This is a genomic window from Streptosporangium sp. NPDC051022 (assembly GCF_040683035.1).
Taxonomy (GTDB): domain Bacteria; phylum Actinomycetota; class Actinomycetes; order Streptosporangiales; family Streptosporangiaceae; genus Streptosporangium.
Window position 1 is genome coordinate 1 of the sequence record NZ_JBFBCF010000032.1, and the last position, 55,192, is coordinate 55,192.

Below are 55,192 nucleotides of genomic sequence, written 5' to 3' on the forward strand. Positions count from 1 at the left end.
CACCACCACCAGCACCCCCCCCCCGCCCTTTTTGTTGGGGGGGGGGGGCGGGGGGGGGGGGGCCCCCCCCCCCCCCCACGGCCCGCCGCCCGAACGCCGCCCGAGCGTGCGGCGTGGGCGCCGGTCTCGGCCGGCGGCGGGACCACGGGCCGCCCACCGCACCACCCGCCCGCCGCACTCACCCCTCAGCCGCCGCACCGGGGCCGCACCGCCGCCCTTCACAAGGGTGATGAGGACCGCCGAATACCTGCACGGCCAGCTCGCTCACACATTGCGACCCCCCAGGGGTGATGAGGACTCGACGACTCCCCCGGTACGGGCGCGAAAGTGGTGTTGCGACCCCTCACAGGGACGATGAGGACCTCGCTGATCGCGCGCATGCCGCGACCGGAGTACACATTGCGACCCCTCGCAGGGGCCGATGAGGATGAGGAACTCGCCGAGTTCATCCGCCAGCAGCGCGCGTTGCGACCCTTCACAGGGGCGATGAGGACCATTGAACTTAAATCAAGCTTCTTTGTGATCCTTGATATTACCGGAATGCGCACCGATGGGTAGCGGCCGACTGCTCGCAGGCGGCAGGTCGAAGGGGGAGCGGTGATAGAAGTAAGCTCAGACTTCGGAACATCCAGCTGTAGGTGCGCCATAATGATCAGGCCGCGGCAATCGCGTCAGGTAAAGCTCGCCATCTTCCTCTCGCACCGTCGGTAGCGATGCAGCCGGTAAATCAACCGGGATCGCCATCCGGACCGGCCGTAGGCCACGGCGGCGACCGAGACCTTCTTTCTCTCCTGCCATCGCGCTGACCCGGCGCGGCCACCAGCGGCGACACGCACTTAGCCGCTGACAGCGCGTGCGGGCCACTGGAGCTTTCAGGGTCCGACCGCACTCGTCTTCGAGGCAGGCCTAGGCATTCAGGTCCGCCGCAGTCTTTCCACCATGGGCCACACCTTGCGTCTTCCCCACCGTGATCGCTTCCTTGTCCCGTTCGATCGTCTGGCGCACCGACCGCTGGCACGACCAGCCGTACCACGTAAGCAGTTTCCACACTCTCGGCAGAAAGTAGGTCCGACATTCAAGCCATGTCAGGTCTCCATGCCCTCAAATCTTGAAAACCACGTCGCAGGCATCTTCGACGTGTTGATTATGGGTTGCGATGATCACTGCGCAGCCAGCGCTAGCCATATCGCGCAGCACTTCGATCACAAGGTCAGCATTCTCACGATCGAGTGCACCGGTAGGCTCGTCTGCTAGCACCACAGAAGGTTGCTTTACCAGCAGACGGGCAAGGGCGACGCGCTGTTGCTCACCACCGCTAAGGAGATAGATTTTGTCCTTGGCGCGGCCACCCAAACCCACCCGCTCTAGGATAGCGTCGTAAGATTTACGCTCACTCCGCTTTCGCCGCCCTACCAGCGCAACATCAAGATTATCCCGCAAAGTGGCATTCTCTATCAGGGCATAATTCTGAAAGAGGTACCCCAACTGATCCCTGCGAAATCTGCGTGTACCGCGAGAGCCGAGCTTGGTGATGTCCTTGTCGCCAATGCAAATCTCTCCGCTGTCGACCGATTCGAGCAATCCGATACAGTTCAACAACGTAGTCTTTCCTGCACCGCTACGGCCCGTCAGTGCAAGAAGCTGCCCCCTCTCCACATCGAGAGAAATATTTTCCCAGAGTGATCGTGCCCCAAACGATTTCGAGATCCTTTTGACCGACACCAGCGGGCGTGACTCCCGCCCCGCTTCCTCACCCACGTTCTGCACAGTGCGGTTAGGTATCAATGGATATCTCCCTGATCAGGCGCTTGTTCAAAATCGCTAGAACCGCGAGCATGAGGAAAACTCCGACAGAAACTGTTACTCCCACCACAGTGGGTTCCCAGCCGGTAACGGAGGTTAGAGCCTCCGCGACCGAGGGCGGCATGTTTTGTGGCGTCCCATTTTCTCGAAAACTCATGCGGAACGCTGTATCCTGAGCGACCCAAGCGACTGCGCCAATCGCTAGGACAACTTCAAAGATAAACAGCTTCTTATACGTTGAAAAGAATGACCAGCCATGGATGAATCGAACAAATATCATCTGCGCGTTCCTGCGACAGTAGGCCAGGCAGATACCCAGAGCGGTGACCAGGATGACAACTATAGTTATAAGCAGATTTCCGAACTGGAAGTTCAGTTCCCGAACGCTGTTCTGATATTCATATGCAGCACGCTGAGAAATAGGCTGGACGCCATTAATGTACGCCGCCATCCGCTTATCTACCCTAGCTCTGTAAACATCGTTCGGATCAAGGAATACCACAGACGCCATAGTAGCGTACGCCGCATACTCCTTGTCGGGAAGCAGATTCGATCCTGATGGGATCGCGATGACAATTGGATCGCTCACGATCGGGTTTCGAATAGATGCGGAACCCGATCCATAGGTGAACAGCGATTGTCCCGCTCTCATTTTTAGACCGACAACATCGTGTTTTTTTGCCCCACTGAGATCCGCCATAAAGGAGACCCACTCAGAAAGGCCGTCAACAATTCTTGCCCTGTTCCGATCATGTGCCGGCGGAATCAGCACTCGAATCTTTTTCTCGTCACCCAAAGCACTAACTCGTTCACCCGACTCGAGTAGCACATTTTGCTTTGCGAGATAGGTGTTATTGATTAGGAGAACATCGGCGACGGGGGCGTTCTGCAAAAACTCCCGAAGCTTCCTGCGTACTGCAAGGACCACTCTTCCTTTGTTATCCTCCTGGCGTATCCAACGACCAACTGTTGTTAGCTGTTGATCACTCTCTTTGTCCAGTGCGCCGTTCAGTAGAATTCGAACCGCACCACCCGCCGATGTCCACTGCGACTGACTCTTCTCCTGACTGTCAAGCCGCTGCCAGGAAGCGAGAACATCGACGGCTACAGTGAAGGTAATAACAATAGCCAATATCCGAACCGTATAGGAACTCAAAATGGCCCAGATGGCCGCAATTTCCCCTTTTATGGCACCTGTTATGGAAATACGAAAAGTCAGCGCTACCGCGATAACATGAATTATAAAGGACAGTGTCAGCAGCAGGGCCACGAAGATTACCGCTAGACCGGCGTAGACCCCAACCTGATTCAGCTTGTTGTATGCGTACAGAAAGACAGTGGTTATCAGTGCCGCGAGTGGCGTTGCCCTAACGTAAAAGATAGCAATTTGAGTGAGGTCTGCAAGGATTATCTGGCCAAATGACCTACCGTGCAAGCGCTGAATCCCGTAAAACTTTGAATTGAAAATAGCGCTCAGGCCGGTAATGGATATTATTGCGGCACATATGATAAGGAACAGCCATTGCAGGGCTTGATTGAAGAAGAGGCGAAGTACAGTCGTGACGTTGAGGAGTGGAACCAGGGTGGTGCGCAAGCCGAGCTCGGCAAACTGAACTTGGAGAGCTCCAATTATATCGGAGCTTCCGAAGACATAGTAGTAACCCCGGGGATCTATATTGCTTGATTCAACGATATCCCGCACTTCTGTGACGGTGTCCTGGTTAAAAGAGGGATAACCGCTAGATTTCCAACGGGTCGATACTGCCTCGGGGTCTCCGGAGGCAAGGTATAGGTAACGCTTGCGAGCATCATGAAGATCGGGTACAAACCGAGCAATATTAACCCGGTTTCTGCTGGCGAACGCTGCGATTTCCCTTACCGCTTGGTCGCTGTTCGATTGACCCTGCTTATCGGTGACGCGGAGTGCGTAATCCGAGCCCATAATTATGTCGCCATCGACCCTATGCAGTACTGAAAACGCTATAACACAGGAAGACAGCAGGATAACGACTAGAGCGGCCTTCAGTCCTCTGTGGATCAATGCAACTTCCAATGGGTACTATGCTTGGTCGAAAATTAAGGAAGCTGGCTCGTGACCGGTGTGTCCAGAGGGATGCGCCGATCAGGAGCCAGCTTGTTTTTCACTGCGAACTCAGCTAGCTGCAGTGAGATTCGGCCTCGTGCCGCCAGTAGGTCTCGTTGTTGAAGCTTGCGATGGGCGCACTTGCCTCAGACCACGAGCCCTTCTTCGTCGCCGGTGACCTGTCAGTGTATACGCCAACCGCCGTGGAGCCGTGGCAGTAGGAGCCGTGGTAGTAGTTGGAGTACACCTCGGACGCAGGGTAGTTAAAGCCGTGGTCCCAACTGCCTCCTCCCACGTTCTCGACAACGGCATAAGCCGGACCGCCAATCAGGACTATACCTGCGGCAGCGATCACAGTTCCTTTGAGGATTCTCTTTACAGCATGGTTGGTACCCATAAGCTCCTCCAGAAGGGGGTTGTCGGAAGGCTTCTGACTTGTCGTGATATGCACAGTAAGAGTACCTGCATGATCGTCTCCCGACAAGGGGTAAAAATCGTCTCATGCGACCATTTGTCCGTCTGCTCTACTGGTGCAGGGACGGGCGAGAGTGTGATCAGTCGTGGAATGGACCTTTGGCCGCTTCTGCCGTGACGTGCAATATGCGTGCAATGATCATGGCGGCAGGGAAGTCGTGAACGTGCTGCGCACCAGGTCAGCGGCCGTATCACCGTAGGAACGGTCACGAGCTGTAAAACCGTCGGCTCAGCCTACGCAGGTTCAAGTTCTGCACTTGCCAGCAGCCAGCAGCCAAACGGCAGCTTAGAAGTGCTACGGGGCCTCTTTTGCTGTTCCGTGCCATGCAGCCGAACGCAACCAGAAGCAGCCGCATGTCACCGTTCGTGAGATATGCGCGGGATGGATCATGGAGCGTTTCCCCAGGTCGCGCAGGCGTGCTCAACCCAGGTCACGCGCGGGCGACCATGCTAGATAGCCTCCATCCATGGAGTGCGCGGTCGGTGTCCCAAGCCGGTGGGTGGTCAGGTTCCACTCGGGCGAGACCATCGAGCTGGGCGCCGATGGCTACACGGAAGCCGATGGGTATCTGATCTTCGGCGTCCTGGTCAATGCCACAACCGAGGAGAAAGACGATCTCGAACGTCTGTGGCAAGTTCGCTACGGCCCCCAGCGGACGGAAGCGATCATCGCCAAGATTCCCGCAGCAGCCGTTGCCGACGTTTGGGCCGCGGAATCTTGACCTTGGCAGGGAACCCGGGTGCAGCTCGGGTTGTACGGGTCAGAAGGTGCGGTTATGGAAGCGTCAGCCCGCGTCTGAGCTTTCACCAGGCACAATCGGGTTGTGACCTCCCAGGGCTCTTCCCTTCTGAAGGCGGCCCGTCTCTGTCCCGCTGACGTTCGGACCGGATCCGGCGTTGGCGTGGCCGATGTGCTGGAGTACCTGAAGCACGACGAGTGGGAGATGGCGCTTCTCCTTCTCGAAGAGCTCGGTGACGCGCATCCCCAATCGCCGGAGTTCTGGGGTCTGTTAGCCGACGCCGCTCGCCTGGTGTGGCTCAAGTCGGATGCTGCCTGGTATGAATGGCGGCGCAGCGAGGCCCGTACAGGTGCCTTCCTGGTTGAACTTCACCTGTTGCCCGCCGGGGAGGGAAGCCGTACAACGCCCATACCTCCCGGTGGATTGCTCCGGCCCATGTGGGACCTCGGCCACCGCACCTCTGGGGGAGAGCCTCTGCTCAGCATCGCCGGCCTATGGATTGAGGGCCACGACTCCTTGAAGCCGGGAGGGTGCGCACCAGTACGACTGCTTCCCCTCACCCCTGAACACTGGCGAAACCTCAAGGCGGGCGATGTGATCACCATGCATGAGATGCGGCCACCCACCGGAACGGCGCGCATCGTGGGAGTCATACCGCCCGTGGGATATATGCGGGATGATCTTATGCGGTAGAGGAGGGGGAGAGTGCTTTCGCCCTGTTGAGAGGGCGTGTCGCCGCCGGGAACACGGCCCTCTTGAAAACCGCTAGGGCTGGTGACAGTCCTCGTGGGTTCGAATCCCACGCTCTCCGCCGACCACACGAAACGGCGCCTGACCAGGGCTTACGGCCCGGTGAGGCGCCGCTGATCGTTTCAGGGCTGCGCAGCCGTACGCCACCGAGAGCGGCCCTCGGCTGGTGCTCGCGGAATATACGCGGAATGATGTTGGTCATGTTTCCCCAGGTCACACCTGCAAAACTCCGACGGGATGTGCCGGTTCCGCTCACCGGATCCCGACCGGTGTCGCGACGATGACGCTTGTCGATCGTGGCGATCGGCCCCTTGCTCGACGGTTATCGTGCGTCTGTGACGATCACTGATGCCGAGATGGCCGCTATGCTCGCGCCGGCCGGGCTCCGCTTTATAGAGCGGCGAAATCAGGACGAAGTCCAGTTGCCTTCACTGCCACCGGGACACTCAGCCGCAAGTACAGGCCCTGAGCACGGCCGGTTCGATTCTCACCCGGACGAGATAGCCGATGTCGACGACCCGGACATGCCAGACAAGGTCAATGCGAGCTGGTTCCGGATGGCGACGGAGTACGGGCTCTTCAACGAAGACCGTGAGTTCCTGCTGGCGGCCAACTACACGGAGTACGACGAAACGTACGACGGGGAAGATCACATCGCCTGGGTCCAGGTACGGCTCCTCGATGGCTGGGACTTCGTCGCGAGCGAAGTAGACCGGCTGCGGAGCTCGATGGCGGGGCTGCTCACGACGCGCTTCGTACCGGAGTTCACGGTGGCGTCCCTGGACGGGCGGACGATGATGAACACCACCGTCTGGGGCGACGGCACCGTCAGCACCATCGCCATATGCCCCTCCCACAAGGAGGAGCCGAGACATAGCCCTGAACAGTGAGGAGGCCTGGCTCCATGTTCTGGCGCCGGGTCTTGTGCTCTGGTGGGGTGTTCACGAGTAGGTCTGACCTGGGATGGAGGGGGCGCTTAAGGGCGGCCGATCGCCAGGTCCGCGAGCCGTGGGTCGACTTCGGGAAACGAGCCGTCGCCGAACAGGATCCGTGCCACCAAGGCGCGGCCGGCACGACCGCGTAGCACGGTCACCGCCGCCTCTGCCGCAGCAGGGGATCGGATGCCGGCGAACACGCGGCGCAGCAACAGTCGGCCTCGGAACCGGGTCCGCAACGCGTCCCCGTCGTACCGGCTCAGCACACGTTGGTCGCCAGTACGCAGGTACCCGGCGGTGACCGCCGCGGCCAGTTCGGACATGCGGAGGCAAGGGTCCAGCCCGCCGGCCGTCAGCGGCGACACCGCGCCCGCCGCGTCTCCGACGAGCAGCCCGGCGGGGCACGCCAACCGTCGCAGCACACCGCCGACCGGGATCGGACCACCTCGGCGCTCAACCGGCCCGGCCGGCGGTGCAGTGCCGGGCGCATCTGCGGCGAAGGCGTCCAGCAAGTGGCGGATGCCGGTGCGCATCGCGTTCGGATATCCCGCGACGCCAACATGCGCATGCCGGCCGTCGTCGATGACCCATCCCAGGTACCCCGGGGCGATCCGGGGGTCTAGCACGCAGTGGAACGCCGGGGTGGTCGTGCCTGACGCGATCGGGTGGACGATCTCGGCACCGACGAGGAAGCGCCGGTTGACATCAAGACCGAGATCACGGGCCACCCGGGAGCGGGCGCCGTCCGCGCCGACGATGAACCGGGCCGTCACCGGTTCCGCACCCGCGAACCGCACAAAACCCATCGACGCGTTGACATACCGTATGCCCAAAAGCACTCGTGCCCCAGCCGACTCCGCCGCGCGGTGCGCGTGCTCGTAGACGGCCGCCATGTCGGCCACGCGGTACTCGTCCCGGTCGCTGGTGAGCCGGATCGGTGCCCGCCGCGACGGCGGATACAGCAGCACGTCCCGGATACCTGGCCCGAGCAGGTGATCCGGCACGTCGAAGTCGTCGAGGGTGCGGCGCACGAAGATCCCTGTCGTGCGGATGCCCGTCGACAGCGACCTGCGACGGTCGACCACCATCACGTTCAGTTCCCGTCGCGCGAGCAGGCGGGCTGTGCGCAGGCCGGCCAGGCCCGCACCCACGACTAGTACATCCACTGTCTGCATACCTTGCGACGGTAGGGGCGATGCCTCATCCATACGCTGGTTTGCACGCTACCTGCCCCATATCTCCACACCGTCGCCATACTCGAGACCGTGGATTGCCCCTCTGCCGAGAGGTGGTCGTAGAACCGGCGTCATGCTCCTCGGAGCCCGCACCGAGGAACTTCGGGTGCTCACCTAGGGTCACACGTCGACGTGGACAGTACACCGCCGTTCATCATGTCGTTCACGCCCAGGAAGATGGTGTGCCGGGACGGGGCGGCGTCCTATGCCGAAGGCATCCTGTAGGACGCCTCGCACGCGCTCACAGCGAGCCAACACCACCAACGCCTTCCACCGCAGCCACCACACGAGCCACAATCAGCCCACCCAGCGGCCACAGGACCTCGGAAACGATGAAATCCCGCCCGATCAAGCGATCAGACGGGATCTCGTCAACCGTTCTTGAGCTAACTCAAGAACGACCCCTGGTGGAGATGAGGGGATTCGAACCCCTGACCTCTTCGGTGTGAACGAAGGGTTCCGTGGTGAACGGGACTCCTGGGAGCACGCCGTCAACGTTCTGGCCGGAGGTTGCGTGATCCGATTCCCCGGAGGAGCGATCTGGCCCCGTAGGGCATCCTTCTTCTGTGACGCAGAGCGCTCCAGCCGACCACGTGCGTGTGCTGTTCGAGCTCCAGCAGGACGACGACGGCTGGCCACCGGTCGGCTCCGAGGGCATGTGGGCGATTCCCCTGGGACCGGATCGTGCTCGGCTGGACAACATCCCCTTCTTCGTCCGCGGGGTCGCCTCTGGCGATGTGGTGCACCTCGAAACGGACGCCGAAGGTGTCGTGTGGGCGAAGGAGGTCGTGGAGTTCTCCGGTAACTGCACGATCCGGGTCATCCCATACCGCGACGGTGACCTCGAAGGCGATCTGGGGGCCGTTCTCGATCTCTTCGCGCCCCTGGGCGTCGAGGGGGAAGGGCTTGAGCAGTTCGGCTTGGTGGCGCTGAATGTCCCGCCGACAGCGGACCTCGCCGGAGTGAGGCGGCTCCTCCGGGAGGGGCAGGACAGTCGGTGGGACTACGAAGAGGGCTGCATCACCGACGACTGGTGCGCGCTCGATCCCGCGTGACCGGACCCCACACGCTCCCAGTCCGAAGCAGCACGGTGACTCTGGGCGGCCCCGGCCGACCGTCTTCGGGGCTTCTTCTGTCTCTCGCAGGTCAGCACTCTGGACGTTGGCAAGGCCGTACAGAACGGACAGGGGCGATCATGCTGCGAGCGCGTCGTCTATCCGCTGGTTGGCGATCTCCGCGCCCCCGTTGATGCACTTGGCGTAGACCTTGAGCAGCACGTCCACCCCGTGCCCGGTCCGCTCGGCCACCTCGGGGGCCGCCACCCCGGCGTTGAGCCAGAGGGACACGGCCGCGTGGCGCAGGTCGTACGGCCGGGCCGCCAGCGGGGAGACCTGCTGTTCGGGAGTCAGCGCCGGGAGCCGGGCCGCCTTGCACGCCTCGCAGTACGTCCCGATGGAGATCACTCCGCCGCGCGAGGTCCGGAACAGCCGGCCGTCCTCGTGAGCCCCGAACTCGTCGAAGTGCTCTCGCAGGACGGCCACCGGCTCCGAAGGGCATCGGCAATGGCTGTGAGCGTGTCGGACAGGCGATCGGGACTTCAGCGTCCGGATGACCGGCCCACTCGCACGCGCTGCAGATCCTCTCCGATCACGACGGTGCCGTCGTAGTCCCGCCTGATCGTCGACCGCCAGTGCCCGACCGGGATCTTCGGCGGCGTAGGCGAGGTGATCGAGAGCGGCACGATGTGCGACAGGGCGAGGGTGCGCGCTCCGGCCCTCGCGGCAATACCGCCTACCTCGGTGATGTTGGTGTGACAGCCACGCAAACCGGTCACCATGAATTCCGCCATGCCGTGGTCCAGCATGCTCTGGCCGTCCATGATCTCGTGCACCAGCACGTCGGTGTTCCGGGCCAGCTCCACGAGGTTGTCGCTCGGCGTGGTGTCGCCCGAGAATGTGACGCTGCCGTGGTCGGTGTCGAACCGGAAGCCGAACGCCGGGAAGGGCCAGTAGTGGTTGACCAGGGTGGCACTCACTCGCACGCGATCGTCCTCGTACACGGTGAAAGGACGCATCCGGGGCGGCGCCGGAAGATCGGCCGACGCGTTCACCCGAAGGTCGTGTGGCACGACGATGTCCCGGATATCCGGTCCGAGCCGGGCCCGGATTCCCTGGCTGTTCGTCGTGGTGGCGAATCCGGCCAGCACTCCGTTATGGACATCGGTCATGCCCGGGTGCGGATTGTTCGGTTGGATCAGCTCCACCCCCGGCATCGGCACCCCGGGCGGCAGGCCCAGCGACGGCGGACCGTAGACGTGCAGTTGCCCGGGATAGCCGTAGTCGTGTCCGGGCAGTGACCGTCCGAACAGGATCAGCGGGAGGTAGTCGGAGAAGTGGTCGGCGTGGAAGTGGGTCACGAACAACGCCCGCAGCATCGCATGGGTCACCCCGGCCGCGTACATTTGCCGGACCACGCCGCTACCGCAATCGACCACGTACGCCGCACCGTCGACCACCACGACCTGGGAGGTCATCTGCCGGTCCGTCATGGGTACCGGGCCACCGCCGGTGCCCAGCAGCACCACGCTCGTACCGGCCCAATCCTGCTTGCCCGGCCCTGACTTGGCCGATTCCGCATTCGCCGCGGCGGGGGTGAACACGGCACCGGCCAAACCGGCCACACTCGCCCCGCCGAGCGCACCGATGCCCTTGAGCACGCTGCGCCGTGAACTGCCCGATTCGGACGTCGCGCAGCAGGAGGATATGGGGAATTTCGTCATGAGACCACTTCCTTCGACAGCGGCACCGATGCCGCCTCTGATCCGCGGAAAGGGCACGAGCGATCGTGCTAGCGCGCCAGTTGCCGCCGGCTGCGCGCCGTGTCGTTGCTGGTTTGCCCGTTGGCGCGCACCATGGCGGTGCGCAACCCGGCGGCCGGCTCGAGTTCCCCGCGCCATGGACCCGGTGTGGACGGCCGAGGACAGTCCGTACGCGGTGTCGCCGGCCAACTCGTCGGCCAACTCGATGGCCTCCTCGTCGGTACCGGGGTCTTCACAACGCTGGGATCCAGAACCTGCACGTCATACTCCGTTTTCGAACACGGGGCCGTCCTCGGACGTCGACTGTGGCCGCCGACGTTACGTGCCGCGGACCACGGAGCACCTCGTCTGCCGTGTACTAATCTCAGGCCGGATGATGCGACACCGTGTCTGACAAGGAGGAGGGGCTTGGCGCTGGACGACGCGGTCCAACGCCTCGCGGGGCCGGCGCCTTTTGCGCCGTGCGAAATCCCATACCGTGCGAAATCCCATACCGTGCTTTTTCCGCAGGGCCCGAGAGGACATGTCGTCGCGCGCGTCACGGCGGATCGCCGCGTATGGTCTCGACCTTCGACAAGCGAGGCGCCGAGATTTCTCACGCTCCGTGGCACCTCGACAGCAGTCTTTTGAAAACCGCTGGGGCTGGTGACAGTCCTCGTGAATTCGAATCCCACGCTCTCCGCCGACCACCCGAAACGGCGCCTGACCAGGGGTTTCCCCTCGGTAGGCGTCGTTGAGCGTTTTCGCTCCGCGCAGCCGTACGTCACTCTGAGCGGCTCTCGGCCGGTGGGCGCGGGATATACGCGGGATGGATCCTGAGACGTTTTCCCGGGTCATGTTTGTAAAACCCAGGGGAGTGACGCCTTGGAACGCCGTCAGATCAGGAGCAGGGTCTTGCCCAGGGCGCTGCGTGACTCGATCGCGGCGTGTGCGTCCGCAGCGCGCTCCAGGGGGAAAACCTGCCCGATGATCGGCCTGATCCGGCCCGCCACCGCCGCCGCCATCACTCGCTCGGCCCAGTTCCGCATCTGTGGCCCGAAGCCGAAGAGCTGCTCGATTCCGATCACCGTGACTCCGCGCCGTCGAGCCTGAGCGGGGTCGATCGCTGTGACCTCGCCGCTGGAAGCACCGTGGACGGAGAAGCGGCCGCCGTCCGCCGTCACCTCGAACGCGGTCCGGCCGATCTCTCCACCGACCCCGTCGAACACCACGTCGGGACCCGCGCCATCGGTCGCCTCGCGTACCTGCTTCGCCCAGTCTGGATCGGAGTAGTCGACCACGGCATCCGCGCCCAGATCGCGAACCAGATCCAGTTTCCGTGCGCCGCGCGCGGCTCCGACGACTTTGGCCCCGGCCGCCCGAGCCAACTGCACCAGCAGAGTGCCGACACCTCCACCCGCCGCCTCGACCAGCACCCACTCCCCGGGAAGGATCCGGGCTCCCTCGACCAGCCCCAGCGCGGTGCTGCCGTCGGTGTGCAGTGCGGTGGCCTCAGGCAGCCCCAGCCCTTCCGGCACCGGGATCAGATTCTCCACGGTGGCCACCGCACGCTCGGCGAAGCCGCCGGTCTCCCCGATGTCGGCGATGACGCGTCGTCCGGACCAGCTCGGATCCACACCCTCCCCGACCGAACTCACCCGGCCGGCCACCGTACCGCCCGGCACGTACGGCAATGCGGGCCTGCTGTGCCACTTGTCGACACCACGCCGGATCTGCGTCTCGACGAACGTCATGCCTGCAACAGATACGTCGACCACCACCCGCTCCGGTCCGGGAACCGGGTCCGGTGCCTCGCTCGGAACCAGCACCTCAGGACCCCCGAAACGCGTCACCTGCACCACTCGCACGTCAATCGCTCCCCTGCGCTCAGCCTGTCCAGCCCCAGCCCCAGCCCCGGCACCGGCACCGGCACCGGCACAGAGAAGTCTTCAACCTCAATCAAAGTCGAGGTCAAGTGATCACGCGCCGCGGCGCACGGCTCTGACCCCTTCACGGCCGAGCCGGGTCTGCTCACGGCACCCCCCTTGTGTTCGACGAGCAGGCGACCGCTTTGAGCGTCACCGACTTCGTCCGAATGCCGGCACTCAGGTCAAAGGAGGAAGGATCTCCGGGGAGGCGATCGCCTTCATCGCCGGGAGCGCCCTCGACGAGGGTTCCCTGACTTTGCGCCGGCTCCGCCTGGCCTCTCGCCGGCCGGTATCCATGACCATGGAGGGGGCATCCCTCCCGCGGCCCGAATCTGTCGGCCTCGTACGCCATGATCGGCGGTCATATATCTCGTACGTCCCCTCAAGGAGAACCATGGTCGTCAACGATGAATCCGGGTGGTCCGGTATCGGGTGGAACGACTGGACGAACCTCGGCCTGATCCGCGCCCGGCTCGACGCGGGCGCCGACCCGAATTCAGGGGTGTTCTTCCACGGACGACCGCTTCACGCGGCGGCCGAGCGCGGGTCGCCCGAGGTGGTCGCGGAACTGGCCCGGCGCGTCGACGACGTCGACGCGGAGCACGAAGGTCGTACCGCGCTCTGGGACGCCGTCTTCGCCAACCGCCCCGGCAACGCCCGCGCCCTGGTCGCCGCCGGTGCGGACCCGTGGCGACCGATGATGAACGGCTGGTCCCCCGGACGGCTCAGCCTGGCCACTCCCACCCCTGACCTGTTCACTCTCCCCGATGGCGAGGCAGGCCTGTCCACCGCGGAGACCGCCGCCGTGGCGGAGGCCGGACGTCTGATCGCCGCACTGGGGTCCTTCGAGGACGACGGCTACAGCATCGCCTGCGTGGCCGGCATCACCGCCGCCGAGGCGGTACGGCGCCTGGAGGCCGTACCGGCCGATGACGCCGAGGTTGAAAAGATCATGGAGGACCCCTGGGAGGATTTCGACGCCAGCCTGGCGGTCGTCGGCATCACGGACGTGCCCGGCGGATGTGCCGTCGTTCAGCCGTGCGGATACGCCGCGTCCAACCCCGGTGTCATGGAGCGCCTGTCGGTGGGCACCGTCTGCTACGGGTTGTTCGCCAATCCCAAGAGCGGTAACCAGGGAGCCGTCGCCCGCGACGGTGTCATCGAGGAATGGGACACCCACCCCGGCGGCGGCAGCGTCTATTACGAAGAGCCCGCGGAGGAGATCCTCGCCGCCTACCTCTACCACGGCGAGGCCGAGGCCTACTGCTATGCCGGAGTGGGCCTGCGGCCGGCCGACAGCCGATCGATCAATGGCCGGGCCGACATGTGGCTGAGACTGCCCGAACACCTGCGTTAGGGAGAACCGGCCTTCCACATGCGGAGGCCGTACGGCTCTCCTCCGGAGAGAGACCGGCCGCATGGCCCCGAACAACGAGAGGCCCGAATCCGCCGACACTGGAACCGGGTCTCCCGTCTTGGTGGAGGGGAGGGGGCGGGAGTCAGCGCCGGCAGCCGGGCCGCCTTCCACGCGATGTTGACGAGTCCGAGCACCGCTGATCTGGTTGCGGTGGGAGTACGGCGTTGCCACTCCGAGTGAGGAGGGCGCCACGGCGTCGCAGACGGCGCCTCGAACCGCTGGACCCGCTCCTCTCCGGCGATCTCCGCTCAGTCACTCGCGATCCCCGGCAGCACCAGATCCGGCGTGTTCGGGTAGTCGGCCAGCCGGTGGGCCTTCCCGGTGCCGGTGTCGACCCCGTAGGCACGCATGTGCTTCCCCTCTGTCAACATGACCGTGAGCTCCGATCCACTCCGCCAGAGGCCGGTGACGAAGACGGGTTGGCCCTCCGGGAGGTTGCGGATGGGCACCTTGCGCAGCTTGCGCCCGGTGTCGGCGTCGAGCAGGGTGAGCGTGCGCATCTCTTGGACCTCCTTCCTGGAGTCGCGTCTCTCGAAGGCGGCGACCGTGCGGCCGTCCGGGGCGAGTTCGCTGAAACCCATCAACGCGCCGTCGAAGCGCACCGGCCTGCCTCCGCCGGCGACGGGCATCAGCCACAGGTCGGTCTTGAGGTACCGGACGAGCTCGGCGACGCCGTTCCGCACACTGATCGCTTCGTATTCGCCGGGTATCCGCACCGTCTTGCCGGTGCGCACGTCGATCAGCAGTCCGGGCTCCTTGCTCCCCTCGCGCGGGTCGAACACCACGTAGCGGCCGTCGTCGGAGAGCACGAGCATGGAGCCCACGCCGATGCGTGCCTCCTTCAGCGTGACAGGAGACGTCACCTGCGAACCGCTCACAAGATCGCGCACCACGTGCGCCTGGGCCTGCCGGCTGTAGTAGGCGAGCATGCGCCCGTCCCGGCTGATCGCGATGGGCACACGACGGTCCTGGGCGGTCATGGCGAGCGCCTGCGGCAGCCGGTAGGTCCTGCCGGCGCGGGTGACCACTCGCCACTCCACGGCACCGCAGTCGACGTCCCGCTGCTCCTTGTCGACCTCGCAGGGCGTCTCATACGCGTAGCCGAGCGGACCCACATCGCCCTCGGGCAGGTCGGGTACCGCCTCCGCCTGTCGCGGCGCGGCCGCTTCGTGGGACCGGGACGGCACCAAGGCGGCCGTCACCGCACTCGTCACCGCACCCGTCGCCGCCACCGTGGCGACCGTGGCGGCGGCGGCCAGTATGGCGGTCGCGCGCCGTTTGCGCCGGTGGCCCGCCAGGGCCAGGTCGACCAGGTCGGCCAGGTCCACTGCGGGTGCCTCCTCGGCGATGCCTCCCAGAGCTCTGCGCAGCCTCGTCATGGTGTCACCTCCTGGAAGTCGGAAAGGGAACGCGGGTCGGCCAACTCGGGTGCGAGCGTGCGTAAGCGGGCCAGCGCGCGGTGGGTCTGGCTCTTGACGTTGCCGACCGAGCAGCCGAGCGCCTCGGCCGTCTGCGTCTTGGTGAGGTCCTCCCAGAAACGCAGCACGATCACGGCACGTTGCTTGCGCGTCAGCTTGGCCAGCGCCTGGCGCAGCATGATCCGGTCGACCGCCTCCTCGTCGTAGGAGGCACCGTGCTCGGGCGGACAGGCGCTCGGCCACTCCCACTGCAGCCGGCGCCTCCACGAGATGTACTGGTTCACCAGCGCCTTGCGCGTGTACGCCTCGGGGTTGCCGTCCGCGGACAGCTTGGGCCACTGCCCCACGACGTTGATCAGTACGCTCTGCAGCAGGTCCTCGGCGAGGTGGGCGTCTCCCGTGAGCAGGTACGCGGTCCGCATCAGCGCCTGCTGGCGGGCGAGCACGAACTCGCGGAAGCCGTCGTGACGATCCAATGTGATCTCCTCTCGCCCGTTCCCAACGCGACCCGCCGGGCGAAAGGTTGCAGGGCGGCGGCGCCGATCCGTACCGTCCCGCTCCTGCCGACGACCGCGAGAAGGGCGATCGCGAGAAGGGGCGACCGCGGGGAGAACGGCCGGCGCCGTGAGGCCTGCCGAATATCAAGCTGTACGCGGTCATCCGCCTGATTCTCGTGCCGGAACAGCCGGTCTTCGGCCCGCCACATGTCCATCGGCTGACATGATCCACGCCAAAGCGGAGTGAATTAGGGTGACCGGCGTGAGCCTACGTGAGGTGGCCGCCGGCCGATTATCACGTCTGGGCGCGCGTGCCCGCTCAGCCGCATTTGTCGGGAGGGCAGGCGGGCGCCCCGCACCACTCGTCGAAGTGGCCGGCCTGCTGCTCGTGATCCTGCTCTTTTCACGGCTTCATGCCGCCGCCGGGAAAGACGTCGCAGCCGCCACCGCCAACGCTCTGACCCTGCAATCCATGGAGCGGGCTCTCCACCTGGACATCGAGCTGAAGGCGAACCGGTGGCTGACCGAACATCCGGCCCTCATCCAACCTGCGGTGTACTACTACCGCCTGTACTACCTCGCGATCATCGGTGTGCTGGTGTGGGTCTTCGTCCGGCAGGCCGACGTCTACGTCAAGGTCCGCCGGACCCTCGTCGCGATGACCGCCCTCGTGCTGCCCGTTTTCTGGGCGCTGCCCATGTCGCCCCCGCGGTTCGCCCTGCCGGGTGTCGTCGACGTCATCGCCGAGCACGACATTCTGGGCGGCCATGCCTCACGAGCGGTCGACAACGGCCAGAACCTGTATTCGGCGATGCCCAGCATGCACGTGGGGTGGTCGTTGTGGTGCGCGTACGCCGTGTGGTGCGCGCTGCGGCCCTCCCATCCGCGCCTGGCGCTGCTGTCGTGGATCTTTCCGCTGGGTATGGCGACGGTCGTGCTCATCACGGGGAACCACTACGTGCTCGACATCGCCGGAAGCGTCGTGTTGCTGGTCGTCTCCATCGCCGTCGTATCGGTGTGGGGCCACCTGGCCGAGCGTCGGGGGGCCCGGGGTTGAGCGCCGCCGTCCCGGTGGGCGCCGTTGATCGTTTCTGGGGTGCGTAGCCGTACGTTGTGGTGAGCGGTCCTGCGTTGCCGGGCGTGGGGTGTCTGTGAGATGAAGCCGGGGGCGAGGAACATCCCCGCCGGGTCGGGGGTGAGTCCGGTTTCGTCGGGGCATGGGGAGCTGAGGTTATGATGTGTGCGTGCATCTTTCGTCATGTCTGAGCTGGTGGCGCTCCTTGTAGGAGCGGCCGCCTCTCACGCATGAACCGGGCCGTTCGGACGAACGGCCCTTTTTGTTTCCCTGGAGCAGGGGGCGTGTCGTCCTGACGGCGATCCCGACCCACCAGGAGACCTCATGAAAACCACCCTTCAGATCGCGGATCCCGAGACCCTCACGTCCGGTTCCGCCACCGACACGCTGGGGACGTCCGCCGCGCAGGCCCGCAGTGCGGTGCTGGAAGAGCTGATCCTCAAGGATCCCGGGCAGTTCCGGGTGCTGACCGGTGACCGCCCCACCGGACGACTACATCTGGGCCACTACTTCGGCACGCTCCACAACCGGGTACGTCTGCAGAACCTCGGCGTGGAGATGTTCGTGATCATCCCGGATTACCAGGTACTGACCGATCGCGATGTCGCGGACGACCTGGCCGGGCACGTCGAGGAGCTGGTGCTGGACTATCTCGCCATCGGCGTGGACCCGGTACGCAGCACGATCTTCACGCACAGCGCCGTTCCCGCCCTCAACCAGCTGATGCTGCCCTTCCTCAGCCTCGTCTCCGTCGCCGAGCTCAACCGCAACCCCACGGTCAAAGACGAAATCGCCCACTCGCGCCAGTCCGCCGTCAGCGGCCTGATGCTCACCTACCCCGTCCACCAGGCCGCCGACATCCTCTTCTGCAAGGCCAACCTGGTCCCGGTCGGCCAGGACCAGCTCCCTCACCTCGAACTCACCCGGACCATCGCCCGTCGCTTCAACGACCGCTACGGCAACGGCACCGCCGTGTTCCCCCGGCCCGACGCCCTGTTGTCGAGCGCGCCGCTGCTGCTCGGCACGGACGGCGCCAAGATGAGCAAGAGCCGGGGCAATTCCATCACCCTGGCCGCCGACGCCGACGAGACGGCTCGGCTGATCAAGAGGGCCAAGACCGACTCCGAGCGCCACATCACCTACGCCCCGTCCACTCGCCCCGAGGTGTCCTCGCTTCTCCTTCTGGCGGCCCTCTGCCAGAACCGAACCCCCGAGCAGGTCGCCTCCGACATCGGCTCCGCGGGAGCCGCCGCGCTGAAGAAGACCGTGACCGAGGCGGTCAACGAGTACCTGGCTCCGATCCGGGCCCGCCGGACCGAGTACGCGCGGGACCGAGCCCACCTCCGCCGGATTCTGCGTGAGGGCAACGAGCGGGCCAGAGCCGTGGCCGATGCCACCCTCGCCGAGGTGCGTACCGCCATGAACAGCGATTACTGAAACCGCAGGCGGTGAGACACCGCCACGTTCTCACGCCGGATCGGTGTCTCACCGCTCGAGCGCGCCGAGCCGTTCGGCGCGGACGCCGAAGTCGGCCAACCGCCGGGCGTCGTCCCACCGGCTGTGGTCGGTGGGGAGCAGGACCCCGGTCGCGTGTTCACGGGACGGATCGTGCTCCGCTCCGGGAACGACGGAAATTCCCCTGAGGGAATGGACGGCTCCGGAACACTGGACGGGTGGACTTCCCCCATACCCTGCGTTCGCCCCGTCAGCGCCGCCGTCTCAGCCGGCTCGACCTCGCACTGCCCGCGGGCCTCAGAAGAGGCTCCCACCGGACAATTCCCCGGAGGGAATGGCCGACGGCGCCGATGCGGTGACCGCACACGTTCACCGGCTCCGATGCCAGAGTCGTGACATGGCCCCCCGTCGACGCGGACGGAGCCGGGGTCGCCGATCCGGTCGGTACCGCACCGGCGGCACGACATCCTCGTCGATCTTCTCGGCCGGCGGCGGTTCCGGCGTCGTTCCCCGTCGCCGGGGGCCGCGCCGCCGTTCGGGTATGACGTCCCCTGTCCAGGCCGGCAGCGCCGCGGCCACCTCACCTGACACCGGGGCGACGAAGGCGAGGCGGGGATACCTCTGTTCACCATCTGCGACCAAGGTCGTGGCGCGAGGAGGAAGTGATCACTGACAGCTGGCCCGCTCCCGGCCTTGGCGGTCGAACTCTTCCCGAGTGATCACGACATCGGCCCAATCGGGCGGTGACCGTCTCTCGTCGTACCGCTGGACCAGTACCGATCCCGGTTTGAGCTTTGCCACGCTGTCGGCGGAGAAGCTGACGCCGCCGGTGTTGACCTGGTTGGAGCCTCTTCCTTGATGACCGAACGCGTGATAGAGCACCCTCGGGCGCAACACGAACGGTTTCGGCTCCACCGTCCAACCCTCATCGGGGGCATCCAGCCGGACGGACGCGCTCTGTCCGTCCAGGGACGGTGCGATGAAGTCCACATCGTCCATGACCGTCGCGGCCGACGAAGGGCCGGGCATCGTACTCCACGGGCCAGAAGCGTCCTCGTAGTGGGAGATGTGCACACCCTCGGGAGCCGCTCCCTCGCACCATGCCAAGACGATGATCGGATGCCCCTCCGTGTCGACGCTGACCCCGGTCGATCCGGCGATGGGAGGCGAGCAACCCGTAACGCTCATGAGCCCGATGACCAGCAGGCCGACTCCACATAAACGCCGCATATGTGCACAGTAAGCGGAGATCGGTATCTATTCCGTGGACCGTGATCAGACTGCCTTCCAACCGTGGCGGGGCCGTGCCGGTGCGACGCGGCGACAGAGGGTGCTTTCCGCGATTCGGTGGCGTTCGGCGTGCGATGCCCATGTCTGACGGGGAGGCGTCTCGACGTGGAAATCGAAGATCGTGAGACATGGGCTCCTGTTCATGACCTCGCGCCGGGCCGATGTCCACACTTCTCGGTCTCGATGTGGCCGAACGCGATCAGGACTGGGCCGGCTCCGAGGCCGAGACGCTCCACCGCGAGCGCTACCTGCCGGCCGAGCGTCTCTACGTCGCCGAGGTCGACCCGTTGCACCTGGCGGACGTGGTCATCGACAACACGGTCTTCGACCGGCCGCAGGTCATGCAAGGCTGACCGCCTGGTGAGACCGGCCGGTGCGGGAACCGTACGGGATGCCCGTAGGCTCGCGAAGTTCGTCCCTGATTCTGATCCGAACAGGATCCTGCGGGACCGGAACCTCCGATATGGCCATCCTGTCGGAGTCGAGTGAGAGCGATGGGAAGGAAACGCCCGTGTCTGCCGTACCGCCTCCACATCCGGTCCGTTGCTGTGGGCATGGCCCGTTCGGGCAGCGTGTGGCGCTGGTGAGCTCGAACGGCACGCTTGTGCGCCCGCCGGATCTGCGGCAGGTGGGGCGGTTCGACGCGGTCGTTCCATACGGCGCGGTCGTTCCGTACGGCGCGGCTGGAGCCGGTCGCATCGCGCCGGCGCAGGCTCTGGATGGGCGGTGGGGGTACGTCGACCACACCGGCCGATGGCTGGTCGAACCCACTCTTGAGCGAGCGAAGGCGTTCAGCGGTGGGCTGGCACGTTTCCAGCGCGACGGGTGCTGGGGTTATCTGAACGACCGGGGCGAGATCGTGATCGAGCCCCGATACGGCGACGCGGCGGGGTTCGACGACGCGAGCCGGTCCGGCGACGCGACGGGGCACGGCGACGTGGCCGGTGCCGGGTTGGCCGCCGTGCGCGTGGACGAGGGCTGGTGTTACATCGACGGCGGCGGCCGGGTCGTGATTCCCGGCCCGTTCGCGGAGGCCGGGCGGTTCTCGGCCGCCGGGCTGGCGGCGGTGAGGATCGACGACCGGTGGGGCTACGTCGACACGGACGGCACCCTGATGATCAAGCCGAGGTTCGCGTTCGCGAAGCCGTTCTCCCCGGAGGGAGCGGCGCCGGCGCGGGATCCGGAGGCCGAGTGGGGGCGGGGGTGGGGGCTGATCGACCGTCAGGGCGACTGGATCGTCGAGCCCCGCTACCTCCACATGGGGGAGTTCACCGGGGAAGGTCTCGTGTCCGCGCGCCTCCAGGACGGCGGCGAGGGATTCCTCGACGCGCGCGGTTCCACGGTCGTGGCCCACCGCGGTGGCCTCAGTGACCGGATGGTGTGTGGACTCGCGCGCCTCGGGCACGGGATCTCACCGGTGAGCTTCGTCGGAGAGACGGGCGCCGTGGCGATTCCCGGGCCGTTCACCTGGGCCATGGACTTCCGGCCCTGCGGCGCGACCGTCGCGCTTCACGGCGAGGACTGGGGGATACTGCGCGCCGACGGCGAATTCGTCCCCCTGCCCTACCGCGAGCCGCTGGCCGACCAGGACGAGGACTACGGCGGCGTGTACGGCTTCACCTCGAGCGGGGTCGCCCCGTTCGTCACCTACGAGGGGGACGTCGTCTACGTCGACACCCATGGACGTGAGGTGTGCCGCGTCGAGGTCGCCGAACCCGGTACGGCGGAGCGGAGGCCGTGCGTCGACGACGCGGCCGGCGGTGAGGCCGGCGGTGAGGCGGGGCGGGTGTTGCGCGTCCTCGACGCGGAGGGCGGCGAGGCGTGGCGGAGCGACCCCGCGCCGGGCACGTTCTTTCCGGAACGTCCCTTCCTGCGCCGGGACGCGGCGTACCACTTCTACGACCCGGCTCACTGGGAGGGCGACATCGTCGTCACGGCCGAGAGACTGCTCGCCGCCGAGCCGCGCCGTTTCCTGCCCTACACGGTGTCGTACGCCGGTGACCGCGACAGCGACGTCTACGACCTCTCCGGGGCGGATGAGGACGACGTCGAGGGGTACGCCAAGATCGGTGCCCTGGAGGAACTCGCCGCCGACTACGCCTACGAGAGCACGTGGGGCGCCTATCCGTTCCTGGGCGACGGTGCCGACACGGCCTTCAGGCACTACTTCGCCACGCTCGCCGAGCGGCTCGGTACGCGGTACGGCCCGGCAACGGACGACGCCGGTCCCGGCCACCTCCTCGACGGCGACGACGACGATCTCCGGGTGTGGCGGGTTGGAGACCGATTCCTGGTGCTGCAACGCTGGGCCGCCTATCCCGGCGGCGCCTTCGAGCACCAGCTGTGGCTCGCCGCCGTTCCCGTTCACCCGGAGCCGGCGGACGGGTGACGGGCGACGGGCGTCGCCGGGGTGAACAGGTGGATCGGATCAGGAGGTTCGGGTGAGGGGGAGACCGGTGAGGAGATGCTCGTGGAGGGCGGATCCGCGGACGCCGATCTCGGGGAAGTCGTCGGCGCCGGGAGTGCCGGTGATCAGTAGTTCGGGGACCAGGAGGTCGCTGAGCGGGGCGTCGGGTGCCGGGTCGGCGAGACCGCCGATGGGGGCGGTGGGGAGGTCGAGATAGGCGGGAGCGAGGACTCTGCCGTGGAGGGTGCCAGCGACCAGGTCGGGGCAGAACTCGTTCCAGAAGATCGACACGGTGGTGCGCAGATCGCCGTGGATCATCACCAGCTTCTCGGTCATGTCACCGACGAAGGTCTCCACCGTCACATGACCGAGCACGATCAGTTTCGCGTCGCCCGCCAGGTAGATGTTCCTCGCCCGCAGGTCTCCCAGCACGATCAGCGCGGCGGCGCCGTCGTCCACGTCGGTGATGTTGCCGTCGACGGTCAGGTCGCCGTCTATGACGTATCCGGTGGCCCCGTCGGGAGTGCCCTCCTGCCACGGGGTCCGCTCGTGCTCGTCGAGGGGGAGCTCTCCGGCCACCGAGGCGGAGCCGGGCACCAGGATGTACTCCTCCTCGTACAGGTTCTCGTACGTACTCTTCGGCAGCCCACGCCGCTCGAACAGGTCCACGGCGTCGTCCCACGCAAGGTAACTGCTTCGCATGCGCGCGAACGTAGCACTCATCCCCGACACCTCCGGCCGCTACGCGGTCCGATCTCGGACGGCCGGGGCAATCGTGCTCTTTTCATGAAATGTCCGGTGGAGAAGGCGGCCGTGCCATGTCAGCCGGGCGACATGTCCCGGCGGCGCAGGCCGTACAGGCCGAGGAGGACGAGCGCCGCCGCCATCGCGGTCAGTACGGCGAGCGGCGGCACCGCCGGTTCCTCCCCGGGAAACCGCGGGATGTGGTTGAACACCGACAGGTCCAGCACCCACCGGCTCAGCCGGAGCTCCTCGCCGAGCCAGCCGAGCAGCAGGCTGACCAGGAGGATCACGAACGCGCCCGGCGCCAGGCGGGGCAGCAGGCCGAACAGCGCGAACGTCAGTCCGGTGAACAGCCATACCGCGGGCAGCCGGACGAGCGCGGCGACGAGGACGCGGGGCAGGTCGTGGCCGAGGTCACCGGTGTTGAGCCCGTGCGCGAGCCCGCAGGCCGCCCCGAAGGCGGTCAGCCCGAGCGTCGGACCGAGCAGCGCGAGGACGAGGTGGCCGCCCGCCCAGCGCAGCCGGTCGACAGGAGCGGCGAGCAGCGTTTCGGCGCGCCCGCTGTTCTCCTCCGTCCTGAGGAGCAGCGACGCCTGGATCGCGTATCCGGCGGCGATCACGGCGAACATGGTCATCATGCCCACCAGGTACTGGTCGACGACCGTGCCGGGGCCGCCCAGCCGGGCGAGGAGCTCGCGTGCCGCGGGGGAGCCGTTGTTCATCAACTCGCCGATGCTCTCGGCGACGCCGCCGAGACCGAGCCCGACCACGGCGAAGCCAGCGGTCCTGCCGATCAGCGATCCGCGATGCAGACGCCAGGCCAGGCCCAGGAGGGAACGCAGGCCGGGCGGCGCGACGGCGGGGCCGGGTCCGGCGGCGAGCAGGCCGTTGCCGAGGTCTCGCCGCGCGGACAGCGCGACGGCCACGGCGGTGAGCGCGGCGGTCGCGCAGGCGGCGAGCGCGACGATCCACCAGTTCGTGTCGCCGAACGGTTGCAGCCGATGTGCCCAGCCGATCGGTGACAGCCAGGAGAGCCACCCCAGACCGCCGCCGGACAGCGCGCTGACATCGCCGACGCCGCGCAGCAGGAAGGCGGTGCCGAGGACGCCGACGGCGACGCCGCGGGCACTTCCCGCGCCCGAACCGAGCTGGGCGGCCACCGCGCCGACCGCGGCGAAGACCCATCCGGCGACGACCGGCTCGAACCCGTAGGCGAACGACCCCGCAGCGGGCAGGCCCTGACCGATCAGGACCAGTGCCGACAGCACGCCGAGGACGAGACAGGCCGCGCAGGTCGCGATCAGGGCGGCGGCCATGCCGGCGTGCCGGGACACCGCGGTCGAGCCGATCAGCTCGCGCCTGCCCGCCTCCTCCTCCGCCCTGGTGTGCCTGATGACGGTGAGGAGGCTGACGAGGGCGACCACGACGGGGACGAACCCGGACCGCCAGCTGACGAGCTCGCCGAGACCGGAGCCGTGCAGCGGGCCGTACGTCACGGTGAAGGCGGTGTTGTGGAGGCTTGTCTCCACGTATTCCTGGCGTGCCTGCGCGGTGGGATACGCGCCGTTGAAGGCGGCGACGAACACCGGCGGGACCAGACAGGGAATGAGCACCCACAGCGGCAGCAGCCATCGGTCGCGTCGCAGCATGAGGCGGATCAGCCGCCCGGTGCCGGTCAGCGCGTTCATCGGGGCGCTCCCGCGTGCCGTACCGCGCCCGCCCTGTCGTAGTGCCGCAGGAACAGCTCCTCCAGCGTGGGCGGCCGGCTGACGAGGCCGCGCACGCCGGCCGAGGAGAGCCTGCCCAGCGCCGCGCCGAGCGCGGCGGAGTCGACGTCGAAGCGGACCCTGCCACCGTCCACGCGAACGTCGTGCACGCCCGGCAGGTCCTCCAGCCCGTACGGCGGGCCGTCCAGCTCGGCCTGGACGCTGGTGCGGGTCAGATGCCGCAGGTCGGAGAGCGTTCCGGTCTCGACCGTCCGGCCGTCGCGAATGATGGTGAGCCGGTCGCACAGGGCCTCGACCTCGGCGAGGACGTGGCTGGACAGCAGCACGGTCCGGTCGCCGCGCCGTACCTCCTCCTTGACGGTCTCGCGGAAGACCTCCTCCATCAGCGGATCGAGGCCGGAGGTCGGTTCGTCGAGGACGAGCAGTTCCACGTCGGAGGCGAAGGCGGCGACCAGGGCCACCTTCTGCCTGTTGCCCTTGGAGTAGGTGCGCCCCTTCTTACGGGGGTCGAGGTCGAAGCGCTCCAGCAGGTCGGCCCGGCGGTGTGGATCGAACCCTCCGCGTAGTCGGCCGAGCAGGTCGATGATCTCGCCGCCCGACAGGTTCGGCCACAGCGTGACGTCACCGGGCACGTAGGCCAGCCGCCGGTGCAGCGCCGTCGCGTCGGTCCACGGGTCGCCGCCGAGCAGGCGGGCGACGCCCGCGTCGGCCCGCACCAGGCCCAGCAGGACGCGGATCGTGGTGCTCTTCCCCGCGCCGTTCGGCCCCAGGAAGCCGTGCACCTCTCCGGTGCGCACGGAGAGGTCGAGGCCGTCCAACGCCCTGGTGGCGCCGAACGTCTTGACCAATCCCGCCACCGAGACGGCGTCAGTCATGGTGATGCTCCTCGCGTTGGCGGAGCCGGGCTCCGCGATCTGTCCCGGCAGGTCTGTCCGGCCTGTCTGGAAGGTCTGTCCGGAAGGTCGGACTGGGCGGCTGGACCGGGGGCCGGGTCGGAGGCATTCCTGTTCGTCGGTACAGCTGACTACTCAATAGTTCATGAAGCTACACGTGTGTGTAGCATCCGTCCAGTGCGGATTCGTGCGACCCGCGGCAGCGGGGTAGCAGGGCGGTCACGACCATGGGTGAAGGTGAGCGGTCACCGGCGCGGCCCGGCTCGGCACGGCTGGACGTGGCCCGGCACGGCATGGCCGGGCTCGATTCGGCCGACCCGGCCTGGCTCGGCCGGGGTCGGTGCGGCCGGGTTCGAAGATCGCGGGGGGCGAGGAGGGCTTTTACAGTGGTGGTGTGGCCGCAGAAGAGTCGTCCGGTGGGCAGTCCGACTTCGGCTGGTTATGGGAGAAGATCCTTCTTCCCATTTCAATCCCTTACTGGGCCTATTCCGGAGTTCGCGAGTTCACCGAGGGGGACAGCGGGTGGTGCTACGCGTACGGTCTGTTTCTTCTGGCCATGGCCTGCCTGGGCCTGTGGGTGTGGACGACGGCGACCTGGGCCGCCGTCAGGAAGTGGTGGCGGTCCGCTCGATGAGCCGGTGAGGGGCTCCGCGGGCCGACGCTCTCAGCTCGCCTGACCTCGAAGGTCCGGACGGTACAGGGCCTCGACGAACACGATCTACCCGTCGACGACGTCGAGGATCAGGTAGCCCTTCGCCGGGAGCAGGGGCACGTTTCTGTGCCCGGGGCCGTATGCCCCGTCCGGGGGTTCGGCCGTGTGAAAGCTCCGGCAGAAGTCATCGCCGCAGCCGCATTCCCGGTAGAACCGGATGTCCCAGGCGGAGACCGCGAGGTCTTCCTCCCCCTCTTTCCGCAGGCAGGAGATGAGCTCTGTGACGAGATCCGGGAACAGCTCCCGCACGAGCGGCCGACCTTGATCCACGCGCGGATACTATCCGCCCGGCGGTTTCCCACCCCGTACGGAGTTGAAGATCACGAAGCGCGATACCGAGGTTGTGCCGCTCGTGCGGGTGAGGCGGGCGGTCGTCGCGGTGACGGGAGGGGCGGGCGCCGAGGGCACCGGCGCGCCGGGAACGTTGCCTGTGGACGCGCTTCGGGGGCGATGGGCGTACTTCGGGTTCAGCGGACGCGCTTCGGGGGCGATGGGCGCGCTTCGGGTTCAGCGGACACGCTTCAGGGTCAGCCACCAGGACGCCACCGCCGCCACGAGGCCCAGCGTCGTCAGCCCGATCACGAGCCCGTAGGGCAGTTCCACGGCCTGGGGCATGATGATCATCGTGATGAACGTGGCCATCAACAGCTTGGCCCAGCCGTACGCCTGCGGCTCGTAGCGGTCGGGGCTGCGGATCCACCCGGGCAGTCGATCGGTCGCCAGCACGTACAGCCCGAGTGCGCCGATTCCCAGGGCGAACAGCATCGCGATCCCCACGTGCACATTCATCTGGACCGGCCTCCGTCACTTCTCGTGGGAGCGCGAATCAGCCGCCCGGAAGGGCTGCCGATCTCACAATATTCATGACATTTCGGTAATACCACAAAGTTGACAGATGATTTACATGATAGGGGTGCGCTGGGGTATTCATAAAGGGTCGCGATGATTCTTTGCAGAGATTGTCCGGTCCTCGTCCATGCTCATGCTCGTGATCGTTTTTGCTTCGCTTTCCGCCGCCCTTGACCGCCGGGCCGGCCGTACCGCTCGGCGACGGGACGGCCGAGGTGGGCGTGCCGGTCGGATGAGATGCGGGCCGACCAGGGGAGGAGGGGTGGCGAGGAGCTGATGGGCGGAGGGGCGGGCGGTGATGTGTTCCTCGCCGCTCCGGTGCGTCCGGTATCCCGATATCCGATATTCCGGCACCCCTGACCGGCACCCGCACAGGCCTTTTCGGGCCACCCAAGCCGTCGATGTCATGACATAGCGAGGGTTTGCCGGATTTCAACGTCTCCCGGGGGTCGCCGTGGGCTTTTTTGCCGCCGAGAAACGGCGACCGTCATGTTGCGGGTGTGCTTGTTTCGCCGGTATTTCCACCGGGAAAGGACTGCCCCGGTGACGGGACGGACGGGACAGGGGTCGGGGCGGAGGTCGGGGCAGGAGTAGGGGTGGAGGGCGTGGTGGCCGTACCGCAGGTGCCCGCGGAGCGCCGTTCCTGGGCCAGCTGGTCGGCTGTTCTGCCCCGGTACTCCTGCTGCTGCGCCGGTGACGGGGTGTATCTCCACGATCCGCCCTCGAAGACGAAGTCGAAGTCGCTCGTCTCCCCGGTCCTGGCCGCGTGTACGTTGGCGGTGTCGCCGGTGATCGTGACGACGTCGATGGTGAACCGGGCGTCCTGGGTGGGCGGCGGGCAGAGCTGGAGCAGCCTGACGTAGTCCTCGCGCTTGATCAGCCCCTGGGCCTGTGCGCTCCACAGGTCCCAGAAGTCACCGTAGGAACCGCTGGAGTAGGCGTCGAGCGCGAGCTGGGCGGCCTGACGTACCGCCGGCTCCGTGTGCTCGGGGCCCTGGAAGGTGGGGGTGCTCTTCGACGTGGGAGCGGGGGTGAGCAGCGTCATCACGGTGACCACCGCCGCGATGAGCACACCGATGACCAGAATCAGGATCGCGGCCACACCCCGGCCTGTCTCGCCCCGCGGTGACCGGCCGTACTGCGGTGGATGGCCCACCTGAGACCTCCGAGGGGTCGGCGGGAACGGACAGATGGGTCGGGAACGGATGGTGGAGTACGGGGGGCGACGGAATTGATCTTAACTCTCACCGCCTCTGGTCGGCCACGACGACCTGAAAGCCACAGCGATCTCCAAGCCAGAGCGATCTCAAAGCCGGGCCGCGGTCCCGCGGGCGGTTGCCCGTCCCCGGCGATCGTCGCGGGCCGGTGCGCGGTGGCCTCCCGGCCCGGGGCGCGTGAGAGGACCATCGAGCCGGTCGGGCGGTCGGGGCGATGGCCGGTTCCCGCCGTCTTCGTGGTGATCGTCTTCATGGTGAGCGGCTTGATCGTCGAAGCAGGGGCGATCTTTGGTCTTTAGGGAATGATGCACCGTTCGCCCGAATTTGCGTAACCCCAAACGGGGAATTACTTCTCATGCGAGGACATTTAAGGTTCTATCGGCATAGATGGTTCAAAGTGTGGATCGCAATGATGGCGCTGTCGGCCGCACTGATTTCCATGATGGAGGCGGTCGGCAACCGCGCGGTGTTGCCGGCGGCGTTCTTCTACGGCGCCGCGGCCGGCCCGATCGCCCTCCTCGTCGCCATCCACGACAGGACCGGAGTCGGAGACAGCGTCCCAGGCGTCACCCTGGTGGGGATGTTCCTGTTCGGCGGGGGCGTCGCTCTCCTACTCGGCGGATACTTCGACTCCCTGTTCATCGCCGACAAGAACGGTCCCTCGATCCTGAGGGTCGGCTGGATCGAGGAGGCGGCCAAGTTCGTCCCCCTCCTCGCCGTCGCGTTCACCGGCCATCACCTCAGCAAATCCGCGGGTGTCGCGCTCGGACTGTCCTGCGCCACCGGCTTCGCGATCATGGAGTCGATGTCGTACGCCTGGAAGAGCATCAGCCACAACAGCGCCCTTGAGGCGGGCATGGTGCTGTTCATGCGCGGGCTCACCACCCCCTTCAGCCACCTGGCCTGGACCGGCCTGGTCTGCGCGACCGCCTTCGGGGTCTGGCAGGCCAAGGGGCGGGTCGTGGTCACCAGTGCCGTCACCGGGGCCTTCGCGGCGGCGGCCGTACTGCACTCGCTCAACGACGGACTGCTCACCCTCGACATCCCCGGCCCGCTCAGGCTCTTCTTCCCCGTCGTCGCCGCGGTGAGCTACTGGCTGTTCCACCGGGCCACCCGCGACCTGAACCCGGCGAAACTTCCTGAACCCGTGTCCGGCCGCCTCTGACATCGCTCCCGCCCCGTCCGGGACCACCGTCCGCCTTGGAAGGGGGCAGGACGGCCCCCGGCCGGGGCGGCCCTACTCGTACGGCTCGGCCGGCGCGCCGATCCTCACCAGATCCGTCCCGGCCAGCTCCGGATAGACGACCCCGTTGGGCATCCTGCCGAACGTGTGCGGAATCCAGGTCCCGGTGACCTCCACCCAGGTGTCCTCCGGAGGAGCCTGGAGCCCCCTGACCGCGACCTTCAGCGGGAACGCGTCGGCCGCGCAGCAGGCAATCTGCATGCGGGTCACGTACCACTGACCCTTCCTCTTCGACGGGACGGCGAAGCCGGTCAGCCTGACCTGGCGGCCGGTGAGGGACCTGTTGTCGTCGTCCCACGCCCGGCCGACGAACTCGCTGATCGGCATGTCCACCGGGCCGTCGCCGGCCAGCGGGGCGAAGGAGGAGGCGGCCAGATCGCGGGGCGGCGGGGTGTCCGACCGGGCGGCGGCGAACGAGCCCAGCGCGGGCGGGGCGATCAGGAAGATCGCGAACACCGGCAGGCACATCAGCCACGCGACCCGGGGACCGCTGGAATGGTCGTGGCCGTGGTCTCCGTACCCATGGCTTCCGTGGCCGTGTTTCCCCTGCACGTGGTCCCGCTGGCCGTGCTCCTCGGGGCTGTGGTCCTCGGGCCCGGGGCGCGAAGGGGAGCCGCTGCCCCGGTGATCGTCCGGACGGTGGTGGACTCCCCCGGAGGCGGTCTCGCCCGCCCGGGAGGCCCGGGAAGCCGAGGAGATCCGGAGCATCCGGAGCATCCGGAGGACTCGGGAGGGGAGCAGCCCGGTGACGCCCAGGAGCACCAGCACCACCCCCGCGGCGATCAGGAACGGCCGGAAACCGGGCTTGACGTAGTTGAGGTAGGTCGTGGAGAACGCCGAGATCCGCAGTACGGCGCAGCCGAGCAGGGTCAGGATCAGGTTCTGGGTCACACGGTTCACAGCAGCCCCCCGAAGGGAACGCTCACCAGAACGGCGAGCGCGAGGGTCAACGGGACGAACCTGATCGCGAACGCCCTGCCGAACGTACCGGCCTGAAGCGCGATCAGTTTCAGGTCCACCATCGGCCCGACCACCAGGAAGGCCAGCTTCGCGGTCGGTGAGAACGCGGTCATCGAGGCGGCCACGAACGCGTCGGCCTCCGAGCAGATCGACAGCAGCACCGCGAGCAGGGCCATCGTCACCACCGACAGCAACGGCACCCCGGCCACCACGGTCAGCCACTCCCGGGGAACCGTGACGTTGAGCGTGGCGGCGGCCAGGCCGCCGACGATGAGGAACCCGCCCGCGTGCAGCAGATCGTGCCGCATCGCCTCGGCGAACCGCGTCAGCCTCGGCCCCTCCCCGTGCGGGCGCGCGGGGATCCGCAGCCACTCGCTCCGGCCGAAACGCAGCCAGAGCCAGCCGATCAGGACCGCGACCGTCAGTGACGCCCCGAACCTGGCGGCCGCCATCATCGGCTGTCCGGGGAAGGCGACGGCCGTCGCGACCAGTACGACCGGGTTGATCGCCGGTGAGGCGAGCAGGAAGGCCAGCGCGGCGGCCGGCGTCACGCCCCGCGCCATCAGCCCCGACGCCACAGGCACCGACGCGCACTCGCACCCGGGCAGTACCGCACCCGCGACGCCCGCGACGGGTACGGCGGCCGCGGGGTTCCTCGGCAGGGCCCTGGTCCAGAAGGTCGCCGGGACGAACGCGGTGATCGCGGCGGACAGAGCCACGCCGAAGACCAGGAACGGCAGCGCCTGCACGCAGATGGCCACGAAGATCGTGGCCCAGGTCCGGAGCGCGGGTGACGTCAGCTGGGACGCGACCGTGAACCGTCCCACGACCAGCAGGGTGACGACGACCGCGAACCCCCACGGCAGCGACCGCCCCGGCGAGACGTCACGCCCCCACGAATCGGGAGGTACGGTCTCGTCCCCCTGGTCCCAGGCGCTCCGGGAGTCGGTTCGAAGCTCGGACATGATCCGTATCGTGACAGGTTCCGCCGATGTTCCACGTGGAACATTCCAGACGGGCTGGTCAAAGCTGAGACAGTAACCATCGGGGACCGGTCACCTCGGCCCCCAGTTCGGTGACCCGTCCGCGCAGGCCGCGGTCGGCGGTGACGACCAGGACGTGCTCCCAGGGCGCGGCCTCCCGTACGGCCCGCACGATGGCGTCGTCGCCGCTGCCCGGGGCGGCGACCACCGAGACACCGGAGATCACCGAGACACCGGAGACCGAGGCGACGTCCCGGGCGGCACCCTCGACGACCATGGCGAAACGGGGGAACCACCGGGTCAGGGCGGCCGGGCCGCCGGGAAGCGCCCGGACACCGCCCGCGCCCAACGCGCCGACCTCGGAGATCAGTTTGGCGGCGGCTCCGGCGCGGTCCTTCCACCAGCCGTGCTCAGCACGGGCGCCGACGATGTTGGCGGTATCGAGGATCACCAGGACAGGAGCGAGCACCCGGCTGATCTCCGGCCAGGTCTCGGCGAAGCCGGGGTGCAGATTCCTGGCGAGGATCTCATCGGGGGTGAGCCAGCGCAGGTCGGTGCTCTCGTCGTTGGCCGGAGCGGCCTCCAGCAGGCCGGAGGCCTCGGCGATCACGGTCTGGAAGGACCAGCCGCCGTGGTCGTCCACATAGACGCCCTGGACCCGTAGTCCCTCGCCGTTCAGGGCCGCCTCCTCGCGGGCCTCCCTGAGCGCGCCCGAGACGGCGTCCTCGTGGCTGTCGAGAGCGCCACCGGGCAGGCCCCAGGTGCCGCCGTGATGACTCCACATGGAACGCTTCTGCATCAGTACATGCGGTGTCCCGGCGGTGTCGTGGTGGACGGCGAGCAGGCCGGACGCGCCGTGCACTCCCCAGTGCCGATGCCCGCGATCGCACTGGGCCCAGCCGTCCCCGTCCTTGGCCGCCATGGGACCAATCATGCATCAAGGGGCGTCGCCCGCCGGGGGCGGGCCGTTCCGGCACGGCCGGGTACCGGTGGGTGAGCCGGGGGGAGAAGTGTTCGGGCGCCCGAGGGGCGAGGTCCCGGACCGTGAGCGGTTCGAAGCGCGGTGGTCCGGAGTGAGGGAACAGCGAGGCCGGGGCGGCTCTCCTCCGGCCTCCCCCGCTGATCCGTCAGAAGACTGCTTCAGCGTAATGCGCCCATATTTCATTGGCAATCCCGTCCTATGCGGAAAGCCGGTTTCTGAAATCTCCGTTCATCGTCAAGGCCGGAAGCGTCACTCTCTCCATCCGTTGTCTGCCAAGACATATGGACGCACCCCCATGCCGGTACGTAACGATGGATTTATGGGATCAGACGAATACGGAAGGAAATAGCCATGCGTAACATGAGGTTGGCGATCCCGCTTGGCGCGGCGATTCTGGGAGCCTTGACCTTTGGGGCGGCTCAGGCATCCGAGGCGTCGGTTACCACCAACGCCTTGAATACGGTGAATCTGGCTAATCCTCCGGGACCCGGGGCTTCCGACAGCGCTCAGAAGTATCCCCAGGGGCACAGCCAGGGCGCCGGCAGGTACAACCAGGGCGCCGGCAAGGGGTACAACCAGGGCACCAGCAAGGGGCACAACCAGGGCACCGGCAAGGGGTACAGCCAGGGGTTCAGCAAGGGATACAGCGAGGGGTACAACAAGGGGTACAGCCAGGGGCACGGCCAGGGCACTACTGGTAAGGGGTACCGCCAGGGCACTGGCCAGGGGTACAGCCAGGGCACCGGCAAGGGGTACGGCCAGGGGAGCGGAAGCCCTCAAGGAAGCGTGAGGAATCAGGGGGCACAGAACCCGGGGGGCGGCTGACAGCCCAGTGGCTGAAGCCACTCCCGCTATCCCCGCTGAGGACGCCATCTGGCGTATCCGATGTGTGACCGCATGTTGTCAGTGGACCGGTTGACGTGGCGATCAAGCGCCACTCGTGAAACGGCGTACGGTGACCTTGCGACGCTTGTGAAACAATCGGCGTGATGACCGTATATCGTTCATGGGGTAACCGGTACAGGGGATGCGTGTCGTTCATGGAACAGTCGGTGTGGCAGTTTTACGCCTTCACCCTGTTCGAGGTCGTTCGCGGCGCCGGTACGGTGAGCGGTGATATCCGTCTTCCCGGTCTCTCCGGCGCCGTTGAACGTTGCACCCGGGTTGATGTCGCCTGACCTCGGTAAACCGAGCCTCCCCGTGAGGGTGGGGTTTTAAACACCGTTCCGGGGAGGTCGCGGACGTTTTCCATCGGGCATTTTTCCAGAGAGGCGGCTGGGCGTAGCCCATGGCCCGCAGGGGCCGGATCGGGCCGGACCGGGCTGGACCGGGCCGGCGCCGTCGGCGGACGGGCCCCGCCCCGGACGCGGGTTCTGGGAATTCGGTCCGGGAACAACGGGTGACATAGGTAAAACTGCCGATGTCGAAATCGGTCGCGAGCGTTACCGTCTGCGATGCGGTGCGGTGCGGCACCAACAGGCGAGGGACGATCGGGCCGCGCGACTGGACATGTCCTAGAGCAGTCGCGCGGCCCGTGGCCGTACGCCGCCGTACGACGGGCACCCCCTCGTCGTACGGCGTTCGCCCGCCGGATCCCGGCCGGCCTGCGCGCCGGTCGGCCCGGGTCATCTGTCGCGCATCATCCGGTGGGTCAGCCGGGGGCTCACCCGGTGCAGCACGTTGAGCAGCCCGGCCTTTCCCACGTAGACGTGGTCGCGGTTCCGGTCGACGGCGCGGGCGATGGCGCGGGCGGCGTCCCGTGCGCTGATCTTTCCCTTCCCCCGGCCCGCGGTCATGGCCGTGTCGACGAGCGGCAGTATCGCCTCGGTGACCGCGACCCCCGACGCCGCGGCCTGTTCCTGGTAGCGCAGGCTCCGGGTGAAGGTGCGCAGGCCCGACTTGGTCGCGCAGTACACCGCCGCGTCCCGCTTGGGCGCGATGGCCAGCCCGGAGGTCACGTTGACGATCCGGGAGCGCGGCCGGGCCCTCAGCAGCGGCAGGCAGTACGCCGTCAGCCGCAGGGGACCGGTCAGGTTGATCGCGATCTCCCGGTCGATGCGTTCGCAGCCCTGCTCCGGCGTCAGGTCGCCGAGCCAGTAGAGGTCCTGGACGCCCGCGTTGTTGACCAGCAGGGACAGTTCTCCCAGGTGGGCCGCCGTCTCGGCGAGAGCGCGCAGCTGTGTCACGTCGGAGAGATCGCACCGGACCGCCGTCGCCTGCGGCAGGCCGGCCGCGACCTGCTCCAGGGCGTCGGCGTCCCTGCCGCACAGCAGCAGCCGGTATCCGCGTTCCGCCAGCTCGTGCGCCAGCGCGGCGCCCACTCCGCGCGACCCTCCTGTGATCAGCGCCAGGGACATGATCCGCTCCTCTCACCCAGATATGTTACGTCTGTGTATCGTAACGTATCTGGGTGAGAAGATGACCCCATGCGCGACATCGACCGGCCCCGCGGTGGCAGACCCCGTGACAGTGACGCCTCCCGGCGCATCCTGCAGGCCACGCTCGAGATCGTCGTGGAGAACGGCCTGGCGAAGACGACCATCGAGGCCGTCGCGCGCCGCGCGGGCGTCGGCCGCCCGACCGTGTACCGCCGCTGGTCTGACATCGCCCCGCTGGTCTCCGACGCGGTGGACATGGCCTTCGCCCAGGTGGGCGAGACCGTCACGGAGGACGACGACGTCGCCGTCGCCCTGGAAACCCTGCTCCGCGACAAGATCACCGTGCTGACGACCACCCTCGCCGGAGAGCTGATCAAACAGCTCGCCCCCCGCATGGCGGCCGACGACGCCCTCGGGAAGGTCCTGTCGCAGGCTCATCGGCACCAGTACGCGGCCCTGGAGCCCGTCATGGAAAGGGCCCGGCGAGAGGGGCGGCTGAGCCTCCCGAACGCCACGCTGGCCGCGGAGGCCGTTCTGGGAGTCATCTACCTGCGCCTGCTGACCGCGACGCCCCCGCTCCATCCCGGCCAGGCGCCCGAACTGGCCGCGATGGCCGTACGGGCCCGCCCGTAGCCGGGTCCCCGGGCGGCCGGACGGTCACGAACACGGCGAAGGCGCGTGGCCGCGGAAGTCAGTTCCCGCTCTTCGAGAAGTGCTGGTAGTCCTTGATCCCCGTCCAGTAGCCGCCCCACTCCCAGCCGACCTGCTGGAAGGCCTTGACCACCCGGTCGCCGGGATTGATCACGCCGGGCTCGTGCACCGGGCGCTTGGCGTACCTGCGGGCGTTCTTGTGCGCCACGGTGCCGTCCGAGGACACGTAGGGGTTCTGGAGGGGATTGATGTCGACGGCCCTGCCGTACGCGTGCTGGGACCAGTTGCTCGACCCGGTCGCCGCGCGGCAGTTGAAGGCCGAGGTGTTGTTGGCGTCGATGGAGTCGAAGTCGTCGCCCTTGTAGGCGTCGACGGGCTCCATCTTGTAGATCGGCCAGCGCCAGCCGTACAGGCGGCCGAAGACGGTGGTGATGGCGTCGGTCGCGTCCTTGTTCACGACCATCCGTCCGGTGTGCGGCTTGTCGTCGAATCCCCAGTAGGTCATCGTGATCATCCGCAGGTTGTCGAGCGGGACGGGGCAGCCGGGCCGCCAGGAGTATCGGACCTGGTCACGGGTGACCTTGGACACCTTGGCGGTGAACTTCGGCGGCCCCGTGCGGGTCGGTGTCGGTGCCGGGGCGGCGGAGGTCGGTGCCGCCGAGGGGGCGGGCGAGGACGCCGCAGGGGGCTGGGCGGCCTGCGCGCCCTGGGTCGCCTGTGCCTGCCGGCCGGGCTGTGCGGGTTGTGGGGCGGTGGTCGTACCGCATGCCGCCGCGAGGCAGCCGACGGCCACCACGAGCGTCGCCTGGATGCGCATCACGAATCGAGAGCCTCTCATCTGTCGCTGTCTCACGCCGGATAAAAAGGACAAGTCTTCATTGTAGTTGTCCAGCTACTTGAAGTGATAACGGGTAGTCGTCGCGGGGTCGCGGGGTCGCGGGGTCGCGGGGTCGCGGGGTCGCGGGGTCGCGGGGTCGCGGGCTGTGGGATGCGAGGCGTGGGCCGTAGGGCCGCGGAACCGTGAGGACGCGTCGCCGTTCCAGGCTCTCTGTCACGGCACTCTCCGGCGCGACGCTCTCTGTCACGGCTTTCGCCCCGCTTTCGTGCGTATCGGTGGGGGCGTCGACGTTCTTTGGCCGAGCTTTTCTTCGAAAGTCTCGCCCCTGTGTTCGAAGTGGCGCTACAGTCGTGGGCATCGGATCGAACACGGGTTCGGGCGACGTTCGTCCAGGTGAGGGGTGTGTCATGGCGATGCTCGCGATGCCGCTGACGGCCCCCGTCCCGGCTCCGCGCGCCTCCGCCCGGCGACGCGCGACACGCCGTAGCTCTTTCTACGGAAATCTACGTCGGCCGCTATATCCCGTCATAAAGTCCGAGAGCGTGGACCCCGTGCGCAATCCTTACGCCCCCGGCGCGGGGCAGCGCCCTCCGGAGCTTGCCGGGCGCGACCGAGAGCTACAGCAGTTTGAGATCGTCCTGGAACGGGTGGCCCGTGGCCGCCCCGAGCGCAGCATGGTCGTCACCGGCCTGCGGGGCGTCGGCAAGACCGTCCTGCTGAACACCTTCAAGTCCATGGCCATGCAGCGGCTGTGGGGCACCGGCAAGATCGAGGCTCGGCCCGACCAGTCGATCCGGCGTCCGGTGGCCGCCGCGCTGCACCTGGCCGTCCGCGAGCTGGCCCCCCGGCACCGCGCGCCCGAGCGCATCGAGGAGTTCCTGGGTGTGCTCAAGGCGTTCGCGATGCGCGACCCCGGCGCGGCCAAGGGCACCTCGCACTGGTCACCCGGGATCGACGTGCCCGCCAGCCGCGGCCGTGCCGACTCCGGAGACCTGGAGATCGACCTCACCGAGCTGTTCGTCGACGCCGCCGCGGTCGCCACCGACCTCGGGGTCGGCATCGCCCTGTTCATCGACGAGATGCAGGACGTGCAGACGCCGGACGTCTCCGCGCTCTGCGCCGCCTGCCACGAGCTCTCCCAGAGCGGCGGCCCGCTGATCGTGGTCGGGGCGGGCTTGCCGCACCTGCCCAGCGTGCTGTCGGCCAGTAAGAGCTACTCCGAGCGGCTTTTCCGCTACGCCAGGATCGACCGGCTCGACCGTGAGGCGGCGGATCTGGCGCTCATCGCCCCGGCCGAGAGTGAGGGTGTCGAGTTCACCCAGGAGGCCCTCGACGCGCTCTACGAGGCGGCCGACGGCTATCCCTACTTCGTCCAGGCCTACGGCAAGGTCGCCTGGGACCTGGCGCTGCGCAGCCCGATCACCGCCGACGACATCAGGGTCTCGGCGCCGGAGGCCGAGGAGGAACTGGCGGTCGGCTTCTTCGGCAGCCGTTACGAGCGGGCCACCCCCGCCGAGCGCGACTACATGCACGCGATGGCCTCCATCGGCGACGAGCCGGTGGCCACCGCCGACGTGGCCGAGGGGCTCGGCCGCAAGCCGTCCAGCCTCTCTCCGGCCCGTGACAGCCTCATCAAGAAGGGTCTGATCTACAGCGCCGAGCGCGGGTTGATCGCGTTCACCGTGCCACACTTCGGAAAGTTTCTGCGTTCTCAACCCGCCTGAACACACGTTCGATATACTGTGACAGGCACTAGCCCTCTATATGGCTCTCTAGTGGGGAAGCTAGAGAGCCATATAGAGCTGAATCCTGCCGTCCTAGAGAAATCTAGGGATCTCTAGCGTCCGACGGATACGGGCATAGATTCCTCCAGAGAGGCATCCTCCACGGGCCGGCCGTCGAAGCCGACCATCGCCACCCGTATCGCGGGGTGCCGCCCGCTCAGATAGATCGCGAAAACCACGTCCACCTGCTCGCCGGAGTGACTCCGTCCCGGATAGACGAAGAACCTCCAGCAGAGTTCCCGCCAGCTGTCGACCGGATCGGTGCTCAGCAGCAGCTCCTTGTGCGCGCGCCAGGTCGTGCTCGAACGCAGGCGGTTGAGCGCGGGCGCCGGGTCGAGCGGCCGCTGCTCGCACGGGGCGCGATACCGCAGCCGGGCGGCCGCCTCCTCGATCTCCGGCGACAGTACGGCGAGCACCAGCAGTCCTCCGGCCGTGGCCAGCCCCTGCGACCAGGTCATGCCGGTCAGCAACGACCAGCCGGGGACCTCCGGAGTCCACAGGAGCCCCGCGGCCATGGCGGTCAGCACCATCGTGCGCCCCAGCGAGCGCAGCCCGACCGGGACGGCGCTGACCTCGCCGAAGCAGCCGCAGCCCACGTCGGGACGGCGGCGCCGCAGCTCCCACAGCACGTAGGTGGAGACGGCGAAGAAACCGGCCGTGGCCCAGCGGAACACGGGATGGCCCGTCGCCACCAGACCGGCCACCAGCACCGCCTCCCCGGCCGCGCAGCCGAACATGGCGGACGCGCGCCAGCGGTCGGTCACGAGCACCGCGGGCCCGAACCTGCTCAGCGCGCCCGGTCCCGTCTCTCCCATGGCCGTCCACACCTTGGACAGGGCCCCCGCCGCCAGCAGCGCGCCCAGCACCGGTAGCTGCGCGGCGGCGATCATCGTCAGCATCTGTGTCACCCCAATCCGACCCGGGCGTTGAAACACCCCTTGGTCAGGTCTCCGCCGAGCTCCACGAAGGAGACCGGCGACAGCTCCACGATCCTGCCGCGTGGAGAGGTGCCGCACTCCAGGCACCGGTCGCAGAACCGGCCCGCCAGACAGCCGCACGCGACGATCGGCAACACCGAGGTTCGCCCGGCGCACACGTTGCGAACGCTGAGCACCGAGCCCAGCGCGAGGTAGGGCAGTGCCGTACAGGACACACCGGCGTCCTGGCAGTCGCTGTCGGCACGTTCCAGCATGGGATAGGCCGCCCCGCGCTCGCCCCAGTCGAAGGTGTCCGACCAGGTCGAGGTCCCCGAGATCCGGGACTGCGTGCCGCTGTAGCCGGGGGGCGGTTGCGGTACGGCCGTCCAGCGGTAGGGCGGCTGCGAGGTCGCGGGCAGGCGGGCGTGGGCCACGCCGTCCTCGCGGATCCCGATGGCGTCGAACAGGTAGCCCGGCTCGAACTTCGGATGCCTGACCCGCAGCCGTCCCGAGGCTCCGTAGGGGATGACGATCGTCCGCCGTCCCCGGTGGGGCCCGCAGTACAGCTCCACGGTGAGATCTCTGCGCCCGGTGTCGACGGACTGGATCACCCCGGTGATGCGGGTGATGTCGGCCCAGATCCGCTCCACGACGCGGCCCGCGCGCAGGGCTCTGACGATCACATGGGCGCCGATCGGCAGGTCGGCGGGGGTGACGGTCTCCCCGCGCCAGGCGGTCGCCCAGGGCGCGATGACGAGCCGCTCCTCCCTGCCCTCCGGCGTGTCGATGATGATCAGATGCGGGCTGACGTCCAGGATCTCGCCGGTGATCGCCCGCGGGGGCTCGCCTTCGTCGGCGGTCGCCTCGGAGCCGGGCTCAAGGGCGGGGCCGGGGTCGGCGAGGGGCCTGCCGAGCGCGGCCGCGGTCAGTGCGCGACGACGGTCAGCGCTGCGGTACGGCATCGTCACTCCCCATGTTTCGCAAAGGTCTCCCAGCCAGCGTCACATGCTTGCGAGGGGTACGCCGTTCGCTTCCACCAATAATCACGGCAGGTGCCCGACCATGTATCAAAATTCCCATCCCTGGTGGAACGCGTTGCCTCCTGTTCTACGACAAACCAGTACCCAACACCACGCCGGCCTCCTGTCACCGGGCTGCGGTGTTTTTTGCCATTGGTGGGATGAAATATAGGTTCCGGTTCAGCCGGATCATGGGCTCCGGCTGCGATTCTGGCCACGAGACGCACCTGACCACGGGCTGGTGATCGCGGTGACCGGCGGGACCCACGAGGAGTTCCGCGAGTACGTCGTTGCTCGCGGTCCCGCACTGCTGCGCATCGCCCACCAGCTCACCGGACATCCCAACGACGCCGAGGATCTGCTGCAGGCCGCGCTTTTCCGGACCTACCTCGCCTGGGATCGCATCCAGGACCGCGCGGCACTGGACGCGTACGTGCGCCGGGCGATGGTCAACATCAACATTTCCTGGTGGCGGCGTCGCAAACTGGAGGAGTATCCCTCGGAGGAGATTCCCGAACCGGCTCTCGCGGGTGATCACGGGCATCTGCCCGAGCAGGTGGAACGGGCCCTGGACCGGCTGCCCAACCGGATGCGGACGGCCGTCGTGCTGCGCTACTACGAGGACATGACCGAACCGGAGATCGCCAGGGCACTGGGGATCAGCGTGGGCACGGTCAAGAGCACGGTCTCCCGGGCGATGGCCCGGCTCCGGGGCGACCTCACGATCCCGGAACAGCGGCAACTGGAGCCGCAACACTAGCCGCACCGCCCAGGGGGCCGTGACGCGGCCGACGGGTGGACGGCCTCTCAGCCCCGTGTCCGTCCGCGCTCCGGTGTCCGTCCGTCGCAGGCGCGGCCCGGAGCCGTCGGTCCGCTGAGCCGGGACCACCGGTCGAGAGGGTGGAGAGGGTCGAGAGCCGGGTCACCGTCAGTCGGTGGGAGAGGCCTCGGCCCCCGCCGTCGCGCATGGCCGTACGGCGTCGCGGATCGTTCTCAACGCGTCCAGAAAGGCACTGAGCTGCTCGGGGGAGAGCAGGCCGGTGAACCACTCCTCGATGTCCGCCAGGTGCTGGGGCAGTACCGCCTTGAGTCGCTCGGTGCCGGCCTCGGTGATCGCGGCGTAGGAGGCCCGTCGGTCGGTCGGGCACGCCTGCCGCATCACCAGCCCCTCGCGTTCCAGCCGATCGACCACCCGGGTCACGCCGCTGGTGGACAGGCTGGTCTGCGCGGCCAGGTCACTCATGCGCAGGCGCCTGCCGGGGGAGCGCGCCAGCCGTATGAGGGTTTCGAAGTCGATGTCCGAAAGCCCGGCCGCGGCGAAGGAAAGGTGAGTCTTCGCCGCGAGGCCGCCGAAGGCCTCGGCGAGCAGACCCATCGCGGTGAGCCGGGAGTCATCAAAGGGGATCACGCTCCCACTGTATCCGACGATAGTTGACGAGAGGAATATTCCTCGTGTAGAAATCTGTTGAAGCAAGCATCCGCACAGCAAGCACTTCTTCGGAGAAGATCATGACCACTCGGACCTGGGAAGACCTTCAGCTCCCCACCCCCGGAGCTTTCAAGCTCGACGTCGCCCACACCCGGATCGGCTTCGTCGTCAAGCACATGATGGTGAGCAAGGTCCGCGGCCACTTCGACCAGTTCTCCGGCAGTGTGACCGTCGCCGACAACCCCCTGGACTCGTCGGCCGAGCTCGCGATCAAGGCCGAGAGCATCAGCACCGGCGTCGCCGACCGTGACGGTCACCTGCGCAGCGAGGACTTCCTCGCGGTGGAGAAGTTCCCGGAGATCACCTTCCGCAGCACCCGCGTGGTCGGCTACTCCGACGGCGAGTTCACCGTACTCGGCGACCTCACCGTCCGCGACGTCACCAAGCAGGTCGAGCTCACCGTCGAGTACGGCGGCGCCGGCACCAACCCGTGGGGTCAGTCGGTGTGGGGCTTCTCCATCACGACCGAGATCGACCGCGAGGAGTTCGGCCTGACCTGGAACCAGGCGCTGGAGACCGGCGGCGTCCTGGTCGGCAAGAAGATCAAGATTGAGATCGAGGGCGAGGCCAACCCCGCCTGAGGCGCGTGATCCACAGGGCCTCCTCCCGTCGCGGGAGGGGGCCCTTTGCCGCGTCCAGGGAGTGGGATCTCCCGTCTCGCGGACCAAGAATCCCCAGCTCGCCCACCGTTCTCATCTGCGGTAACCCGACTCCTTCCACAGGTGTGCACAAAGTTATCCACAGGAGTGGATAACTTGTTGGGATTCCTCCGCGACGACGCGACCCGTAACCGCTTTGCCGCCTCGCCTGATGGCCGGTACTCTGTGCTGAGCCACACGGCAACCGGGAGGCTTCGCCTAGTCAGGTCTATGGCGCCGCACTGCTAATGCGGTTTGGGTTCATCGCCCATCCGGGGTTCAAATCCCCGAGCCTCCGCAGGTGGAAGGCCCTCTCTCCGACAACGGGGGGAGGGCCTTTCTGATCTCCAGGAGCGTCGTAGTTGCATCGCTAGTTGCAACGCTCAGGATTTTCCCCACAGGGCCGAGGCCAGTCGCTCCCCGGCATCGCGCATCAGTGGCGTGGAGACATGGGCGTATCTTTCGGTCGTGGTGACCCGCGTGTGGCCGAGCACCTCCTGAACGACGCGGATGTTCACCCCCTGCTCGACGAGCAGCGTCGCGGCCGTGTGGCGGGCGTCGTGCACCCGGACGTCCCGCACCCCGGCCTGCCGCAGGATCACCTTCCACACCTTCCAGTCCTCGGTCCGCTCGATCGGCCCGCCGTACCGGGTGGCGAACACGAGATCGTGATCCTCCCAGCGATCCCCCGCCTTCAACCGGTCCGCCGTCTGGGCCCTGCGATGCGCCCTGAGGATCGCGAGCAACTCCGGCGGGCACTGGAGAGTGAGCCTGCTCCGGCCCTTGCGTTGCCGGAAGACGATGCCCCCGCCCGAACGCTTCGGGCACCTGTCGGCGTGCCCCGTGCAGTCCTTGAGACAGGTCCGCTTGTAGCAAGTGTGCCCCTGCTTCGTGCAGCCCTCCTTGCAGCCGGGAAGGTGCCCGTGGTCTCTACACCTCTTCTTGCATGGCCAGCGGTGCCACTTCTCCCCGCACCTGTGCGGATCGGCGCAGCCGTGCCGCCACTCCGTGCGCTGAACCTGGAACCACGCCCTGATCACGCCGGTCTCCAGATCGACGTACTGCCAGCGGAGCCCGAGCGCCTCACCCTGCCGGATGCCCAGGGCCAGGGCGACCGACCAGCGTGCCCCGTTCCGCCGGGTACCGGCCACGTCGAGGATGCTGCGGGCCTCCTCGCGGGTCAGGGGTTCGATCTCGACGGTCGCGGCCGACGGGGCGTCGACGAGCGTCGCGACGTTCCGCGTGATCTTGCCGCGCCGTACGGCGATCGTCAGCGCCCGGGACAGGATGCGGTGGACCTTCAGGACGGTGCTCGTGGAGAGGTTCTTCTCCAACATCGCTGTGTACGCGGTGTCGAGGTGCTCGGGGGCCAGCCGGTTGAGCCGGTGCTTGCCGAGCAGCGGGATGATCCAGTGCCGGGTCTTGGACCGGTAGTCGGTCAGCGTGCGCGGCGCCATCTTGCCGGAGGCCACGAGCCGCTCACAGATCACGTCGAGGTACTCGGTCATCCACTCGGCGACGGTCGGCGTACGGCCCGGCCCGGTGACCTGTCCGGCCTCCCGGCTGTTCTCCAGTTCGGCGACCTTGCGCGTCACCTCGGCCTCTGTCCTGGCCATCCGGTGACGACGGTCGGGGGAGCCGTCCGGCTTGATGCCCATGGTCACCCAGCCGTGCCAGTACCCGTCGTTGCCGAGATAGATGGATGACCGGCCGTCCGGTTTCTTGGCCATCACGCCGCCTCCTCTCGCGTCAGGCCCGCCCTGGCCTCCAGCGCGCGGGCGAACTCGTCCAGCGCCCACCGGGGGACGAGGCGGTACCCCTCGTCTTTGATCGACTTGAGTTCACCGGTCTTGATCAGCCGGAAGACGGCCGTACGGCTCATGCCGAGCATCACGGCGGCGTCCTTGGGCCGGTAGAACAGTGGTTCCATGTCAGGCCGCCTCTCCCAGTGCCGTGGTTGCCGAAAGGTTGGTGAGGGGTCTGCCGTCGGCTCTGGCGCGCAGTTCGTCGAGTCGCGCCTTGGTCCGGTGCCGGTCGGCCACGCCGCGCAGCAGCCGTACGGCCAGCGGGGTTCGGGTCGGGTCCTTGGACGAGACCGGCCGCCAGATGTAGCGGTGCGGGTCGGTGGCGGTATCGCCGTCGGGCAGGCCGAGCGTGTCGAGCACCCAGGCCCGGCGGTCTTGCTTGTGGTCGCGCAGGGTCTTGTTCGACCACTTACGGGAGACCAGGACGCGACGGCCCGCGTAGCCGAGGTGTTCGGCCTTGTGCGCCTTGCCCTTGCACCGGCCCGGCATCATGCCCGCCTTGGCGTTCTTGGGCTGCACGCCGTACCGCAGCCAGTTGGCGCACGTCGGTGAGCACGGTTCGTAGCGCAGTGCCTCTACCAGCCGGGTCGCGTGGTCCCGGCGAGCCCGGTTGGTCGCCTCACGGGCGGCCGACACGGCCGGGTCGGGGGTGTCCTCATCGCCCTGGCCTTCCTTGTTGTCCTGGTCGAGGTCGAGGGTGTCGCCCAGGCTCTTGGTGAGGTACTTGGTGAGGTAGCCGATGCGCTTGTGCGCGTCCGGCGAGCCCGCGATGACCCCTTGGACATCGACCTGAGCGCCGAAGCGGACCACGTGCAGGGGTTCGGCGTCGTCGTCGGCGCCGAGCTGGTCGAGGGCCTGCTCCCAAGTGGGCAGGAGTTCCCCCGTGACGGGGTCGAGGTAGTCGCCGGCCTGCCCGTCCGGGTACGGCTCGTCCTGCTCATCCCGTTCGGTCCAGACCGGCAGGTGGTCGCCCTCGAAGCGGACTTCATCGATGGTCGGCCACCACACTTGGTGATAGGTGGCGGCGGCGATGGCCTTGATCTCCGCGCGGGGCAGGGTCCCGCGGATCGCCATGTGCAGGTGCGGCGCGAACCTCTTTTGCGGTTCCACGGTGGCGAAGTACTGCACGTCATAGCCTGCGACCCGGCGGAGGTTCTGCACGAACCGGTCGACGAGCTTGGAGAAGTGCAGGGCATCGCGGGCCGCCGCCGCGTAGTCGTAGGTGGCCGGATCGACGGGTACGCCCTGCCCGGGGCGGATCTTGCCGTAGGACGGCAGGGTGAGGGTGACGAACAGCGAGGGCCGGAACACCTTGCCGTCCGGGGCGACGAAGGTTCGCCCGAGGGTGGTGTCCTGCTTGGCCCGTCGAGGGAGATCCGGGGCGTCCTGACGGCGCCGGGTAGAGCGGGAGCGGCGGGGAGCGGTCCGGCCGCCGGTGACGTTGCCGCGCATTCCAGCGGTGTTGATCTCGGCGTCGATGCCCGCGATGGCCTCGTCCCAGTCGGCCACGTCCTGGCCGTCGCGTTCGGCCTGGTCGCGCTTGGCCTGCACGTCGGCCCGGAACTCGATCAGCCAGCGCTGATCGGCGGTGCTGGGGTGCGGTTCGGCGACGGGTTCGGCCTCCAGGTGCCAGCCCTCTCGGCACTGCGCCTTGCGTAGCTGCTTGTTGCGCTTGGCGCACGGTGGGCACTTGGCCTCGTTGGTGGTGCCACACGGGATGTCGAACGGTTCGCTGGTGCCGGTGTGGGTGTCGAAGCGGCGCAGTTCGATCGGGCGGATGCAGACGCCGTTGAGCTTGGCGACCTCCACCGCGACGTCCAGGGCCAGGGGCAGGGTGTCGCGGACGAGGCGGGGAAGGGTCCGGTCAGCGCCGTTGGGGGTGGACGGGTGGGCGGTGTGAGTCACATGGCCTCCTTCCGGTCGAGGACGTCGGCGTACAGCCGGTAGGCGTCGCCGTAGGGATCGCGGTGCAGCCGCAGGTTCACCAGCACGAAGCGCGGCGGGATCTCGGCGTCGTCGAGGTCGAGCAGCCCGGAGGCGCGCAGTTCGGCCCAGGTGGCGCAGACAATGACGCGCATCAGCCCACCTCTTCAAGCAGCGGCAGGGGCAGCGTGTCAGCGGTGAACACGGCGACCATGTCGCGAATGTCGTCGTCGGAGACGTAGCCGGCGCGGACCCGGATCGGATCGGGCGAGGTCTCCAACCGGACGTAGGCGATGCCCGCGCCCTGCTCGGGGATGGGGGAGATGTGGTCGGCCAGCGCGCCCCGGTCACGAGCACCGTCGCCGAGCACCATGTCGACCTGTTCGGACTCGTCGAGCCGGAGGGCGATCTTGTCGGGGAACAGGTTGCGGATGCTCAAGACGTCCTTGCGCGGGTCCTGAAGTGCGGCCAGCACCCCGATCCCGACCGCCCGGCCCTGGGTGGTGAGCGTGGCCAGGGCCGCCGAAATGCGGATCTTGAGCCCCTTATCGGCCTGGTAGGCGGTCAGGAACGCCACCTCGTCCACCACCACCAGGACGAACGGATCCTCCACGGTGGGGACGTGGTTGCGCCGGACCCCGGCGAAGCGGCCCGCCCGCTCCTGCATGACCTTCACCGCGGCTTCCAGCAGCTCAGCGCAGGCGGCCGGATCGGCGGCGTAACGGTCGCCGAACAGGTCCCGTCCGAAGGACAGTTCCATGAGCTTGGGGTCCAGCGCCCAGATCTCGGCCAGGCCCGCACGAACGGCGGGCAACAGGCCCCGGACAGTCGACCAGATGATGGAGCCCTTGCCCGCCCCGGTGGCCCCGGTGACCAGAACGTGAGTGCCATGCACCTTGAGCCGCCACGGGGTGCCGTCCTCGCACCGGCCGATCTCCACCGGCCCCACCGACGCCTCATCGGGAATCGGGATCGCAGGCAGAGGAACGGCCAGCGGATCACGCCGGGGAAAGGTCAGCAGCAGACGCCCTGACCGGGTGATGGTGACCCGGCAGGAAGCGGCCCCGAACCCATGGGCCAGCTGCTCGGTGCGGTCGGCCCAGTCGGAGACGGCCTGACCGGTGAGGATCTTCACGGTGACCAGGTCGGCCCACGAGGTGCAGCGGACGGTCAGGAGGCGGGGCAGGTAGTCACGTCCGCCGATGTTGCGGGCCAGGCCGGAGATGGTCATCACCGCGTGCCAGCGTTGCTGGTAGACCCAGATCAGGCGCCAGAAGGCCAGCAGCCGCCAGCCGATCAGGCGCAGGAACGAGGCACGGTGGACCAGCGCCCATCCGGTCGGGACGGCCACCAGCAGGACGACGACACCGAGGCCGTACGGCCAGCCGTACACGGTCCAGATCACACCGGGCACCGCGACGACGGCCGAGGCGATCGGGTGACGCCACAGCAGCCGCAGGAGTCCGGCGACCGTGCGCCAGGCGAAGATGACCAGCGTCACCATGGCAGGAGTACGGACCACGGCCGGGCGGAACACCACGGCGGTGTCAGGAGTCGTGGAGACGAGACGCTGCGCCTCGTCGCCGGGCAGTTTCTTGAACATTAGGCTGAAGGCCTTCCTTGATGTGGAGTCTGGGGAGAACCGAGGGGCCGCCGGGAGCTGCAACTTCCAGCGGCCCCGCTTACGTGATCAGGCCGGGTCGTCGTCCCGGTTGGGCGAGGGGGCGGGAACGATGGCTTGGACGGCGTAGAGCCGCTCGCACTCGTCGCGGTACCGGATGGCGGCGGTGGCGATCTCGCGGGCCAGGCCCAGGTCGGCGGAGGTGACCGGGCCGCCGCCGGTGGTGGAGATCGACAACTGTCCCTCGGCGCTGCCGAAGCACAGGTAGGGGCGGATTCCCTGGACGGTCATCGCCATGACCGACAGCTCAGCGGTGTGGAAGGACACATCGAGCCGGGTGTCGCCGTCGTGGATGGAGGCGGTGACGTAGGTGTAAGGCCGGTAGTCGTTACGAGCGCTCATGCTGCGATCTCCTTGTCCTTGCTGGTCGTGCTGGTCGTGCTGGTCGTGCTGGTCGTGCTGGTCGTGGTGGTCGTGGCGTCCTTGGCCGACGCCGAGGCGGTGTGCTTGGTGGAGGGGACGGCCGCGGCGCGGGGAGCGCGCATCGCCCGCGCCCGCAGCGAGTAGGCGAGCCGTCCGGTGTCCTGGCCGACGTACGGGGTGACGCTCATGCCGTCGAACTCGACCGGCGTGAACGGCAGGCCCGGCAGCGGCGGCGGGGGAACGGGCTGGACCTCGGTGAGGATCTTGACGGTGACCGACTTCTGGGAGGCCTTGGCCTCGGGGTCGGCGTCGACCACGGAGACCTGCCAGACCGGAAGGCCGGTGGTCTTGTCCTTGGCGTAGACGACCCGGGTGGCGGTCGAGGCGTCGAAGTCCTTGACCTGCTGCACTTCCCCGACCAGGTAGCAGCCGTGCGGGAAGACCTGATCGAAGCCGATCGCGATGGGGCCCTGGATGGCCATGACTCTTTCTCCTGTCGTAATGTCGTTAACTCGTACTGTCGAGTTAGACAGTACCCAGACAACGACCACTCGACAACACAAGTTTCCGAGAGTCGGTGTGACTTAAGTCACATCACAGCGCGTACGAGTCCTCAAGCTCATGCAGCGCACCGGGAAGCGCGATCTCGACCACCAGCGCCAGCCGCCCCGAGGCGTCGAACACCCGCGCCAGCACCCCCAGCACGGCCGCGGACTTGCCCAGCCCCAGTGCCTTGATCTCGTGCGGCAGGGGATGACGAGCGGCCAGGCGCTCCACCACCCGATCCAGTCGCAGCCCCTTCACGCTGTGCAGGTGCTGACGAACGCTCACCGTCAGCGGCGCCTCGCGCCCCAGGTCCGTCCCTTCGGCCAGTTCGATCGGAGACCAGAACGTCACCAGCTCGCACGGCTCGTCGGCCTCGCTGAGCAGAACACGACGCATCGTGACCGGCGTGTGCTCGGGGAAGGAGAACATCGCGGCCACGTTGCTCGGCGCCGGCCGCGCTCCCGCCTCGATGACGGTTCCACCCTCGGAGGCTTCCAGGTGGTCCAGTACGGCGCGGCCCGGCCGGGAGGAATCCTCCATCGCGCCGGGCGGCGGGGTTTTCACATACGAGCCCCTGCCATGCTCGCGGTCGATGATCCCGCGCAGCTGCAACGTCTGAAGCGCCCGCACCACCGTGGGGCGGCTGACCGCGAACTCACGGATGAGCTGAGACTCCGAAGGCAACCGCGAACCAGGCGGATAGGTGCCGTCCGCGATCTTGTGCCGAATCGCCGTGACGATCTGGGCGTACTTCGGCGGGGCGTATTCCTCATCAGACAGGGACATGACAATAACCCAACTGCTCGACTTATCGTCAGCATAGGGCTGGTGGGGCGGCTTGCCTAGCCGATCTCCCCACATGAGCAAGAGTGCGGCGGTGAGTGCCGGTCTCAGGACTCCCTGCGCCAGTCCTTTCAACCGCGCCGGTAAGGCCCCCCTCCAGACGCCCCACCATCTCACCGCCGCACTCGTTCTAGGAGGCGGAACGCCAGGTCACGATCATGACCTCGTGCGGGATGCCGGTGATGATCGACGACTGATCGCCGAACTCGCACAGCACCCACACCGTCCACCTGTCGGCCACCACGGGGAAAGTGCGTCGCCACGCCTCACCCGTCTTGGTGACCCGTCCCCATGTCCACCCCGGCGACGGGGCCACCGGTTTGTCGCCCTCGGCCAGGACGGGCAGCATCTCGCCTGCCCATGGGGCCATCGCGGGGCCGTACGCGAAGGCGAGCCAGTCACCCGGCAGCAGTTCGCGGGCCTGCCGTACCTCAATGGGCTGCGCATCCACCAGAGGCTCCAACTCAACGCGGCCCATGATCGACCTGAGGAGAATCCGAACCCGGAGGACCGCTCTGCCGCCGGAGATCGAAGTAGCGGTGTATGACCCGCAGAGCAGCCCGTTCGAGCTCCACCGCCGACTGATAGGCGTAGACGGGGCGCCGGGTCGCGGGATTCCAGCCGACGCTCCACCAGAAGCGATCAGCGTTGCACCAGACGGCCAGACCGGCCCAGATCGACACCACCGCCAGGTCGTGATCGCCATTGATGTCGGCGGCGATCCCCTGGTGTGCCAGCGCGGCCCGTAGCGACTCGGCCACGTCCAACGCCGACACGCCTCCCATGCCCTGCAAGCCCCTCATGGTCTCGCCCTTCGATCGACCTTCGGGACGCGCGAGCCCCAGCATGCCGAGCAGTCGCCCCTGACCCGGAGAGACGACTTGCCCTCGCCGGTTCCGGCCAGCAACCCGCGCCGGGGACTGATGTACTTCCAGCCCCGTCCTCCGCATGAACCGCAGCGCCCTGACATGTTCCGAGGATTTCCCGGTACCGCGTCACGTCTCGACCGCCTTCATGTGTCATCTGCGATCATGACGTTTCGCTTTGTCTCGTCTATGTCTCCTCTCGCTTCGTGTTCGTCGGTAACCTGCCCTTACGAGTCCCCTTCCGACTTAAGGCGTTGACCGTGGCTGACCAGCAGATCCTGTTGAAAACGCTTTTGCAGCAGCGCCACTGGCAGACGTATAAGACCTTCTGTAAGGAATACGACAAAGCCGCCAAGTCGGTGGATTCAACATTGCAGGGAAAATGGCCGAGCCGTGCCCAGCTCCACCGCTGGCTCTCCGGAGAGCTCAAAGGCCTGCCGTACTCCGACCACTGCCGGGTCCTGGAGACGATGTTCCCCGGCCGGACCGCCGAAGAGCTGTTCTCCCCGAACGGGAGCCAGGTCCCGCCACCCAGGAGCGACGCCGAACCGCCAAGGAACGCCGACCCCGCCGCCGAAGTCGGCCCCGCACCCCAGATGGCCGACGTGACGGCCGTGTTCAGCAGCCGTTCCGCGTTCGCCTCCGCCTACCCGCCCTCGGCCCTGTTCGACACCGCCAGAGAGATCAGCGCCGCCGGTCTGTCGCTCAACGTGCTCTGCCAGAGCTACCCCGACCACCGGCTCAAAAGGCTGTTGGAGAACGGCACCCGCATCCGATGCCTGTTCCTCGACCCCAAGGGCACGGCGATCCGCGCTCGTGAGGACGAGGAGGGCTACGAGGACGGCACGCTCGTCACGCTGACCACGCTCAACATCAGCATGCTGACCCGCCTCAAGGCCCGGCTCGCCCCCGAGGCCGCCGACCTGCTCGAACTACGCGTCTACGACGAGACGATCCGCTTCAACATCCTCATCGTGGACGGGGCCACCTGCGTGGTCCAGCCGTACCTCCCGCAGGCGCGCGGGGTCGACTCCCCTACGATCGTGATCAACGACAACACCGCCGCCGACGGGCTGTTCCCCGTCTTCGACCAGGTGTTCACCTCGATGTGGGAGCGGAGCCGCCCCGTATGACCATCGACACCCGCGCGTTCCTGCCGATCGCCGAACAGGCCGTCACCATCGCCGCCGACATCGTCAGGACTCGCCTTCCCGGAGTCGTCACCGCCAAAGGCGACCGCGACATGGCCACCGAGGTCGACTACGCCGTGGAGCACGCCGTACGCGACTTCCTCACCCGGGAGACACCGGAGATCGCCTTCCTGGGCGAGGAGGAGGGCGGGCCGGCCGGTGCCGGAAGCGGTCTGATGTGGGCGCTCGACCCGGTCGACGGAACCGCCAACTTCCTGCACGGCATCCCGCTGTGCGGCATCTCCCTCGGCCTGATCGACAAGGACATGCCCACCCTCGGCGTGATCGACCTGCCCTTCCTGGGCTCCCGCTACAGCGCTGCCGAAAGTCACGGAGCCCACCTCAACGGCCGACCCATCCACCCCAGCCAGACCGGCGATCTCAGCGCCGCGATCGTGGCCATCGGCGACTACGCCGTGGGCAACGACGCCACCGCCAAGAACCGTCTGCGTCTGGCCCTCACCCACCAACTGGCCGCCCGCGTGCAGCGAGTCCGGATGCTCGGCTCAGCCGCGGTCGACCTCGCGTGGGTGGCCGAAGGCAAGATCGACGCCAACATCATGCTCAGCAACAAGCCATGGGACACCGCCGCAGGCGTCCTCATCGCCCGCGAAGCCGGGGCCACCGTCGTCGACCTGGACGGCACCCCGCACACCATGAATGCCCGAGCCACCATCGCCGCCAGCCCCAAGATCCTCGCCGACCTCGTCGAGCTCATCGCCGAAGCGGACAAGGACGCCAGACGTAGCGAGTAACTTGCCGAATTGTTCTCATGGGTTGTCAAGCGGCGGCGCGGCGCGCCGCCGTACCCCCGGCCCTCCGCCCGCCCGCCGTCCGGGCGTGCGGCCTGGGGGCCGGTCCCGGACGGCGGCGGGACACCGGGCCGGGCACCGCACGCCGGCCTCGCCGTACAGACCGAACGCTCTGACCGGGGTTGCCACGCCGCCGTACAGATGCAGCCCTACGATCGCCACTGCATGGCCGATCACCGTAAATTGCTGGGGGCGATCGACGATCCGTGCTTCGTTCCTCAGCACGGCTCACCGAGTGGCGTTGTTGCGGTCCAGCTGCATGCCGAGGTATGAACCAGCAGGCGAGATGCTGGCCTCCATGATCCGAAAAGTGTGCGGAATAGTCTCCGAAGTAGATCGCCTGCCGCATGGCGGCACCGCAGGTCAAGGGTCATTGAGCGGTAGAACGGGCGACGCCCTGTAAAACCATCAAAGGAGGTTGTGGTGGCCGATCCCCTCGTTCCGTTCCGTTGGTTGGAAGCTTCGCCAGGAGTAGGAGACCGTGAGGATCTGCTTGGCGAGATTTTCTGCGTGTCCTTTTTTCGCGGGCTCGAACCTGCCGAGGTGCTGCACCGCTTCGGGACCGGACGCACAGGGCAGGAGATGACCTTCCATGAACTCCGTGTCAAGGTCTGGGAGTCGGCAGGGATCGGCAACGACTATGTCGGCGTCGTCCAGGTCGGCGAGTGGGGCGTGGCCGTCGAACCGGGGGGCTTCCAGGCGGTGCTGGCCAAGCCGTTAACCACGCTGTCTCGGGGATGCGAGGTGGCGGCCGTGGGACGGCACGATTATGCGGAGGACAGCTTCGTGTACGCGGTAGATGGCAAGATCGTCACCAGCTTTACGCCGCACCTGCCAGGCACTCGGTGGGGCAATGACCCGGACCGGATCAACGATCTCATGCACGAAACCGGCTTGCCTCCGGAGAAGTTGGATGAAGAGGCATGGGAGGCGACGTGGGATGACATGTACACCAACAGGATCTCGCGTGCGTTCTTGCTGGCGGCCAAGATCACTGGCGTGGTGTTCACTCCCAGCATCCTCGACGGGCCCCTACTCGTCGGCGCCATCAGTCAGTGATCACGAGGGTGGCGTGCACTGATGCCGCGGGTGGCTACCAGGTCTTCCCGGTTTACCGCCCAGCCGAGGTTCAAACCGCCGTCTGCAGGTGGAAGGCCCTCTCTCCCGAGAGATCCGCGGTTCTCGGGGGCGATCGTGGCTGGCTCTGCCTCGCGGGATATGTGCGGGATGATCTTCCCTGATAGGGGATGAGTGAGAGCCGCACCCCGAGGGCAGAGGCCTGATGAGGTCAGGAATGTCAGCTCGCTGTAAAACCGTCGAGGTTCAGGAACCCGACAGTAGGACCCATGGTTTTCTTCTACCATGATCGAATGAGTGGCCGTCGAAGCGATAGGGAAGCAGCCGAGGGGAACTGGAGTTTCCTGCGGGAGGTTGTGCACCGCCTAGCTTCGCCCGCACACGAACAGCTCCAGTGGATCGGCTCCATGTGCATCGACGAACTGGTCCTCGATTTCGATGCTGTCTATCCCGCCTCGTGGCAGTCTCGTGAAGCCGGATGGATCTCCGAAGAACTCGCCGCCCTGCTCAGCGCCATTGACCAGAAGCTGATCGACCTCACCGAGCAAGGACCCTCGGCATGGACCGAGGAAGCCTTGCATTCCCATCCCGGATGGGAGGAACTCAGAGGACTCGCTCACCGTACGCTCGCCCTCATGTCGACCCAGCCTTGGTCTATCCCCTCTTGATCGAGTCGTGCCACCCGCTCATCAGACGACCGAGGAAAGAGCGATGCTCACGGGGATGCGCAGACGGCATGGAGCGACTGGCCTAGTTGCAGTTCTAGTTGCAATCCAGCCCCGTTCAGCCTCGTTCCGGAGGGACCAGCAGCGCCCGTTGGTCCAGGTTGAACCGATCGGAACGGGCAAGATCAGAGCTGCTAATGCGGTTTGGGTTCATCGCCCATCCGGGGTTCAAATCCCCGAGCCTCCGCTGTGAGCAGGGGTTTCCTTCGAAAGGATCTTTCGGAGGGAGCCCCTGTTTTGCTGTTCAGGGCTTACGTGAGCACAAGGCGAGTTTCACGGGCTCATTGAGTCTTCTTTCTCGGGATGATCGCGGTCGTCGCCTCGGCAGCCGCCCGGGAGACCTCCGGCACGACCGAGGCGTAGACGTCGGCGGTGAAGCTGTAGCGGGCGTGGCCCAGTGTGGCGGAGACGACCTTCATGTCCACCCCGGTGGCGAGCATCAGTGTGGCCGCGCAGTGGCGAAGGTCGTGGAACCGGATCGGCGGGAGCCCGGCAGCCTTCAGGATGGCTGTGAACCGCTCGGAGACGTACTCCTCGCGCAGCGCCGACCCGTCCTCGGCGGTGTAGATCAGCCCGGTGTCGATCCAGTCGGCGCCGGCCGCCAGGCGCTCGCGTCGCTGGGCCGCGCGCCATGCCTTCAACAGCCTGATGTTGGTGTCGTCCAGAGCGACCGTCCGCCAGGATGGATCGGACTTCAGGCCGTCGTCGTCATCGTCGTCGGACTCCAGCAGACTCAAGGTTTTCGAGTCGCTCAGGTCGGTATCCGCCCATCGGGCGCCGCACGCCTCGCCGCGGCGCAGGCCGCGCGTGGCGGCGAGGTGGTACAGCGAGTAGAGGCGCTCACCGCGCTCCTCGGCGACGTCGAGGAAACGGCCGCACAGCTCCGGCGACGAGCGATTATCCGCCGGGCACGCACGTGTAGCCTCAGGAGCGGTGGGGTCTCGGACGTGCGGCCGCTCGACTGAGGCCCCACCCAGAACACTGCAGCGCCCCGTCGTCTCTTCGGAGGCGGCGGGGCGCTTCGTCGTTTTCG

Annotated in this window: 57 protein-coding genes and 2 tRNA genes; 23 read left to right on the forward strand and 36 right to left on the reverse strand. The window is 67.2% G+C overall.

Going from position 1 to position 55,192, the window contains the following annotated elements:
- The first annotated feature begins 354 nt into the window (after nt 1–354).
- Entirely contained in the window at nt 355–558 is a 204-nt protein-coding gene (locus tag AB0N02_RS36900) for a hypothetical protein (protein ID WP_363956522.1), read from the forward strand.
- Nucleotides 559–1,101: 543 nt separating this feature from the next.
- Here the strand turns inward: AB0N02_RS36900 and AB0N02_RS36905 are convergent.
- The 3 genes from AB0N02_RS36905 to AB0N02_RS36915 form a co-directional block, all read right to left on the reverse strand.
- Nucleotides 1,102–1,725 carry an ATP-binding cassette domain-containing protein gene (locus AB0N02_RS36905; RefSeq protein ID WP_363956832.1) on the reverse strand — a complete coding sequence of 208 codons (624 nt, stop codon included), beginning with the start codon at nt 1,723–1,725 and terminating at the stop codon, nt 1,102–1,104.
- A gap of 49 nt (nt 1,726–1,774) precedes the next feature.
- A complete protein-coding gene (locus AB0N02_RS36910; protein WP_363956525.1) occupies nt 1,775–3,856 on the reverse strand; it encodes a hypothetical protein in 2,082 nt (693 codons plus the stop codon).
- 103 nt (nt 3,857–3,959) lie between these two features.
- Entirely contained in the window at nt 3,960–4,337 is a 378-nt protein-coding gene (locus tag AB0N02_RS36915) for a lactococcin 972 family bacteriocin (protein WP_363956528.1), read from the reverse strand.
- A gap of 490 nt (nt 4,338–4,827) precedes the next feature.
- Between AB0N02_RS36915 and AB0N02_RS36920 the strand changes: the two genes are divergently transcribed.
- The 3 genes from AB0N02_RS36920 (at nt 4,828) to AB0N02_RS36930 (ending at nt 6,740) form a co-directional block, all read left to right on the forward strand.
- Nucleotides 4,828–5,082, forward strand: coding sequence for a hypothetical protein (locus AB0N02_RS36920; protein WP_363956531.1), 255 nt, complete (start codon nt 4,828–4,830; stop codon nt 5,080–5,082).
- Nucleotides 5,083–5,184: 102 nt separating this feature from the next.
- The gene (locus tag AB0N02_RS36925) at nt 5,185–5,793 is read left to right on the forward strand and encodes a hypothetical protein (RefSeq protein ID WP_363956534.1); all 609 of its coding nucleotides are present in this window, start codon (nt 5,185–5,187) and stop codon (nt 5,791–5,793) included.
- A 392-nt stretch (nt 5,794–6,185) separates the two neighbouring features.
- Nucleotides 6,186–6,740 (forward strand): hypothetical protein, encoded by a 555-nt coding sequence (locus tag AB0N02_RS36930; protein WP_363956537.1) that lies wholly within the window; start codon nt 6,186–6,188, stop codon nt 6,738–6,740.
- A gap of 86 nt (nt 6,741–6,826) precedes the next feature.
- Here the strand turns inward: AB0N02_RS36930 and AB0N02_RS36935 are convergent, their stop codons facing one another.
- Together AB0N02_RS36935 and AB0N02_RS36940 are read right to left on the reverse strand one after the other, a co-directional pair.
- Complete coding sequence (locus AB0N02_RS36935) at nt 6,827–7,960, reverse strand: NAD(P)/FAD-dependent oxidoreductase (RefSeq protein WP_363956540.1); 1,134 nt, start codon at nt 7,958–7,960, stop codon at nt 6,827–6,829.
- Between the two features lie 465 nt (nt 7,961–8,425).
- Nucleotides 8,426–8,498, reverse strand: a tRNA-Val gene (locus tag AB0N02_RS36940).
- 121 nt (nt 8,499–8,619) lie between these two features.
- On the opposite strand from AB0N02_RS36940, the gene AB0N02_RS36945 reads away from it, so the two are divergent.
- The gene (locus AB0N02_RS36945) at nt 8,620–9,075 is read left to right on the forward strand and encodes a DUF4265 domain-containing protein (RefSeq protein ID WP_363956543.1); all 456 of its coding nucleotides are present in this window, start codon (nt 8,620–8,622) and stop codon (nt 9,073–9,075) included.
- A gap of 138 nt (nt 9,076–9,213) precedes the next feature.
- On the opposite strand, the gene AB0N02_RS36950 is transcribed toward AB0N02_RS36945, so the two are convergent.
- The 3 genes from AB0N02_RS36950 to AB0N02_RS36960 all read right to left on the reverse strand — a co-directional run bounded on the left by AB0N02_RS36950 (nt 9,214) and on the right by AB0N02_RS36960 (nt 12,685).
- Nucleotides 9,214–9,561, reverse strand: a complete 348-nt coding sequence (locus AB0N02_RS36950) for a hypothetical protein (RefSeq protein ID WP_363956546.1) — start codon at nt 9,559–9,561, stop codon at nt 9,214–9,216.
- A gap of 56 nt (nt 9,562–9,617) precedes the next feature.
- Nucleotides 9,618–10,799: an MBL fold metallo-hydrolase gene (locus tag AB0N02_RS36955; protein ID WP_363956549.1), complete on the reverse strand. Its 1,182-nt coding sequence runs from the start codon at nt 10,797–10,799 to the stop codon at nt 9,618–9,620.
- Nucleotides 10,800–11,713: 914 nt separating this feature from the next.
- Nucleotides 11,714–12,685 carry a zinc-binding dehydrogenase gene (locus tag AB0N02_RS36960; RefSeq protein ID WP_363956552.1) on the reverse strand — a complete coding sequence of 324 codons (972 nt, stop codon included), beginning with the start codon at nt 12,683–12,685 and terminating at the stop codon, nt 11,714–11,716.
- Nucleotides 12,686–13,139: 454 nt separating this feature from the next.
- Between AB0N02_RS36960 and AB0N02_RS36965 the strand changes: the two genes are divergently transcribed.
- Nucleotides 13,140–14,102 carry an ankyrin repeat domain-containing protein gene (locus AB0N02_RS36965; protein WP_363956554.1) on the forward strand — a complete coding sequence of 321 codons (963 nt, stop codon included), beginning with the start codon at nt 13,140–13,142 and terminating at the stop codon, nt 14,100–14,102.
- Nucleotides 14,103–14,410: 308 nt separating this feature from the next.
- Here AB0N02_RS36965 and AB0N02_RS36970 read toward each other — a convergent pair whose 3' ends face one another.
- Together AB0N02_RS36970 and AB0N02_RS36975 are read right to left on the reverse strand one after the other, a co-directional pair.
- On the reverse strand, nt 14,411–15,541 hold the full coding sequence (locus tag AB0N02_RS36970; protein WP_363956557.1) for a hypothetical protein: 1,131 nt from the start codon (nt 15,539–15,541) through the stop codon (nt 14,411–14,413).
- Nucleotides 15,538–16,056 carry a SigE family RNA polymerase sigma factor gene (locus AB0N02_RS36975; RefSeq protein WP_363956559.1) on the reverse strand — a complete coding sequence of 173 codons (519 nt, stop codon included), beginning with the start codon at nt 16,054–16,056 and terminating at the stop codon, nt 15,538–15,540. Before AB0N02_RS36975 ends, AB0N02_RS36970 begins: the two co-directional genes overlap by 4 nt.
- A 493-nt stretch (nt 16,057–16,549) precedes the next feature.
- Here AB0N02_RS36975 and AB0N02_RS36980 point away from each other — a divergent pair, with 493 nt between their 5' ends.
- Both AB0N02_RS36980 and trpS read left to right on the forward strand, forming a co-directional pair.
- Complete coding sequence (locus AB0N02_RS36980) at nt 16,550–17,134, forward strand: phosphatase PAP2 family protein (protein WP_363956562.1); 585 nt, start codon at nt 16,550–16,552, stop codon at nt 17,132–17,134.
- Between the two features lie 342 nt (nt 17,135–17,476).
- Nucleotides 17,477–18,589: a tryptophan--tRNA ligase gene (trpS, locus tag AB0N02_RS36985; RefSeq protein WP_363956565.1), complete on the forward strand. Its 1,113-nt coding sequence runs from the start codon at nt 17,477–17,479 to the stop codon at nt 18,587–18,589.
- A 684-nt stretch (nt 18,590–19,273) separates the two neighbouring features.
- Here trpS and AB0N02_RS36990 read toward each other — a convergent pair.
- A complete protein-coding gene (locus AB0N02_RS36990) occupies nt 19,274–19,837 on the reverse strand; it encodes a hypothetical protein (RefSeq protein ID WP_363956567.1) in 564 nt (187 codons plus the stop codon).
- 221 nt (nt 19,838–20,058) lie between these two features.
- On the opposite strand from AB0N02_RS36990, the gene AB0N02_RS36995 reads away from it, so the two are divergent.
- Both AB0N02_RS36995 and AB0N02_RS37000 read left to right on the forward strand, forming a co-directional pair.
- Nucleotides 20,059–20,250, forward strand: a complete 192-nt coding sequence (locus AB0N02_RS36995; protein WP_363956570.1) for a hypothetical protein — start codon at nt 20,059–20,061, stop codon at nt 20,248–20,250.
- Between the two features lie 230 nt (nt 20,251–20,480).
- Nucleotides 20,481–22,286 (forward strand): WG repeat-containing protein, encoded by a 1,806-nt coding sequence (locus AB0N02_RS37000; RefSeq protein ID WP_363956573.1) that lies wholly within the window; start codon nt 20,481–20,483, stop codon nt 22,284–22,286.
- A gap of 39 nt (nt 22,287–22,325) precedes the next feature.
- On the opposite strand, the gene AB0N02_RS37005 is transcribed toward AB0N02_RS37000, so the two are convergent.
- From AB0N02_RS37005 to AB0N02_RS37015, 3 genes are all read right to left on the reverse strand, one after another.
- Nucleotides 22,326–23,006: a hypothetical protein gene (locus AB0N02_RS37005; protein WP_363956575.1), complete on the reverse strand. Its 681-nt coding sequence runs from the start codon at nt 23,004–23,006 to the stop codon at nt 22,326–22,328.
- 119 nt (nt 23,007–23,125) lie between these two features.
- A complete protein-coding gene (locus AB0N02_RS37010; protein ID WP_363956578.1) occupies nt 23,126–24,736 on the reverse strand; it encodes an ABC transporter permease in 1,611 nt (536 codons plus the stop codon).
- Complete coding sequence (locus AB0N02_RS37015) at nt 24,733–25,650, reverse strand: ABC transporter ATP-binding protein (RefSeq protein WP_363956581.1); 918 nt, start codon at nt 25,648–25,650, stop codon at nt 24,733–24,735. The genes AB0N02_RS37010 and AB0N02_RS37015 overlap by 4 nt, the downstream gene beginning before the upstream one ends.
- Before the next feature lie 412 nt (nt 25,651–26,062).
- On the opposite strand from AB0N02_RS37015, the gene AB0N02_RS37020 reads away from it, so the two are divergent.
- The gene (locus AB0N02_RS37020) at nt 26,063–26,302 is read left to right on the forward strand and encodes a hypothetical protein (protein WP_363956583.1); all 240 of its coding nucleotides are present in this window, start codon (nt 26,063–26,065) and stop codon (nt 26,300–26,302) included.
- 84 nt (nt 26,303–26,386) lie between these two features.
- Here the strand turns inward: AB0N02_RS37020 and AB0N02_RS37025 are convergent, their stop codons facing one another.
- The 3 genes from AB0N02_RS37025 to AB0N02_RS37035 form a co-directional block, all read right to left on the reverse strand.
- Nucleotides 26,387–26,629: a hypothetical protein gene (locus tag AB0N02_RS37025; RefSeq protein WP_363956586.1), complete on the reverse strand. Its 243-nt coding sequence runs from the start codon at nt 26,627–26,629 to the stop codon at nt 26,387–26,389.
- A 258-nt stretch (nt 26,630–26,887) separates the two neighbouring features.
- Complete coding sequence (locus AB0N02_RS37030) at nt 26,888–27,169, reverse strand: hypothetical protein (protein WP_363956589.1); 282 nt, start codon at nt 27,167–27,169, stop codon at nt 26,888–26,890.
- A gap of 547 nt (nt 27,170–27,716) precedes the next feature.
- Nucleotides 27,717–28,331 (reverse strand): hypothetical protein, encoded by a 615-nt coding sequence (locus AB0N02_RS37035; RefSeq protein ID WP_363956592.1) that lies wholly within the window; start codon nt 28,329–28,331, stop codon nt 27,717–27,719.
- A 512-nt stretch (nt 28,332–28,843) separates the two neighbouring features.
- Here AB0N02_RS37035 and AB0N02_RS37040 point away from each other — a divergent pair.
- Nucleotides 28,844–29,611 (forward strand): PrsW family glutamic-type intramembrane protease, encoded by a 768-nt coding sequence (locus tag AB0N02_RS37040; RefSeq protein WP_363956595.1) that lies wholly within the window; start codon nt 28,844–28,846, stop codon nt 29,609–29,611.
- A gap of 72 nt (nt 29,612–29,683) precedes the next feature.
- Here AB0N02_RS37040 and AB0N02_RS37045 read toward each other — a convergent pair whose 3' ends face one another.
- The 3 genes from AB0N02_RS37045 to AB0N02_RS37055 are packed head-to-tail and all read right to left on the reverse strand — an operon-like array spanning nt 29,684 to nt 32,554.
- Nucleotides 29,684–30,589 (reverse strand): TIGR03943 family protein, encoded by a 906-nt coding sequence (locus tag AB0N02_RS37045; protein ID WP_363956598.1) that lies wholly within the window; start codon nt 30,587–30,589, stop codon nt 29,684–29,686.
- Nucleotides 30,586–31,614, reverse strand: a complete 1,029-nt coding sequence (locus tag AB0N02_RS37050) for a permease (protein WP_363956601.1) — start codon at nt 31,612–31,614, stop codon at nt 30,586–30,588. The genes AB0N02_RS37045 and AB0N02_RS37050 overlap by 4 nt, the downstream gene beginning before the upstream one ends.
- Nucleotides 31,615–31,672: 58 nt before the next feature.
- Nucleotides 31,673–32,554, reverse strand: coding sequence for an NUDIX hydrolase (locus AB0N02_RS37055; RefSeq protein WP_363956604.1), 882 nt, complete (start codon nt 32,552–32,554; stop codon nt 31,673–31,675).
- A gap of 513 nt (nt 32,555–33,067) precedes the next feature.
- Here AB0N02_RS37055 and AB0N02_RS37060 point away from each other — a divergent pair.
- Both AB0N02_RS37060 and AB0N02_RS37065 read left to right on the forward strand, forming a co-directional pair.
- Nucleotides 33,068–33,439, forward strand: a complete 372-nt coding sequence (locus AB0N02_RS37060) for a hypothetical protein (protein WP_363956607.1) — start codon at nt 33,068–33,070, stop codon at nt 33,437–33,439.
- A 215-nt stretch (nt 33,440–33,654) separates the two neighbouring features.
- Nucleotides 33,655–33,792 (forward strand): hypothetical protein, encoded by a 138-nt coding sequence (locus AB0N02_RS37065; protein WP_363956610.1) that lies wholly within the window; start codon nt 33,655–33,657, stop codon nt 33,790–33,792.
- A gap of 447 nt (nt 33,793–34,239) precedes the next feature.
- Here AB0N02_RS37065 and AB0N02_RS37070 read toward each other — a convergent pair whose 3' ends face one another.
- Nucleotides 34,240–34,971 (reverse strand): SDR family NAD(P)-dependent oxidoreductase, encoded by a 732-nt coding sequence (locus AB0N02_RS37070; RefSeq protein ID WP_363956613.1) that lies wholly within the window; start codon nt 34,969–34,971, stop codon nt 34,240–34,242.
- A gap of 69 nt (nt 34,972–35,040) precedes the next feature.
- Between AB0N02_RS37070 and AB0N02_RS37075 the strand changes: the two genes are divergently transcribed.
- A complete protein-coding gene (locus AB0N02_RS37075; protein ID WP_363956616.1) occupies nt 35,041–35,625 on the forward strand; it encodes a TetR/AcrR family transcriptional regulator in 585 nt (194 codons plus the stop codon).
- A gap of 58 nt (nt 35,626–35,683) precedes the next feature.
- On the opposite strand, the gene AB0N02_RS37080 is transcribed toward AB0N02_RS37075, so the two are convergent.
- Nucleotides 35,684–36,481, reverse strand: a complete 798-nt coding sequence (locus AB0N02_RS37080) for a M15 family metallopeptidase (protein ID WP_363956619.1) — start codon at nt 36,479–36,481, stop codon at nt 35,684–35,686.
- Between the two features lie 542 nt (nt 36,482–37,023).
- Here AB0N02_RS37080 and AB0N02_RS37085 point away from each other — a divergent pair.
- Entirely contained in the window at nt 37,024–38,205 is a 1,182-nt protein-coding gene (locus AB0N02_RS37085) for an ATP-binding protein (RefSeq protein ID WP_363956621.1), read from the forward strand.
- 113 nt (nt 38,206–38,318) lie between these two features.
- On the opposite strand, the gene AB0N02_RS37090 is transcribed toward AB0N02_RS37085, so the two are convergent.
- Nucleotides 38,319–39,164: a MauE/DoxX family redox-associated membrane protein gene (locus AB0N02_RS37090; RefSeq protein WP_363956623.1), complete on the reverse strand. Its 846-nt coding sequence runs from the start codon at nt 39,162–39,164 to the stop codon at nt 38,319–38,321.
- A gap of 5 nt (nt 39,165–39,169) precedes the next feature.
- Nucleotides 39,170–40,144 carry a hypothetical protein gene (locus AB0N02_RS37095; RefSeq protein WP_363956626.1) on the reverse strand — a complete coding sequence of 325 codons (975 nt, stop codon included), beginning with the start codon at nt 40,142–40,144 and terminating at the stop codon, nt 39,170–39,172.
- Between the two features lie 298 nt (nt 40,145–40,442).
- Here AB0N02_RS37095 and AB0N02_RS37100 point away from each other — a divergent pair, with 298 nt between their 5' ends.
- A complete protein-coding gene (locus AB0N02_RS37100) occupies nt 40,443–40,961 on the forward strand; it encodes a SigE family RNA polymerase sigma factor (RefSeq protein WP_363956629.1) in 519 nt (172 codons plus the stop codon).
- A 168-nt stretch (nt 40,962–41,129) separates the two neighbouring features.
- Here the strand turns inward: AB0N02_RS37100 and AB0N02_RS37105 are convergent, their stop codons facing one another.
- The gene (locus tag AB0N02_RS37105) at nt 41,130–41,609 is read right to left on the reverse strand and encodes a MarR family transcriptional regulator (protein WP_363956632.1); all 480 of its coding nucleotides are present in this window, start codon (nt 41,607–41,609) and stop codon (nt 41,130–41,132) included.
- 101 nt (nt 41,610–41,710) lie between these two features.
- Here AB0N02_RS37105 and AB0N02_RS37110 point away from each other — a divergent pair, with 101 nt between their 5' ends.
- Together AB0N02_RS37110 and AB0N02_RS37115 are read left to right on the forward strand one after the other, a co-directional pair.
- Nucleotides 41,711–42,271 carry a YceI family protein gene (locus AB0N02_RS37110; protein WP_363956635.1) on the forward strand — a complete coding sequence of 187 codons (561 nt, stop codon included), beginning with the start codon at nt 41,711–41,713 and terminating at the stop codon, nt 42,269–42,271.
- Between the two features lie 265 nt (nt 42,272–42,536).
- Nucleotides 42,537–42,626: transfer RNA gene (locus AB0N02_RS37115), tRNA-Ser, on the forward strand.
- Nucleotides 42,627–42,711: 85 nt separating this feature from the next.
- Here the strand turns inward: AB0N02_RS37115 and AB0N02_RS37120 are convergent.
- The 10 genes from AB0N02_RS37120 to AB0N02_RS37165 form a co-directional block, all read right to left on the reverse strand.
- A complete protein-coding gene (locus AB0N02_RS37120) occupies nt 42,712–44,058 on the reverse strand; it encodes a tyrosine-type recombinase/integrase (RefSeq protein ID WP_363956638.1) in 1,347 nt (448 codons plus the stop codon).
- The gene (locus AB0N02_RS37125; protein ID WP_363956641.1) at nt 44,058–44,258 is read right to left on the reverse strand and encodes a helix-turn-helix domain-containing protein; all 201 of its coding nucleotides are present in this window, start codon (nt 44,256–44,258) and stop codon (nt 44,058–44,060) included. Before AB0N02_RS37125 ends, AB0N02_RS37120 begins: the two co-directional genes overlap by 1 nt.
- 1 nt (nt 44,259) lies before the next feature.
- The gene (locus tag AB0N02_RS37130; protein WP_363956644.1) at nt 44,260–46,038 is read right to left on the reverse strand and encodes a replication initiator; all 1,779 of its coding nucleotides are present in this window, start codon (nt 46,036–46,038) and stop codon (nt 44,260–44,262) included.
- Complete coding sequence (locus tag AB0N02_RS37135; RefSeq protein WP_363956647.1) at nt 46,035–46,211, reverse strand: hypothetical protein; 177 nt, start codon at nt 46,209–46,211, stop codon at nt 46,035–46,037. Before AB0N02_RS37135 ends, AB0N02_RS37130 begins: the two co-directional genes overlap by 4 nt.
- Nucleotides 46,211–47,659 carry an FtsK/SpoIIIE domain-containing protein gene (locus tag AB0N02_RS37140; protein WP_363956650.1) on the reverse strand — a complete coding sequence of 483 codons (1,449 nt, stop codon included), beginning with the start codon at nt 47,657–47,659 and terminating at the stop codon, nt 46,211–46,213. The genes AB0N02_RS37135 and AB0N02_RS37140 overlap by 1 nt, the downstream gene beginning before the upstream one ends.
- Nucleotides 47,660–47,746: 87 nt before the next feature.
- A complete protein-coding gene (locus tag AB0N02_RS37145) occupies nt 47,747–48,079 on the reverse strand; it encodes a hypothetical protein (protein WP_363956653.1) in 333 nt (110 codons plus the stop codon).
- Complete coding sequence (locus AB0N02_RS37150) at nt 48,076–48,582, reverse strand: plasmid replication, integration and excision activator (RefSeq protein ID WP_363956656.1); 507 nt, start codon at nt 48,580–48,582, stop codon at nt 48,076–48,078. The genes AB0N02_RS37145 and AB0N02_RS37150 overlap by 4 nt, the downstream gene beginning before the upstream one ends.
- Nucleotides 48,583–48,694: 112 nt before the next feature.
- Nucleotides 48,695–49,432: a GntR family transcriptional regulator gene (locus AB0N02_RS37155; RefSeq protein ID WP_363956659.1), complete on the reverse strand. Its 738-nt coding sequence runs from the start codon at nt 49,430–49,432 to the stop codon at nt 48,695–48,697.
- Nucleotides 49,433–49,619: 187 nt separating this feature from the next.
- Complete coding sequence (locus AB0N02_RS37160; RefSeq protein WP_363956662.1) at nt 49,620–49,940, reverse strand: hypothetical protein; 321 nt, start codon at nt 49,938–49,940, stop codon at nt 49,620–49,622.
- Nucleotides 49,941–49,953: 13 nt separating this feature from the next.
- Nucleotides 49,954–50,337, reverse strand: coding sequence for a hypothetical protein (locus AB0N02_RS37165; protein WP_363956665.1), 384 nt, complete (start codon nt 50,335–50,337; stop codon nt 49,954–49,956).
- 278 nt (nt 50,338–50,615) lie between these two features.
- On the opposite strand from AB0N02_RS37165, the gene AB0N02_RS37170 reads away from it, so the two are divergent.
- The 4 genes from AB0N02_RS37170 (at nt 50,616) to AB0N02_RS37185 (ending at nt 54,102) form a co-directional block, all read left to right on the forward strand.
- Nucleotides 50,616–51,488 carry a DUF5919 domain-containing protein gene (locus AB0N02_RS37170; protein WP_363956668.1) on the forward strand — a complete coding sequence of 291 codons (873 nt, stop codon included), beginning with the start codon at nt 50,616–50,618 and terminating at the stop codon, nt 51,486–51,488.
- Entirely contained in the window at nt 51,485–52,300 is an 816-nt protein-coding gene (locus tag AB0N02_RS37175; RefSeq protein WP_363956671.1) for an inositol monophosphatase family protein, read from the forward strand. The genes AB0N02_RS37170 and AB0N02_RS37175 overlap by 4 nt, the downstream gene beginning before the upstream one ends.
- A 480-nt stretch (nt 52,301–52,780) precedes the next feature.
- Complete coding sequence (locus AB0N02_RS37180) at nt 52,781–53,416, forward strand: DUF6461 domain-containing protein (RefSeq protein WP_363956674.1); 636 nt, start codon at nt 52,781–52,783, stop codon at nt 53,414–53,416.
- A 287-nt stretch (nt 53,417–53,703) separates the two neighbouring features.
- Nucleotides 53,704–54,102 (forward strand): hypothetical protein, encoded by a 399-nt coding sequence (locus tag AB0N02_RS37185; protein ID WP_363956677.1) that lies wholly within the window; start codon nt 53,704–53,706, stop codon nt 54,100–54,102.
- 338 nt (nt 54,103–54,440) lie between these two features.
- On the opposite strand, the gene AB0N02_RS37190 is transcribed toward AB0N02_RS37185, so the two are convergent.
- Nucleotides 54,441–55,136: a site-specific integrase gene (locus tag AB0N02_RS37190; protein ID WP_363956834.1), complete on the reverse strand. Its 696-nt coding sequence runs from the start codon at nt 55,134–55,136 to the stop codon at nt 54,441–54,443.
- Between the last annotated feature and the right edge of the window lie 56 nt (nt 55,137–55,192).

What these genes read in the sequence shown, in the direction of transcription:
- trpS (WP_363956565.1), top strand. Translation starts at nt 17,477, where the DNA reads ATGAAAACCACCCTTCAGATCGCGGATCCCGAGACCCTCACGTCCGGT.
- AB0N02_RS36955 (WP_363956549.1), bottom strand. Translation starts at nt 10,799, where the DNA reads ATGACGAAATTCCCCATATCCTCCTGCTGCGCGACGTCCGAATCGGGC.
- AB0N02_RS37015 (WP_363956581.1), bottom strand. Translation starts at nt 25,650, where the DNA reads ATGACTGACGCCGTCTCGGTGGCGGGATTGGTCAAGACGTTCGGCGCC.
- AB0N02_RS37075 (WP_363956616.1), top strand. Translation starts at nt 35,041, where the DNA reads ATGCGCGACATCGACCGGCCCCGCGGTGGCAGACCCCGTGACAGTGAC.
- AB0N02_RS37010 (WP_363956578.1), bottom strand. Translation starts at nt 24,736, where the DNA reads ATGAACGCGCTGACCGGCACCGGGCGGCTGATCCGCCTCATGCTGCGA.
- AB0N02_RS37185 (WP_363956677.1), top strand. Translation starts at nt 53,704, where the DNA reads ATGGTTTTCTTCTACCATGATCGAATGAGTGGCCGTCGAAGCGATAGG.
- AB0N02_RS37065 (WP_363956610.1), top strand. Translation starts at nt 33,655, where the DNA reads ATGGAACAGTCGGTGTGGCAGTTTTACGCCTTCACCCTGTTCGAGGTC.
- AB0N02_RS37110 (WP_363956635.1), top strand. Translation starts at nt 41,711, where the DNA reads ATGACCACTCGGACCTGGGAAGACCTTCAGCTCCCCACCCCCGGAGCT.
- AB0N02_RS36970 (WP_363956557.1), bottom strand. Translation starts at nt 15,541, where the DNA reads ATGACGAGGCTGCGCAGAGCTCTGGGAGGCATCGCCGAGGAGGCACCC.
- AB0N02_RS37080 (WP_363956619.1), bottom strand. Translation starts at nt 36,481, where the DNA reads ATGAGAGGCTCTCGATTCGTGATGCGCATCCAGGCGACGCTCGTGGTG.
- AB0N02_RS37150 (WP_363956656.1), bottom strand. Translation starts at nt 48,582, where the DNA reads ATGGCCATCCAGGGCCCCATCGCGATCGGCTTCGATCAGGTCTTCCCG.
- AB0N02_RS37070 (WP_363956613.1), bottom strand. Translation starts at nt 34,971, where the DNA reads ATGTCCCTGGCGCTGATCACAGGAGGGTCGCGCGGAGTGGGCGCCGCG.
- AB0N02_RS37135 (WP_363956647.1), bottom strand. Translation starts at nt 46,211, where the DNA reads ATGCGCGTCATTGTCTGCGCCACCTGGGCCGAACTGCGCGCCTCCGGG.
- AB0N02_RS37005 (WP_363956575.1), bottom strand. Translation starts at nt 23,006, where the DNA reads ATGCGAAGCAGTTACCTTGCGTGGGACGACGCCGTGGACCTGTTCGAG.
- AB0N02_RS36920 (WP_363956531.1), top strand. Translation starts at nt 4,828, where the DNA reads ATGGAGTGCGCGGTCGGTGTCCCAAGCCGGTGGGTGGTCAGGTTCCAC.
- AB0N02_RS37050 (WP_363956601.1), bottom strand. Translation starts at nt 31,614, where the DNA reads ATGTCCGAGCTTCGAACCGACTCCCGGAGCGCCTGGGACCAGGGGGAC.
- AB0N02_RS37090 (WP_363956623.1), bottom strand. Translation starts at nt 39,164, where the DNA reads ATGCTGACGATGATCGCCGCCGCGCAGCTACCGGTGCTGGGCGCGCTG.
- AB0N02_RS36990 (WP_363956567.1), bottom strand. Translation starts at nt 19,837, where the DNA reads ATGCGGCGTTTATGTGGAGTCGGCCTGCTGGTCATCGGGCTCATGAGC.
- AB0N02_RS36980 (WP_363956562.1), top strand. Translation starts at nt 16,550, where the DNA reads ATGGAGCGGGCTCTCCACCTGGACATCGAGCTGAAGGCGAACCGGTGG.
- AB0N02_RS37120 (WP_363956638.1), bottom strand. Translation starts at nt 44,058, where the DNA reads ATGGCCAAGAAACCGGACGGCCGGTCATCCATCTATCTCGGCAACGAC.
- AB0N02_RS37055 (WP_363956604.1), bottom strand. Translation starts at nt 32,554, where the DNA reads ATGGCGGCCAAGGACGGGGACGGCTGGGCCCAGTGCGATCGCGGGCAT.
- AB0N02_RS36935 (WP_363956540.1), bottom strand. Translation starts at nt 7,960, where the DNA reads ATGCAGACAGTGGATGTACTAGTCGTGGGTGCGGGCCTGGCCGGCCTG.
- AB0N02_RS37140 (WP_363956650.1), bottom strand. Translation starts at nt 47,659, where the DNA reads ATGTTCAAGAAACTGCCCGGCGACGAGGCGCAGCGTCTCGTCTCCACG.
- AB0N02_RS37030 (WP_363956589.1), bottom strand. Translation starts at nt 27,169, where the DNA reads ATGAATGTGCACGTGGGGATCGCGATGCTGTTCGCCCTGGGAATCGGC.
- AB0N02_RS37165 (WP_363956665.1), bottom strand. Translation starts at nt 50,337, where the DNA reads ATGCTGGGGCTCGCGCGTCCCGAAGGTCGATCGAAGGGCGAGACCATG.
- AB0N02_RS37155 (WP_363956659.1), bottom strand. Translation starts at nt 49,432, where the DNA reads ATGTCCCTGTCTGATGAGGAATACGCCCCGCCGAAGTACGCCCAGATC.
- AB0N02_RS37125 (WP_363956641.1), bottom strand. Translation starts at nt 44,258, where the DNA reads ATGGAACCACTGTTCTACCGGCCCAAGGACGCCGCCGTGATGCTCGGC.
- AB0N02_RS36995 (WP_363956570.1), top strand. Translation starts at nt 20,059, where the DNA reads ATGTCCACACTTCTCGGTCTCGATGTGGCCGAACGCGATCAGGACTGG.
- AB0N02_RS37175 (WP_363956671.1), top strand. Translation starts at nt 51,485, where the DNA reads ATGACCATCGACACCCGCGCGTTCCTGCCGATCGCCGAACAGGCCGTC.
- AB0N02_RS36965 (WP_363956554.1), top strand. Translation starts at nt 13,140, where the DNA reads ATGGTCGTCAACGATGAATCCGGGTGGTCCGGTATCGGGTGGAACGAC.
- AB0N02_RS37095 (WP_363956626.1), bottom strand. Translation starts at nt 40,144, where the DNA reads ATGCCGTACCGCAGCGCTGACCGTCGTCGCGCACTGACCGCGGCCGCG.
- AB0N02_RS37145 (WP_363956653.1), bottom strand. Translation starts at nt 48,079, where the DNA reads ATGAGCGCTCGTAACGACTACCGGCCTTACACCTACGTCACCGCCTCC.
- AB0N02_RS36900 (WP_363956522.1), top strand. Translation starts at nt 355, where the DNA reads ATGAGGACCTCGCTGATCGCGCGCATGCCGCGACCGGAGTACACATTG.